This is a genomic window from Streptomyces sp. NPDC029292 (genome assembly GCF_055569295.1).
This window is the reverse complement of the sequence record NZ_JBVHXR010000010.1, coordinates 114,116-170,369: the sequence shown is the minus strand read 5'-3', so window position 1 is coordinate 170,369 and position 56,254 is coordinate 114,116. Positions and strand designations below refer to the sequence as shown.

The window sequence follows — 56,254 nt, the reverse complement described above, 5'->3', positions numbered from 1 at the left end:
GCCGGAGCAACAGCCAGACCACGAAGAAGATGCCCAGCGCGAGCATGCCGAGGCCGGTCCAGAGGTTGATGTTGACGCCCTCGGCCTTGGCGAGGTTGGCGTCGGAGACGGTGATGCCGGCGATCGTGACGATGACGCCGTAGATCAGGAACAGGCCGCCGATCATGAAGCGGATGTCGAAGAGGCGGGCGGCGGTCGCGGACTTCTGTTCCAGCTCGGTGACCTCGCGCTGGACGTCGCGGTCCGAGTAATGGTCGGACATGGTTTTAATCCTTCCTCGTCAGCACGAGATCAGAACGAGAACGGGATGTAGCAGGCGGCCGCGAGGATCAGCGCACCCCAGCCCAGCAGGGCGGGCCTGCGGTACCAGGCGTCGTCGCCGACGGCGGACGGCTCGGCCATGCCGGGGGAGCGGGTGCCGTAGACCAGGCCCTCGAGCTCCTCCGCCGGCTTCGGGGCGGTGAACAGCGACACCGCCACCATGACCACCGCACCGGCCACGAAGCCCGCGATCGCCGAGACGAAGTTGGCGCCCTGGTCGGAGGGGATGTCGATGATGCCCTGCTTGTAGATCACGAAGTAGTTGATCATCGCTGCCGTTGTGCCTGCCAGGAGGCCCCAGAAGCCCGATTTCACCGACGCGCGCTTCCAGAACATGCCGACGATGAAGACCACGAACATCGGCACGTTGAAGAAGGAGAACAGCGTCTGCAGGTAGCTCATGATGTTCGAGAAGGACGACGCCAGGAACGCCGTGCCCATCGACGCCAGTACGCCGATCACCGTGATGAGACGGCCGAAGCGGACGTAGTAGGTGTCCTCCCGGTCGGTCACCACGTACCTCCGCCAGATGTCCGACGTGAAGACCGTGTTGAAGGACGAGACGTTGGCCGCCATGCCCGCCATGAAGGCGGCCAGCAGGCCCGTCACCGCGATGCCGAGTACGCCGTTGGGCAGCAACTCCTGCATCAGATAGGGGATCGCGTCGTTGTATTGCAGGCCCGAGCCGCTCGTGCCGATCTTCGGGACCAGGACGGCCGCGACCAGACCCGGGATCATCACCAGGAAGACGATGAAGATCTTCGGGAACGCGGCGATGAGCGGCGTGCGCTGGGCCGCGCTCAGGTTCTTCGCCGACAGCGCGCGCTGCACCTCGGCGAAGTTCGTCGTCCAGTAGCCGAAGGAGAGTACGAAACCGAGGCCGAGCACGATGGTCAGCCAGTTGGCACCCAGCGGGTTGTCGCTGCCGATGCCCGTGCCGCCCCACGCGGTCGTGAAGTTGCTGCCGTGGGACTGGTCGAGCGAGTGCGTCAGACCGTCCCAGCCGCCGACCCGCTTCAGACCGAGCGCGGCGATCGGGATGAGCGCGGCGAGGATGACGAAGAACTGCAGCACTTCGTTGTAGATCGCGGAGGACAGGCCGCCGAGCGTGATGTACGCCAGCACGAAGAGGCCGGCCACCACGATCGCCACCCACTGCGGCCAGCCGAGCAGCGCCTCGACGACGATCGCGAGCGAGTAGAGGTTGACGCCGGCGATGAGGATCGCGGCGAAGGCGAACAGGATCGAACTCAGCAGGTGCGCCCACTTGTCGAAGCGGAGCAGCAGGAACTCGGGGACCGAGCGGACCTTCGAACCGTAGTAGAAGGGCATCATCACCAGGCCCAGGAAGACCATGGCCGGGATGGCGCCGATCCAGTACCAGTGCACGGTGTACACGCCGTACTGGGCGCTGTTGGCGGCCATGCCCAGGATCTCGGTGGCGCCCAGGTTGGCGGAGATGAACGCGAGGCCGGTGACCCACGCGGGCAGGGAACGCCCTGAGAGAAAGAAGTCGAGGCTCGTCTTCACCGAGCGGCGGGCGGCGAAGCCGATGCCGAGGACGGCGACGAAGTAGATCGCCAGGATCGTGTAGTCGAGGCCATTGGTGGGGAGCCGGAGTCCGGCCGCCAGGTGCGTGCCTGGTTCGGTGAGGAATGTGGGGGATTGTGTGGGGGACTGCATATGAACTCGCTTCGTCTCGCTTCGTTGCGCGAACTGATCAGGTCATCGCGTGAACCGATCAGAGCGGAACCTACGCCTCCACCTTCAAGAAATGAACACTTCTGGTGGTTTCTTTTGTTTGATTGTGATGTTGACGCAGGTGGTGATTTGTGGTTTGTTGTGTTCGGTTCTGTTTGAAGCTTTGAATGGGCGCGGATGGGGAGTCCGACTGTGAAGAAGACCTCGACCCGGCTGGCCGACGGTCGTGAGCTCATCTACTACGACTCACGCGACGACGTGGTGCGCGACGCGGTGGACCGGCGCCCGCTCGACCCGACCGTCACCACTTCGGAGGTACGGCGCGACCCGCTCCTCGGTGATTCGGTCGCGATCGCCTCGCACCGTCAGGGGCGCACCTACCACCCCCCGGCGAACGAGTGCCCCCTGTGCCCGTCGCAGGGCGACCGGCTCAGCGAGATCCCCGACTCCTCGTACGACGTCGTCGTGTTCGAGAACCGCTTCCCCTCGCTGGCCGGCGACTCCGGCCGCTGCGAGGTGGTCTGCTTCACCTCCGACCACGACTCGTCCTTCGCCGACCTGACGGAGGAGCAGGCGGGCCTGGTCCTGGAGGCGTGGACCGACCGCACCGCGGAGCTGTCCCACCTCCCCTCGGTCGAGCAGGTCTTCTGCTTCGAGAACCGCGGAGCCGAGATCGGTGTGACCCTCGGCCACCCGCACGGGCAGATCTACGGCTACCCCTTCACCACCCCGCGTACCGCCCTGATGCTGCGTTCCCTGGCAGCTCATAAGGAGGCGACGGGCGGGGAGAACCTCTTCGACGAGGTCGTCGCCCGCGAGGTGGCGGACGGTTCGCGGATCGTCCTCGCGACGGACCACTGGGTGGCCTTCGTGCCGTACGCCGCCCACTGGCCGTACGAGGTCCACCTCTACCCGCGCCGCCGCGTGCCCGACCTGCTGGGCCTGGACCAGGCCGCGCGCACAGAGTTCCCCCAGGTCTACCTGGAACTCTTGAGGCGCTTCGACCGGATCTTCGGTGAGGGTGAGCCTCCGACGCCGTACATCGCCGCCTGGCACCAGGCGCCGTTCGGCTCGCTGGAGGAGTTCGACGGCGTCAACCGCGACGACTTCGCGCTTCACCTCGAGCTTTTCACCATTCGCCGCACTTCCGGCAAGCTGAAGTTCCTCGCGGGTTCCGAGTCCGGCATGAGCGTGTTCATCAACGACGTGCCGCCGGAGACCGCGGCCCAGCGACTGCGAGAGGTAGCGAGTTCATGAGTGGGAAGTACCTGGTCACCGGTGGCGCGGGCTACGTAGGCAGTGTCGTCGCGCAGCACCTGATCGAGGCGGGCCACGAGGTCGTCGTCCTGGACAATCTCTCGACCGGCTTCCGCGAGGGCGTGCCCGCCGGTGCTTCCTTCATCGAGGGCGACATCCGGGACGCCGCCAAGTGGCTGGACTCCTCCTTCGACGCCGTGCTCCACTTCGCCGCCTTCTCACAGGTCGGCGAGTCCGTCGTGAAGCCCGAGAAGTACTGGGGCAACAACGTCGGCGGCACGATGGCGCTGCTCGCCGCGATGCGCGAGGCGGGCGTCCGCAAGCTGGTCTTCTCCTCCACCGCCGCCACCTACGGTGAGCCGGAGCAGTCCCCGATCGTCGAGTCCGCGCCGACCAAGCCCACCAGCCCCTACGGCGCCTCCAAGCTCGCCGTCGACCACATGATCACCGGCGAGGCCGCGGCGCACGGACTGGGCGCGGTGTCCCTCCGCTACTTCAACGTGGCGGGCGCGTACGGCGCCCAGGGCGAGCGGCACGACCCCGAATCGCATCTCATCCCGCTGGTGCTCCAGGTCGCGCAGGGCCGCCGCGACGCGATCTCGGTCTACGGCGACGACTACCCGACGCCGGACGGCACCTGCATCCGCGACTACATCCACGTCGCGGACCTGGCGGAGGCGCACCTGCTGGCGGTCGAGGCGGCCGCGCCCGGCGAGCACCTCATCTGCAACCTCGGTAACGGCAACGGCTTCTCCGTCCGCGAGGTCATCGAGACCGTCCGCCAGGTGACCGGCCACCCGATCCCCGAGGTCGCGGCCCCGCGTCGCGGCGGCGACCCGGCGGTGCTGGTGGCCTCGGCCCGGTCGGCCCGGGAACGGCTCGGCTGGAACCCGTCCCGCGCGGATCTCGCGGGGATCGTCGCGGACGCGTGGGAGTTCGCACAGAACAGGTCGAAGGAGCAGTAGGTGGGGGTTCGCGAGGGATTCGAGGAGCTGTACGGTGCCGCGCCCGAGGGCGTGTGGGCAGCTCCCGGCCGGGTCAATCTGATCGGCGAGTACACGGACTTCAACGAGGGTTTCGTGATGCCGCTCGCCCTGCCGCACACCGCGGTCGCTGCGGTGTCCCGCCGGGACGACGGCGTACTGCGCCTGCACTCGGCGGACATCGAGGGGCCGATCGTCGAGCTGCATCTCGACGAGCTGGTGCCGCTGACCGACACCAGCTGGGCCGCGTACCCGGCGGGTGTGGTGTGGGCGTTGCGTGAGGCGGGGCATGCCGTCGGCGGGGCCGATGTGCATCTCGCCTCGACCGTGCCGACGGGCGCGGGGCTCTCGTCTTCGGCGGCCCTGGAGGTCGTGACCGGGTTCGCGCTCAACGACCTGTACGAACTGGGGCTCACCCGGCCCGAGTTGGCCCGGATCGCCCAGCGCGCCGAGAACGACTTCGTCGGGGTGCCCTGCGGGATCATGGACCAGACGGCGTCCGCGTGCTGCACCGAGGGCCATGCCCTGCACCTCGACTGCCGTGACCTGTCCATCCGCCAGGTCCCCTTCGACCTGGCCTCCCAGGGTCTGTCGCTGCTGGTCGTCGACACCCGCGTGAAGCACGCGCTCGGTGACGGGGCGTATGCCGAGCGGCGCGAGGGGTGCGAGGAGGGGGCGCGGCAGCTCGGCGTGTCCCATCTGCGGGATGTCGCGTACGAGGAACTGGACGCGGCGTTGGAGCGGCTCTCCGACGAGCGCGTACGCCGCTACGTACGCCACGTCGTGTCGGACGACCACCGCGTGGACCAGGTCATCACGCTGCTCGACGCGGGGGACGTACGGGCGATCGGCCCGGTCCTGACCGAGGGGCATCTGTCGCTGCGGGACGATCTGCGCATCTCCTGCCCGGAGTTGGACCTGGTGGTCGACACGGCGAACGCCTCCGGAGCCTTCGGCGCCCGGATGACCGGCGGCGGCTTCGGCGGTTCGGCGATCGTGCTCGTGGAGGCCACCGACGCGGACACGATCACCAAGGCGATCGAGGAGGCCTTCGCCGCAGCGGGCTTCACCACGCCGCGGGTGTTCGAGGCGGTGCCGTCGGCGGGGGCACGGCGGCTCGGCTGACGCCGAGGGTGTTGTCGTAGCGGACTGGCATGCTCGCGTCCATGGACATGGACGCGAGCACGTACGTGAGCACGGACGCGCTCATAGCCGCCGGCCGGACACTCCGCTTCAACCTCTACCTCGGCGGCCATCTCAGCATCGTCAGCCCTGTGCGCGTGATCGAGCACAGGGCTGACGGTCTTCTGACGTGGCTGAGCGGCGGATCTCCCATCTGGGAGGCCGAGTTGCCGGGTGACGCCCATCTCCGGGACATCCTCCCGGAGGACCGCCCCGAGGCCGGTTTCCCGCTGCGGCCGTCCAGTTGGCGCGCCGGCAGCGCGCTCATCCACCAGCCGAACGACGTCCCGAGGGCGAACTGGCACCGGAGACACCCGGCGAGACGAGCACTGCCGGCGACCTCCTCGGTGCGGGCGGCGCTGTCGCGGTGTGCCTGGGTGCCGTCGGATGGACCGCCTTCCGCGGGCGCGGGGGCAAGAAGACCCGGGTGCCCTTCTGGAAGAGGAAGACCGCCGGAGCTCCCACCGCCGACGCCGACCAGGAGCAGCGACTCCGCGACATCAAGGTGCAACCGGAGGAGTACCCGGACGTGTCACAGCACCGCGCCGCCCGGATCGCCTGGGAGACGGGGCTGCGCGCGGAAGCGGCGGGCAACCGGGGCTCATGGCGCTTCGGAGAGAGTGTGGTCGAGGAGGTCCCGCACGACTGAGCGCGCAGGATCAGCCGAGTTTCTTCGTCAAGGTGTATTCCGTGGCCCCCGGCGGATAGTCGGGGATCACGCACACCACCTGATATCCCTGCTTCTTGTAGAACTCCGGGGCCTGGAAATCCCAGGTCTCCAGGCGGGAGTTGAGGCAGCCGCGTTCCTGGTGGGACAGGTGTTCCGCGTGGGACAGGAGGCGGGAGCCGAGGCCCGATCCGCGGTGGACGCCGTCGACCCAGAGGTAGGTCACGTGGAGCCACGTCGTCCAGGTGTGTCCGACCAGGCCGCCCGCCAGGGCGCCGGTGGCGTCCAACGCCCAGACGTGCAGCGGAAGTTCACGTTCATCTGGGGTTCCTTGCAGGGCGCGGAGGACCGGAGACGCCGCCCTGTTGGTGTCGAGCAGTCGCCGGCGGAGCAGATCGCGCCGGTCTTTGTCGTCTCCTGTCTCGATATGAAACATACGGCTCACCATAAACGTGCTGGCCAACCAGTTCTGCAAATTACCTTCCGCTCCCCGCCCCCGGCCTTACCCTGATGAACAGCACCGGTGGGGGCCGGTGCTGATCAGGGGGCGAGACAGTCGGGTACGACGCCCGAAGTGGGGGTAGCAGTTCCAGCACGGCGGCGGCCGTGCGGCTGCGGCACCCTGCTTTCCGAGTCGTCAGCGGCTCGGGATCACTTCGGGCGCCGTACCCGCACCGGCCGTCCCCCGACAGTGGGGGTTTCAGAGTGGTTCGCATCCGAGTACTGGTCGTTGACGACCACCGCATCTTCGCCGAGTCGCTCGCTGCCGCCCTGGCGGCCGAGCCCGACGTCGACGTGTCCGCGGCGGGCAGTGGTCCCGCCGCGTTGCGCTGCCTGGAGCGGGCGGCGGCGGAGGGCCGCAGATTCGATGTGCTGCTCGTCGACGCGGACCTGGGCGGCAATCTGCCCGGCATGCGTCCGGCGGTGCCCGTCCAGGAGAGCAACGAGGACGGGCTGGTGGACGGGATATCGCTGGTCGCCGGTGTCCGGTCCGGGCAGCCGAGCGTGCGGATCGTCGTGCTCGCCGAGAAGGACGACCCGCGGCGGGCCGCGCTCGCCCTGCAGGCGGGGGCCTCGGGGTGGGTCGCCAAGGACTGTTCGTTGTCGCGGCTGTTGACCGTCATACGGGGTGTGCTGCGTGACGAGACCCATCTTCCGCCCGCCCTGCTCACCGGGGTGCTGCGGGAACTCACCGCCGCGCGCAAGCACCGCACCGAGAGCGAACGGCTGGTCGAATCGCTCACGCCGCGCGAGCGGGAGGTGCTGCGGTGCATGGTCGCCGGGCTGGGGAGGAAAGCCGTCGCCGAGCGGTTGTTCCTTTCGCCGCACACCGTCCGTACGCATATGCAGAACGTGCTGGGGAAGTTGGGCGTGCACTCCACCCTCGCCGCCGTCGCGCTCGCCCGCCGCGCCGGGGTCGGGCCCGTCGACCTAACCGGGGATGTTGTCGAACGGGGCGGTCAACTGGCGTAGCAGCGCTGCCAGTTCTCCGCGCTGGGCCCGGCTGAGCTCGGCCAGGATCGCGCGCTCCTGCTCCAGCAGGCCCGCCAGCGACTGGTCGGCGCGGTCGCGGCCCTCGTCCGTCAGGCGGACGAGTACGCCCCGGCGGTCGCTCGGGTCCGGGAGGCGCTCCACCAGGCCCTTCTTCGTCAGCCGGTCGATGCGGTTGGTCATCGTGCCCGAGGTGACGAGGGTCTGTGTGAGCAGCTGGCCGGGGGAGAGCTGGTAGGGGGCTCCCGCGCGTCTCAGTGACGTCAGGACGTCGAACTCCCAGGGCTCCAGGCTGTGCTCGGAGAACGCCAGACGGCGTGCGCGGTCCAGGTGCCGGGCCAGTCTGCTCACCCGGCTGAGCACCTCGAGCGGTTCCACGTCGAGGTCCGGGCGCTCCCGGCGCCATGCTGCGACCAGCCGATCGACCTCGTCCTCCATGACGATCAGTGTAGTGGTTGTGTCGACGTGAAGTCTCTTGATGTGAAGTCTCTCGGCGTGAAGTCTCTTGACGTCGAGAGACTTTGCGTGTGAGGCTGGAGATCCGCCTTGGATATGACGTTCGGATGCGACGGACGTGATGTTCGGGTGCGACGGACGAGCTGTTCGGATGTCACTGACGTGATGTCCGGATGTGACTACTGACTTCGAGGAGGCGTCCCATGCCTGCCACCACCCCCACCTGGGATCCGGGCCAGTACCTGCGCCACGCGGACCACCGCGCCCGCCCCTTCGCCGACCTCCTCGCCCGCGTCCCGCGACTGCCCCGCCACCCGGCCCGCATCGCCGACCTCGGCTGCGGCCCCGGCAACGTCACCACCCAGCTCGCCGAACGCTGGCCCACCGCGCACATCACCGGTTACGACAACTCCCCGGAGATGCTCGCCAGGACCGACGAGTACGCGGGCCCCACGGCCGGCGGCGGCCGGCTCGACTTCGCCCACGCCGACCTTGCGAGCTGGGCGCCGACCGAGACGTACGACCTGATCGCCTCGAACGCGGCGCTCCAGTGGGTGCGGGGCCACCTGGACGCCTTCCCGGTCTGGCTCGACGCGCTCGTCCCCGGCGGCACCTTCGCCTTCCAGGTCCCGAACAACATCGACGCGCCCCTGCACGCTCTGATGCGCGAGCTCGCCGCCACCGCCCGTTGGAAGGACCGCCTCGAGGGCGTCCTGCGCCACGAGGACTCGGTCCACGACCCGCGGCTCTATCTGGACCGGCTGGCCCGCCTCGGCTGCGAGGTGGACGTCTGGGAGACGACGTACATGCAGCTGCTGGAGGGCGAGGACCCGGTGCTGGACTGGGTGAAGGGCACGGGTCTGCGGCCCGTCCTCACCGCCCTCGCGGACGACCCCGATGCACGGGACACCTTCGTCGCCGAGTACCGGGAGCTGCTGGGCGACGCCTATCCGACGGAACCGTACGGCACCGTCCTGCCGTTCCGCCGACTGTTCGCCGTGGCACGGAAGGGGGCCTGAGACCTGTGCTCACCGCCATCGATCACGTCCAGCTCGCCGCGCCGCCCGGCAGTGAGCCCCGCCTGCGCACGTACTACGTCGACGTCCTCGGCATGGCCGAGCTCCCCAAGCCGCCCGTCCTCGCCGCGCGCGGGGGCTGCTGGTTCCAGGCGGGGGCCGTGCAACTGCATCTGGGCATCGAGGAGGACTTCCGGCCCGCGAAGAAGGCGCACCCCGGGCTGAGGGTCCGTGACATCGAGGCGTACGCCGCCCGGCTGGAAGCCCACGAGGCCATGGTGACCTGGGACGACAATCTCCCCGGCCACCGCCGCTTCTACTCCGAGGATCCGGTGGGCAACCGGCTGGAGTTCCTGGAGCCGGTCGCGCCCTGAGCCGGCATGCGCCGAGACCCGGCCCGGTGGCGGGACACGCCGCCTCGGTTCGCAGACATGTCACCACGAAACGTGTGTTATTCGGTTATGCACACACATACGCGGCGTAACTTGCTCGGTGCCTCGATCGTGGCCGCCGGTGCGGGAGCCCTGTCAGCCTGTTCCGGGTCCAGCTCCGACTCCGAGTCGGGCTCGCGCGCGGGGTCCGCTCCCCACCCCGGGTCGGCTTCCCACCCCGGGTCGGCTCCTCACTCAGGGTCCGCTCCCCATCCCGGGGCCGGTTCGCACGAGCGGAGCGGGATCTCGGTCCACGACGGACGCGGCTTCGTCCCCAGGGGGCCCAAGGGATATGTGAACCCGTCCGATCCCGAGGTCCTCGCCGCCGAGCGGGCACGCGGGTCCGGCCCCCTCCGCAGGTACCGGCTCACCGCCACCGAGACGTCCCTCGACCTCGGCGGGCCGACCGTCAGGTCATGGGCGTACGGCGACTCGCTGCCCGGCAGGGAGGTCCGCGTCACCGCGGGCGACGTCCTCGATCTCACGCTCGCCAACCATCTGCCCGTGGCGACGACCCTGCACTCGCACGGCATCCGTATGCGCTGCGACATGGACGGCGTACCGGGCCTGACCCAGTACTCGATCAAGCCCGGCGCGGACTTCACCTACCGCTTCGCCGTGACGCACCCGGGCACGTACTGGATGCACTCGCACTCGGGACTGCAACTCGACCGCGGCCTGTACGCCCCGCTGATCGTCGAGGACCCCAGGGAGCCCTTGTCCTACGACAAGGAGTGGGTCGTCGTCCTCGACGACTGGGTCGACGGCGTGGGCGGCTCCACCCCGGACGGCGTGCTCGCACAGTTGCACCACGGCAAGGCGATGGACATGGACATGGGGGAGGGTGCCGAGGGGGACGGTTCCGGTCACGACATGTCCGGCGGCGCGCACACCTCGGGCCGCGGCAAGCCCGCCGGCCCCGACCGCGTCCTACGGAACTCCCGCAGCCGCCTGCTGCACAGCGAGGGCGGCAGCGTCGACTACCCGTTCTACCTGGTCAACGGCCGCCTCGCGCACGCACCTTCGGTCTTCCGGGCCCGCCCCGGGGAGCGCATCCGGCTGCGCATCATCAACGCCGGGGCCGAAACGGCCTTCCGGGTGGCGCTGGGCGGCCACAAGATGACGGTGACGCACACCGACGGCTACCCGGTCGAGCACATGGAGACGGACGCGCTGCTGCTCGGCATGGCCGAACGCTACGACGTGCTGATCACCGCACAGGACGGGGTGTTCCCCCTGGTCGCGCTGGCCGAGGGCAAGGACGCGAGAGCCCTGGCAGTCCTGCGCACCGGCAGCGGGGGCGGCCCCGGGCCCGGCGTACATCCGCGGGAGCTCGACGGCAAGATCGTGCCGGCCAGACGCCTCGTGCCCCAGGATTCCGTAGCCCTCTGCGGCCGCCGCCCGGACCGCGAGATGCGCATCAGGCTGACCGGCGGCATGAGGAGGTTCGACTGGGGCTTCGACCACCGGCCCTACTCCATCGAGGAACGCCGCCCGATCCGGGAGGGTGAGCGGGTCCGCCTGACCCTCATCAACGGCACCGACATGTGGCACCCCGTGCACCTGCACGGCCACACCTTCGCCATCAGAGGCCTCGACGGACGCGGAGCCCGCAAGGACACCGCCTACGTGCTGCCGCACCGCAAACTCGTCGTCGACTTCAACGCCGACAACCCGGGCCTGTGGATGCTCCACTGCCACAACCAGTACCACTCCGAATCCGGGATGATGACCATCCTCGGCTACCGAAAGTGACGGCGATTTCTCGGACCGCGACCTGGTCTAAGCCTTGCGGTGTCCTATCAGGCGCGGCTTCGGCTCCAGGCCGTCCAGACCGTGCCAGGCCAGGTTCACCAGATGGGCGGCGACCTCCGCCTTGCGGGGCTTGCGCACGTCCAGCCACCACTGGCCGGTCAGCGCGACCATGCCGACCAGGGCCTGGGCGTAGAGAGGTGCCAGCTTCGGGTCGAAGCCGCGGCTCTTGAACTCGCGGCCCAGGATGTCCTCCACCTGCGTGGCGATGTCGGAGATGAGCGAGGCGAAGGACCCCGTGGACTGCGGGATGGGGGAGTCGCGGACGAGGATGCGGAAGCCGTCCGTGTACTCCTCGATGTAGTCCAGGAGGGCGAAAGCGGCCTGTTCGCACAGTTCGCGCGGATGGCCCGCCGTCAGGGAGCTGGTCACCATGTCCAGCAGGCGGCGCATCTCGCGGTCCACCACCACCGCGTACAGGCCCTCCTTGCCGCCGAAGTGCTCGTACACCACCGGCTTGGAGACGCCCGCCTTCGCCGCGATCTCCTCCACCGACGTGCCCTCGAAGCCCTTGGCGGCGAACAGGGTGCGGCCGATCTCCAGCAGCTGCTGACGGCGCTCGGCACCGGTCATGCGAGTGCGGCGCGCACGCCGCGGCTTCTCATTGCTGCTCGAGGTGCTGCTGGAGTCGGTCGCCACGCCGTCAATCATGCCGCGTCGGCGGTTTCCGTTTTGCGGCGGGAGCCGGACCCGTCCGTGTTCCGCTTGGAATCGATACGCGAGCGTGACGGCCAGCGCACGTCGTATGCCCAGCCGAGCTGCTCGCACCAGCGGATGATCCGGGCCGAGGAGTCCACCTGGCCGCGCTCCACACCGTGCCGCGCCGAGGTCGGGTCGGCGTGGTGCAGGTTGTGCCAGGACTCGCCGCAGGAGAGCACGGCCAGCCACCACACGTTGCCCGAGCGGTCACGCGACTTGAAGGGGCGCTTGCCCACCGCGTGGCAGATCGAGTTGATCGACCAGGTCACATGGTGCAGCAGCGCCACCCGGACGAGTGAGCCCCAGAAGAAACCGGTGAACGCGCCCCACCACGACATCGTCGCCAGACCGCCGATCAGGGGCGGGAGGGCGAGCGAGAGCATCGTCCAGAAGATGAACTGGCGCGAGATCGCGCGGATCGCCGGGTCCTTGACCAGGTCCGGCGCGTACTTCTCCTGCGGGGTCTGCTCCTCGTCGAACATCCAGCCGATGTGCGCCCACCACAGGCCCTTCATCAGCGCCGGAACCGTCTCACCGAAACGCCACGGTGAGTGGGGGTCGCCCTCCGCGTCGGAGAACTTGTGGTGCTTGCGGTGGTCGGCCACCCAGCGGACCAGCGGCCCCTCGACCGCCATCGAGCCCGCGACCGCGAGCGCGATCCGCAGCGGGCGTTTCGCCTTGAAGGAGCCATGCGTGAAATAGCGGTGGAAGCCGATCGTGATGCCGTGGCAGCCCAGGTAGTAGAAGAACACCAGCAGGCCGATGTCCAGCCAGCTCACCCCCCAGCCCCAGGCCAGCGGCACCGCCGCGAGCAGCGCGAGGAAGGGGACGGCGATGAAGAGAAGCAGCGTGATCTGTTCGAGTGACCGCTTCTGCTCGCCGCCCAGCGTGGCGGACGGGAGCGAGGTGTCACCGTTGTTCCCCTGCGGGGCGTCGTCGATCACATCGGAGCTCGTGGTCATGGGCGTCCCCTGTGGGGTTTCGAGGGTGGAGACAGATGTCCGGGGTGAGGTGGAGCCAGATGTCCGGGGTACGGATCCCAGGGACCCTCCCGGCAGAGTGACGGGCGGGCGGATCCAGCGTCCTCCCGGCAGCTGACGGGAGGACCTACGGTTCCGTAACCTACGGCGTCGTAAGTATGGCAGCGCGCAGCCCGGCGGCAAGAGCCCGGGAGCCTGCGCGTCCGCATGGACACCTATCCTTGGAGTCGGTCGGACAGCGCGGTCCGTTCTGATTTCTTCCCGGATGCCACGTCCCTAAGCGGCACCCGCCGCGCGGTCGCCACCCGGGTTCCCTCCCAGACGAGCTTCAGACGAGCTTCCACTCTTCAGACGAGCTGCACCACTGCAAGGAGCCGCACCTGTGAGCAGTGCCGACGACCAGACCACGACGACCAGCAGCGAGCTGCGCGCCGATATCCGCCGGTTGGGTGACCTGCTGGGCGAGACCCTGGTCCGCCAGGAGGGCCCCGAGCTCCTCGAACTGGTCGAGAAGGTCCGCCGCCTGACCCGCGAGGACGGCGAGGCCGCCGCCGAGCTGCTGCGCGGCACCGAGCTGGAGACCGCGGCCAAGCTGGTCCGCGCCTTCTCGACCTACTTCCACCTGGCGAACGTCACCGAGCAGGTGCACCGCGGCCGCGAGCTGCGCGCCAAGCGCGCCGCCGAGGGCGGCCTCCTGGCCCGTACGGCCGACCGGCTCAAGGACGCCGACCCCGAGCACCTGCGCGCGACGGTCAAGAACCTGAACGTGCGCCCGGTGTTCACGGCGCACCCCACCGAGGCGGCGCGCCGCTCCGTCCTCAACAAGCTGCGCCGCATCGCCGCGCTCCTGGAGACCCCGGTCATCGAGGCCGACCGCCGCCGCTACGACACGCGCCTGGCCGAGAACATCGACCTGGTGTGGCAGACGGACGAGCTGCGCGTCGTACGTCCCGAGCCCGCCGACGAGGCCCGCAACGCCATCTACTACCTCGACGAACTGCACGCGGGCGCCGTGGGCGACGTACTGGAGGACCTGACCGCGGAGCTGGAGCGCGTCGGCGTCGTCCTCCCCGACGAGACCCGGCCGCTCACCTTCGGCACCTGGATCGGCGGCGACCGCGACGGCAACCCGAACGTCACCCCCGCCGTCACCTGGGACGTCCTGATCCTCCAGCACGAACACGGCATCAACGACGCCCTGGAGCTGATCGACGAGCTGCGCGGCTTCCTGTCGAACTCCATCCGCTACACGGGCGCCACCGAGGAGCTCCTGGAGTCCCTCCAGACCGACCTGGAGCGCCTCCCCGAGATCAGCCCCCGCTACAAGCGCCTCAACGCCGAGGAGCCCTACCGCCTCAAGGCCACCTGCATCCGGCAGAAGCTGGAGAACACCAAGCAGCGCCTCGCCAAGGGCATCCCGCACGAGGCGGGCCGCGACTACCTGGGCACCGGCGAGCTTCTCAGGGATCTGACGCTGATCCAGACCTCGCTGCGCGAGCACCGCGGCGGCCTGTTCGCCGACGGCCGGATGAACCGTACGATCCGTACGCTCGCCGCCTTCGGCCTCCAGCTCGCCACCATGGACGTACGCGAACACGCGGACGCCCACCACCACGCGCTCGGCCAGCTCTTCGACCGCCTCGGCGAGGAATCCTGGCGCTACGCCGACATGCCCCGCGACTACCGCGCCAAGCTCCTCGCCAAGGAGCTCAGGTCCCGGCGTCCGCTGGCCCCCACTCCGGCGCCGGTCGACGCCGCCGGTGAGAAGACCATCGGCGTCTTCCAGACGGTCAAGCGCGCCCTTGAGGTCTTCGGGCCCGAGGTCATCGAGTCGTACATCATCTCGATGTGCCGGGGCGCGGACGACGTGTTCGCGGCGGCGGTGCTCGCCCGTGAGGCCGGGCTGCTCGACCTGCACGGCGGCTGGGCGAAGATCGGCATCGTGCCGCTGCTGGAGACGACGGACGAGCTCAAGGCCGCCGACACGATCCTTGAGGGCATGCTCTCCGACCCCTCGTACCGCCGTCTCGTGGCGCTGCGCGGGGACGTCCAGGAGGTCATGCTCGGCTACTCCGACTCGTCGAAGTTCGGCGGCATCACGACGTCCCAGTGGGAGATCCACCGCGCCCAGCGGCGGCTGCGTGACGTGGCGCACCGGTACGGCGTACGGCTGCGGCTCTTCCACGGCCGTGGCGGCACGGTCGGCCGTGGCGGCGGCCCCTCGCACGACGCGATCCTCGCGCAGCCCTGGGGCACGCTCGAGGGCGAGATCAAGGTGACCGAGCAGGGCGAGGTCATCTCCGACAAGTACCTGGTGCCCTCGCTGGCCCGCGAGAACCTGGAGCTGACCGTCGCGGCCACGCTCCAGGCGTCCGCGCTGCACACCGCCCCGCGCCAGTCCGACGAGGCGCTGGCCCGCTGGGACGCGGCGATGGACGTGGTGTCCGACGCGGCGCACGGGGCGTACCGGCGGCTGGTCGAGGACCCGGATCTGCCGGCGTACTTCTTCGCCGCCACACCGGTGGACCAGCTCGCCGATCTGCACCTCGGGTCGCGGCCCTCGCGGCGCCCCGACTCCGGCGCCGGTCTCGACGGTCTGCGGGCCATCCCGTGGGTCTTCGGCTGGACCCAGTCGCGGCAGATCGTGCCGGGCTGGTTCGGCGTCGGCTCCGGCCTGAAGGCGCTGCGGGAAACCGGCCTCGACACCGTGCTCGACGAGATGCACGAGCAGTGGCACTTCTTCCGCAACTTCATCTCCAACGTCGAGATGACGCTGGCCAAGACGGACCTGCGGATCGCCCGCCACTACGTCGACACGCTGGTGCCGGACGACCTCAAGCACGTGTTCGCCACCATCGAGGCCGAGCACGAGCTGACCGTCCGCGAGGTGCTGCGCGTCACCGGCGGCGAGAAGCTCCTGGACACCAACCCCGTGCTCCAGCAGACCTTCTCGATCCGCGACGCCTACCTGGACCCGATCTCGTACCTCCAGGTCGCGCTCCTCAAGCGTCAGCGTGACGAGGCGGCGGCCGGTTCCGACCCGGACCCGCTGCTGTCGCGGGCGCTGCTCCTGACGGTCAACGGCGTGGCGGCGGGGCTGCGCAACACCGGCTGACCTCCCGGCCCGGATGTGACGGTGCCCCCGTCCTCGTACGTACGAGGACGGGGGCACCGTCGTGTCTCAGCCCTGGCTCGCCTTACGGCGGCGGAACACCAGGTAGCCGCCCGCGCCGACGAGCGCGGCCGCGACGGCCGAGAGCGGGCCGACCGGGGCGCCGCTGCCGGTCTCGGCGAGGTCGCCGCCGCCCTGGGCGGACGGGGACGAGGACGGCGAAGCCTCGGCGGCCGACGACGGGGATGAGGACGGGGCCGCGCTCGCCTCGGAGGTGCTCGTCGGCGAGGCGGAGGCGGACGGCGCGGTGCCGCCCTCCTTCTCGTCCTCGCAGTCGGTCCAGAACACCTTGTGCTTGGCGGCGCCGTTCTCGCCGTCGAAGTTCCAGAACAGCTTGTAGTGGCCGTCGGGCAGCGACAGGTCGTCGGTGCGGCCGTGGCCCTCGGTGTCCAGCGTGAGCTCCCCGGACTTCACGGTCTCGCCCTTGACGTCGGCGGTCGGGGCCCAGGCCTCGATGTGCCAGTCGACCTGCTGGACGCCGTCGAAGCCGAAGGCGTCGAGGTAGAAGGTGCAGACGTGCGGCTCGTTTTTGCGGAGCTCCTCGCCGGTGGTGGCGTCGTGGATCTTCACGGTGCCGTTGTCACCGGGGGCGGTTGCTTGGGCGGAGGGAGCGATCAGCAGGGCTGCTGAGGCGGCGGCTACGACAGCAAAGGTGCCGCCGGCGCGGGTGAGGGTACGCATGGGCAGTCCATCTTCGAGAGGTGAAACGGAAGATGTGGAGGGGGCGGCTCAGCTTCCTAGCCCGGTGACGGCCGGTCAAGCGGAGGAAAGTCCCTCATGCGCCATGTGCTGGAGATCGCCCCAATAGTCGCGGATAACGATCAGGGAACGCACAGATTTTCCATAGATGTGAAGGCGAACTCAGGCCGATGGACCCCTGGTCAGAGGGCCAGGAACGTGACCGTCAGCTGAGCGATCCCCGTCCCCGCCAGCACCCACGCCACCCGGGTCAGCCGCAGACCGCCCGCGACCACCACCGAGGCGAGCAGCAGGGCGCCACCGAGGGGAACCCAGGCGTAGAGGAGTCCGGCGGGGCCGGAGCGCACGACATCATTGCTGCCCGGCTTCACCGTGACCGTGTACGTCTGGCCCTTCTTCACCGCGACCGACTGCTCGATCGTGACGCGGGCCCGCGCCTTCGAGCCCTCCGACGTCGGCGTGTACGGCCCCGTACAGGTCTCGCCCGAGCACGCCTTCACGGTGATCGTCCCCTGCTCCCGGCCCTTGCTCAGCATCACGTGCTGAGCGGTGCCCCAGGAGGCCCAGACGCCTGCGATCAGGATCAGCGTCGCGACCGTACCCATCGCCGCGAGCCGCCCGAACCGCAGCGCCGCGTACGAGCTCTGGCGGGAGCCTTGACTTGAGGTGACGGCAGGCATGGCGGGGATCATTGGCCATGGTTGCGCGCCCGGTCAACTCCGGTGGGGACAAGTCGCGTGTTGTACGGACCTTTCGGCGCGGTCAGGAGTTGTACGTGCCCTGCGCCCGCTCCAGCCCCTCGATGACCAGGCACTCCACGGCGTCCGCCGCGCGGTCCACGAAGTAGCCGAGCTCCTTGCGCTCCGCCGACGCGAAGTCCTTCAGCACGAAGTCGGCGACCTGCATACGCCCCGGAGGACGCCCGATGCCGAACCGCACCCGGTGATAGTCCGGGCCCATCGCCTTCGTCATGGACTTCAGCCCGTTGTGGCCGTTGTCGCCGCCGCCGAGCTTGAGGCGCAGTACTCCGTGGTCGATGTCCAGCTCGTCGTGGATCGCGACGATGTTGGCGACCGGCACCTTGTAGAAGTCCCGCAGCGCGTTCACCGGTCCGCCGGACAGATTCATGTACGACATCGGCTTGGCCAGGATCACCCGGCGGTTCGCCGGACCGGGCGGACCGATCCGTCCCTCGATCACCTGCGCCTGCGCCTTGCCGGCCCGCTTGAACTTGCCGCCGATCCGCTCCGCCAGCAGGTCGGCCACCATGAAGCCCACGTTGTGCCGGTTCATGGCGTACTCGGGGCCGGGGTTGCCGAGGCCCACGATCAGCCAGGGGGCGCCTGCGTCGGTCGTCACGTCCGTGTCTCCCATGTGTCCTTGATACGCGCCAGCCGCCGCTCCCGGTGGGAGCGGCGGCTGACGGATGAGATTCCGGGGGGAATCAGGCCTCGGCGGCCGCGGTCTCGGCCTCCTCGGAGGCCTCCTCCGCCTGGGCGGCCAGGACCTGGAGGACGACCGCGTCCTCGTCGATCGCCAGCGTGGTGCCCGCGGGGAGCGGGATGTCCTTGGCGAGGATGGCGGCGCCGGCCTCAAGACCCGCGATGGAGACGGTGACCGACTCCGGGATGTGGGTGGCCTCGGCCTCGACCGTCAGCGTGTTCAGCACGTGCTCGAGCAGGAAGGAGCCCGGGGCCAGCTCGCCCTCGGTCTGGACGAAGACCTCGACGGTGACCTTCTCGCCGCGCTTCACGAGGAGCAGGTCGACGTGCTCGAGGAAGCCCTTGATGGCGTCGCGCTGGACGGCCTTCGGGATCGCGAGCTCGGTCTTGCCCTCGATGTCCAGGGTGAGCAGGACGTTCGGGGTACGCAGGGCGAGCTGCAGCTCGTGGCCCGGCAGCGCGATGTGGACGGGCTCGGTGCCGTGGCCGTAGACAACGGCGGGAACCTTGTTCTCACGGCGGACACGGCGGGCGGCGCCCTTGCCGAACTCGGAACGGGTCTCGGCGGCGAGCTTGACCTCGGACATGTTCACTCCTCGTAGATCTCTGGGGAAGATGGTCACCCGGCCAAAAAACATCGGCCTGCTACGAAGAGCGCGTCGATAACGGACCGCCGAACCGCTTTCGCAAGCAGTACGGCCTCCCTCGCCGAGCAACTGTGACAGCTTACGGGGCGGGGAGGCCGTACAAGAAATCGATCTACGGGATCGACCGGTGGAGCGGGGGCCTACTGCTCCTCGAACAGGCTCGTCACCGAACCGTCCTCGAAGACCTCACGGACCGCGTTCGCGATCGTCGGCGCGATCGACAGCACCGTGATCTTGTCGAGCTCCAGCTCACCCGGGGTCGGCAGGGTGTCCGTGAAGATGAACTCGCTGACCTTGGAGTTCTTCAGACGGTCGGCGGCCGGGCCGGAGAGCACACCGTGCGTGGCCGTGACGATGACGTCCTCGGCGCCGTGCGCGAACAGGGCGTCGGCGGCGGCGCAGATCGTGCCACCGGTGTCGATCATGTCGTCGACGAGGACGCAGACGCGGCCCTTCACGTCACCGACGACCTCGTGGACGGTGACCTGGTTGGCGACGTCCTTGTCGCGGCGCTTGTGCACGATCGCGAGGGGGGCGTCGAGGCGGTCGCACCAGCGGTCGGCGACGCGTACGCGGCCGGCGTCGGGGGAGACGACGGTCAGCTTGTCGCGGTCGACCTTCGCGCCCACGTAGTCCGCGAGGATCGGCAGCGCGAAGAGGTGGTCGACCGGGCCGTCGAAGAAGCCCTGGATCTGGTCGGTGTGCAGATCGACCGTCAGGATCCGGTGAGCGCCCGCCGTCTTCATCAGGTCGGCGATCAGACGCGCCGAGATCGGTTCACGTCCGCGGTGCTTCTTGTCCTGACGGGCGTAACCGTAGAAGGGCACGATCACGGTGATGGAGCGGGCCGACGCGCGCTTCAGCGCGTCGATCATGATCAGCTGCTCCATGATCCACTTGTTGATGGGAGCCGTGTGGCTCTGCATCAGGAAGCAGTCGGCGCCGCGAGCGGACTCCTGGTAGCGGATGTAGATCTCGCCGTTCGCGAAGTCGAAGGCCTTCGTCGGGACTACCCCGACACCCAGCTTGTGGGCGACCTCCTGGGCAAGCTCGGGGTGGGCGCGGCCGGAGAAGAACATCATCTTCTTCTCGCCGGTCGTCTTGATCCCGGTCACAGCACTGTCTCCTCAGAGGTGTCTCAGCTGGGGGTGTGAGGCGAACGTCTCGGCCGCGGTCTCATGCGAGCTCGCGAGCGCGCGGCGAGAAATCGTCTCAGCTGGGGGTGCGGGTGTGCACTTATCACGGTACGCCGTGTCAGACGCACCGGTTTCCGGTCAGGCTTCGCCTTCCGGCTTCCGGGAGGCTGTCTCCGCCGCCTTCGCGGCCGCGCTTCCCGGACGCTTGCGGGCCACCCAGCCCTCGATATTCCGCTGCTGGCCACGGGCCACGGCCAGCGAACCGGGCGGTACGTCCTTGGTGATGACCGAGCCCGCCGCGGTGTACGCGCCGTCCCCGATCGTGACAGGAGCCACAAACATGTTGTCCGAACCGGTACGGCAGTGCGAGCCGACCGTCGTGTGGTGCTTGTCCTGCCCGTCGTAGTTCACGAAGACGCTGGCGGCACCGATGTTGGAGTACTCGCCGATCGTCGCGTCGCCCACGTACGACAGATGCGGGATCTTGGTGCCCTCGCCGATCTTCGCGTTCTTCGTCTCGACGTACGTGCCCACCTTGGCCTTGAGACCGAGGCGGGTGCCGGGACGGAGGTAGGCGTACGGGCCCACACTGGCCTGCGGTCCGACCTCGGCCTTGTCGGCGACGGTGTTGTCGATACGGGCACCGGCTCCGACCTTCGTGTCCTTGAGGCGGGAGTTGGGGCCGACCTCGGCACCCTCGCCGAGATGCGTCGCACCCTGCAACTGCGTCCCCGGGTGCACGATCGCGTCCGGCTCGAAGGTGACCGCGACGTCGACCCAGGTGGTGGCCGGGTCGACGATCGTCACCCCGGCGAGCATGGCCGCGTTGAGCAGCCGGTCGTTGAGGATGCGGCGGGCCTCGGCGAGCTGGACGCGGTTGTTGATGCCGGCGATCTCGCGGTGGTCGCCCGCGACGGAGGCGCCGACCCGGTGCCCGGCCTCGCGCAGGATCCCCAGCACGTCCGTGAGGTACTCCTCACCCTGACTGTTGTCGGTACGCACCTTGCCGAGTGCGTCCGCCAGCAGCTGCCCGTCGAAGGCGAACACCCCGGAGTTGATCTCACGGATGGCGCGCTGCGACTCGCTGGCGTCCTTGTGCTCGACGATCGCGGTGACGGCGCCGCTGGCCCCGTCGCGCACGATGCGGCCGTAGCCGGTGGCGTCCGGGACCTCGGCGGTGAGCACGGTGACGGCGTTGCCGTCGGAGGTGTGGGTGGCAGCCAGCTTCCGCAGCGTCTCGCCGCTGAGCAGCGGCGTGTCGCCGCAGACCACGACGACGGTGCCGTCGACCGTGCCGCCGAGCTCTTCGAGGGCCATGCGGACGGCGTGCCCGGTCCCGTTCTGCTGAGCCTGCACGGCCGTCCGTACGCCGGGGTCGATCTCGGCGAGGTGCGCGGTGACCTTCTCGCGGGCGTGACCCACGACCACGACCAGGTTCTCGGGCTCCAACTCGCGCGCCGCCGCGAGCACATGACCCACCAGGGAACGGCCACACAGTTCGTGCAGAACCTTCGGTGTGGCCGACTTCATACGGGTGCCCTCACCCGCTGCAAGAACGACGACGGCTGCCGGGCGATTGGCGCTCACGGGTATGCCCTTCGGCTTCGGATGGCTGGGGTGTGGACATCCGCAGGATACCGGGGCGTATCAGGAGTGACATGAGAGCGGGTCCTGACAGAGCTGTCAGGACCCGAACCGAGCATTGCTCCCCCGCCAGGACTCGAACCCGGACAGATGGCACCAAAAGCCACAGTGCTGCCAATTACACCACGGGGGATTGAACTCCGCTGAACCGGACATTTGGTCAGGTCGCCGAGTCGGCACCCAACACTATGCCGTACCAGGCACCTTCGATGCGACGGTACAGATCGGATGACGGCTTCCCGGCGCCGGTAGGGCTTGCTCTTCTGGCATCGGCATACCGTCCGGGCGGAATGCGGGCTTCCGGTGTCGAACGGTGAGTGATTCGGCAGGTCGAGGTATTCCGGTGGGTTTCGCTTCTGTTCGATTGCGGAGTGCGGTGTAGGTCAGTAGCCGAAACTCACCGGAAAAGGGGCGGGGGGCGACCGTAGGCTGGACGCATGACCACGACGGGGGAAGAGCACACCGCGGCCGGGAACGGGCCGTGGTGGTGGGTCAGGTGGCGCAGTGCGGTGCTCGACGGGAGTCTCGCGCTGGTCTCGGCGGCCGAGTGTGCGACGGAGGGGATTCGGTTCGCGCACGACGCGGGCCTGCCTGTTCCGGTGGGGATGGGGTTCGGGCTGGCGGCGGGGGCCGTGCTGTTGCTGCGGCGGAAATGGCCCATCGCGGTGGTGCTGGTGTCCATTGCCATCACGCCCGCGCAGATGGGCTTCGTGATGGGGCTCGTCGGGCTGTACACGCTGGCCGCGTCCGAGCTGCCGCGGCGGATCATCGGGGCGCTGGCGGGGATGTCCTTCGCCGGGATGCTCATCGTGACGTTCGTACGGGCGCATCAGGGTGTGGTGCGCGGGGACGTGACCATGGGGGACTGGTTCGTCCCCTTCCTTTCTATTACGACCGCTTTGGGGATGACCGCCCCGCCTGTCCTGCTCGGGCTGTACGTGGGAGCGCGGCGGCGGCTCATGGAGAGCCTGCGGGAGCGGGCGGACTCGCTGGAGCGGGAGTTGCAGCTGCTGGCCGAGCGGGCGGAGGAGCGGGCCGAGTGGGCCCGGAACGAGGAACGGACGCGGATCGCTCGTGAGATGCATGACGTGGTCGCGCATCGGGTGAGTTTGATGGTCGTGCATGCGGCCGCCTTGCAGGCGGTGGCTCGGAAGGATCCCGAGAAGGCCGTGAAGAATGCCGCGCTCGTGGGGGACATGGGGCGCCAGGCGCTGACCGAGCTGCGGGAGATGCTGGGTGTGCTGCGTACGGGGGAGGGGCTGGACGCGCGGGTGCAGCCGGTGCCGCTCGCCGCGGTGGGTGCTGCGGCGGCCGCGGCGGCGTCGCGCGCGGCCGACGATCCGGCGGACGGGCCCTGCCTTGCCGAGCTGGACGAGCTGATCGGGCAGTCGGCGGCCGCGGGGATGGTGGTCGACCTGTCGGTGGAGGGCGATGTGCGCCCGTACGCGCCGGAGGTCGAGCAGACGGCGTACCGCGTCGTCCAGGAGGCTCTGACCAACGTTCACAAGCACGCGGCCGGCGCCAAGACCCACATCCGTCTCGCGCACCGCCTCGCCGAGATCGCCATGCAGGTGGAGAACGAGTGCCCGCCGGAGCCGGATTCGGCCTCCGACGTGCATCTGCCCAGTGGTGGCAATGGGCTGCTGGGGATGAAGGAACGGGTTGCGGCGTTGGGGGGCGTGTTTGTGTCCGGGCCTACGGATGCGGGGGGTTTTCGGGTGTCGGCGGTGATTCCGGCGGTGGCCTGAGTGTGGTTCCGGCTCCGGCGGGTGGGCGGCGGTCTTTCGGCCCGTCCGGCGTTTGAGGACGAGGCGGTTCAGGCTGATACGGGGGTCTGGGGGCGGAGCCCCCGGGTGCGGGAAGGGCAGGGGCGGCGGGGGCGAAAACCTGCCTTGCCCGCACCCCCGCGCCGGGGGCGTGCTTACCCGGCCGTGAGGCGGACCGGCTCGATGCCCGACAGCAGGGTGGTGAGGGCCGTGTCGATGTCCGGGCCGAGGTACCAGTCGCCGGTGTGGTCCAGGGTGTAGACGCGCCCTTCCGCGTCGATGGCGAGGAGGGCGCGGCTGTCGGACTCCTCGCCGAGGGGGCAGACCTCGGTGTCCAGGGCGCGGCCGAGGTCGCCGAGGGTGCGGGCCATGTGGAGTCCGTACAGGGGGTCGAAGTGGAGCGTGGCCGGGGCGATCTGGCGGCCGGGTCCGGGTGAGGTGACGTGGAGGCCGCCGAACTCCGCCCACGCCTCCACCGCCGCGGGGAACACGGCGTGCCGGTGCCCGGCCGGTGACACATGCCCGCGCAGCGCGTCGGCCCAGTACTCGGCCTGCTTTATGTCCCAGCGTCCGGGCTGCCATCCGGCGGAGCGCAGCGCGGCGTCCACGGGGTCGGAGAAGCGTGTGGTGGAGGAGCGGTCGGCGTGCATCTGCCCTTCGTTCGTCGAGCGTCGGGACATCGGCGTGACGGGACGCCGTCGTACGTACGCGTGCGGGGGGTGGGGGAGTTCAGGCGTCGGTGGTCGCCGTCGGGTCGACGACGCGTACGCCGAAGTGGTCGCTGAGCGCGGTGCAGGAGCGGCAGGGCGCGGCGAAGCTGCCGTGCAGCGGGTCGCCGTCCTCGCGGATGCGGCGGGCGGTGAGTTTGGCCTGCTTGAGCGCTTTGCGGGCCTCGCCGTTGGTCATCGGCTTGCGTGCGGCGCGTTTGCTGCGGGCGGCGTCGACGGAGGCGATGTGGCGGGAGATGAGGATCGCCTCGGCGCAGCGGCCGGTGAAGCGGTCGCGTTGTGCGCTGGTGAGGGTGTCGAGGAAGTCCTGGACGAGGGGGTGCAGGGCGGGCGGCTGGTCGCCGCGCGCCGCGGTGCCGGTGAGGGTGGCGCCGCGCACGGAGAGGGCGGCGGCGACGGTGGGGAGTATGCCGTCGCGGCGGTGCAGGAGGGCGGGGGCGTGGGGTGCCTCGGCGCTGCTCCAGCCGACCCGGGGGTCCCCGGACGTGCCCGCATGAGTCGCGTTCATGATCGTTTTTTCCTCCCGTGCATCCCCCGGTGCGGAGACAGACTGCCAAATGCCGTGGCGGGTGCGGAAGCTGGGGCGGCGCGACACGCCCTGTCTTCGTCGTACGGTCACGGCGGGGTGACGGCAGGTCACGGAACCGGAGGCCCGGTGACCGGTGTCGTCCTACCGCATAGGCTGTCGATATCCACGATCCATACCGCTATTGAGAACGCCGCAGGGGGCTACCGCCATGACGACTGGTCGGCTCGGGCAGCAAGCCGCGCCGCCGAACGCGGCCTACGCCGGGCAGGTCGTGCATTTCCCGGACCCGGTCCGGGCCGCCCGTCACCCCAGAGGTGTACGGGTCGACGAGCACGGCTACCCCGACTTCTCGGCGTACGCGCGTGCCGCCGCGGAGATCGCCGAGCCCCCGGAGGGTTTCGGCGTCGACGAGCTCAGGCTCACGGACTATGTCTCCGCGAACGCCGCGCTGGCCGCCACCGGGCACGACCTGTGGGACACGATCCCGTCGGTGGCCACTCCGCACGGCTGGACGTGGCACCACGTGCCGGGCACCCGGCGCCTCGAGCTGGTTCCCGTCGACGTGAAGGCGCTGCTGCGGCATCACGGCGGGCTGGCGACCGCGGCTGTGGACCAGAACAAGCGGGGCACGCGGCCGTTGCAGGAGACGCGGCCCGCGCACTTCGGGCTGCCGAAGGCGTCGGTCGCGGTGACCGAGCAGCAGGTGCTGGGGGTCGAGGAGGATCTCGGCTATCGGCTGCCGGGGGCCTACCGGTCCTTCCTGAAGGCGGCGGGTGGCTGTGCGCCGGTGGGTGCCGCGCTCGACGCCGAGCTGGGTCTGCTGGTGGACCAGCCGTTCTTCACGGTGCGCGACGAGGCCGCCGTCAATGACCTCGTCTATGTCAACAAGTGTCTGCGCGACCATCTGACCAAGGATTACTTGGGTGTTGGCTTCGTCCAGGGCGGGCTGTTGGCCGTGAAGGTGAAGGGCGACTCGATCGGGTCGGTCTGGTTCTGCGCGTACGACGACGCCCGCGACCAGGACGCCTGGCCGCCGACCGAGCGGGTGCAGCGGCTACTGCTGCCCTGCGGCGGTGACTTCGACCAGTTCCTGTCCCGGCTCGCGGGTAATCCGCCGGAGCTGGAGACGGTGGCGAATCTGATGGTGGACGGCGGTTTCGCGCGCGCGGTGCCCGTCTCTTCGGCGTCTTCGGCGTCTTCGGTGGGGGAGTGAGCGTTCGATGGTGACCTTCGCGCAGGCGCAGGAGCGCGCAGAAGAGTGGATCAACGGGGATCTGCCCGGGTACCAGCACCGCGAGGTGCGGGTGCGCGAGTTCGAACTCGGGTTTGTGGTGTGGGCCGAGGACCGTTCCGACGGTCCGCGTTCCGACGGGGGTGCGCAGCGTCTCGTCATCGCGCGGGACAGCGGGGAGGCCACGCTGTGGCCCGCGCTGCCGGTGGGTGAGGTGATTCGCCGGTACGAGGAGGAGTACGGGGCGCCCGACGTGTCCCCGGGGCCGGCGTCGGCGCCTTCGGCTCGGGTCGACCTGAACCAGACGTCGTTCTTGTTGACTCCCCCGGAGTGGCTGCAGGAGGCCGCGGACAAGCTGGGGATTCCGGATCGGCGGGCGGGTGCGTCCGATGGGGGCGGGTCTCGTCCGGCTGCGGCTGCCTCTGCTGCCGCTGCGGATGTGTCTTCGGGTGCGTCTTCGGGTGGCGGGTCCGTCAATGGGGCTTCTGGGGGCGCGGGTTCGGCGCCCGCGGCGCCGGGTGCGTCCGGACAGTCGGAGGCGTACGGGGTTCCGTCCGCGCCGGGGGCGCACGCCGCGTCGTTCGGGGCGGGGGTGCCGGCGCCTTCTCCGGCGGACGCGCCTCCGACGCCCTCCGTGCCGGGTGCGCCGTCGGCTCCCGGTGGGGGTACGCCGTGGCCCGCGGCCGGTGACGGGCCGGGCTCGGGTCCGCAGGACGCCGGGGTGCCGGGTGCGCCCGTGGCGGCGACCCCGTGGGCGGGGACCGACACGAACGCCGACGCCGGTGACGACCGTTCCGTACCGCTGCCTGCGACCGTGTTCGCGCCGCAGCTGACCGATGTCGACGACGCCGACACCCCGCCGCCCGGCGTGACGCCGGACGCCAAGACCGCCCTGATGTCCGGAGGAAGCCAACTTCCGCGCACGGAGCTGGCGCCCGCGGTCGGCGATCCCAACTCGACGCCGCCGCCCGGCCCTTCGCAGGGGCTGGGCACGCCGCCGCCCCAGCCGCAGGGCCCCGGCGCCCCTCAGAGCACGCCTCCGCCGATCGCGCCGACGTACGGCTATCCGCAGGGTCCCGGTGGTCCGCAGGGGGCGCCTCCGCCGGGGGCGCCCGCGTACGGGTTTCCGCAGGGGCCGGGTGGGGTGCCTGGTACTCCGCCTCCCGGTGCGCCGCAGGTTCCGGGTGTTCCCGGTACGCCGCCGCCCGGCACCCCGGTTCCGGGTGGTCCGCAGGGGGCGCCTCCGCCGGGGGCGCCCGCGTACGGGTTTCCGCAGGGGCCGGGTGGGGTGCCTGGTACTCCGCCTCCCGGTGCGCCGCAGGTTCCGGGTGTTCCCGGTACGCCGCCTCCCGGCGCCCCGCAGGCTCCGGGTGTCCCCGGTACGCCGCCGCCCGCCGCGCCTTCGCGTCCCCTGCCGCCCAACGCCGGTGACATCGCCGATGCCGCGACCAGCAAGGCGCAGGCGCCGCCGCGGGGGGCGCGCGCTGCTGCGGCGAGCGCGCCGCATCCGCCGAGCGCCCCCGGTGTGCCGGGTGCGCGGCCGGGGAGTACGCCTCCGCCGTCCGGGCCGGGTGCTCCGGGCACCCCGGCGGGCGGGTACGTACCGACGCAACTCGTCTCGCAGCTCGGCCCGGACGGGCCCGAGGGGCTTGCGGGTCCGCCTGTCGCGCCCGGTGCCCCGGGTGCACCCCAGGCGCCCGGTGCTCCCGGCGCGAACCCTCCGGGTGGTACGCCTCCGGGCGCCGTTCACCACGCCGCGACGATGCTGGCCGGTCCGGCCGTCGGTGGCCCCGGCGCGCCGCAGCCTCCGGGCGCCCCCGGCGTTCCCGGTGCACCCCAGGCGCCCGGTGCTCCCGGCGCGCCCCAGCCTCCGGGCGGCACGCCTCCCGGCGCCGTTCACCATGCCGCGACGATGCTGGCCGGTCCGGCCGTCGGCGGCCCCGGCGCGCCCCAGCCTCCCGGTGGTACGCCCCCGGGCGGTGTTCACCATGCCGCCACGATGCTGGCGGGTCCGGCTGTCGGCGGCCCCGGCGCGCCGCCGCCCCCGCAAGCCCCCGGCATGCCCCCGGGCGCGCCCCAGCCGCTGCCTGGCCAGCCCATGCCCGGCCAGCCCATGCCCGGCCAACCGATCCCCGGCCAGCAACCCCCGGCGTACGGCTATCCCCAGGCGGGGCAGCCGACCGTGGGCCCCGGCTACCAGGCCGTGCTGCGCTACCGCGCGCAGGACGGTTCCGAGCAGCAGCTGATCCGGCGTTCCGCGCCGGGTACGCCGCACCCGGAGTGGCAGATCCTGCACGAGCTGCGGGCGATGAACGTGCCGCCGCAGCAAGTGCTGGAGCTGCACACAGAGTTGGAGTCCTGTGAGCTGCCGGGCGCGTACTGTGCGCGGATGATCCGGGAGACGTGGCCGCAGGCGCGGATCACGTCCATCGCCCCGTACGGCACGGACCACGCGAGCCGTCAGCAGGGCATGCACCAGCTCATCGCGCACCAGGGCGAGTTGCACCAGGTGGCGGACGGCCCGGCGCGCCCCGCGCCGGTGCGGGCGCCGATTCCGCCGGTGCAGCCCGCGCCGCCGATCCCGCCGGAGGCGATCGGGCAGGAGCTGGCGGCGGCGTTCGGTCCGGGTGTGTTCCGGTTCGACCAGGCCGCGGTGTCCCGCCAGGGTGTGCCCGACATCGTGGCGCACACGCTGGTGGTGGCCGGACTCCCGGTCGACATGGGCCCGTTCTTCTGGGCCCAGGCCCAGCCGGGCCGCCCGGTGCCCACGCTCGCCGAGCTGGCGCAGGAGCGCGGGGTGCAGCCGGGCGCGGACGCGGGCTCGTACCTCGTGATGGGCAGCGACTTCGGCAAGGCGATCTGTGTTCAGTACGGCACGGCGAACATCGTGGCCGTGCCGGTGGAGGCGGGTCCGGGCGGTGCCCCGGTGCCGCCGCAGTTCGTGAACACGGGGCTGCCCGAGTTCGCGCGCTGCCTCGCCCTGCTCGGCCGCATGTGGCGGCTGCGCTTCGGCCTCAACCAGGAGCAGGCGGGCCGCTGGACCGTCGACTTCCAGGCCCAGCTCGCCTCCCTCGACCCGGCGGCCCTCGGCTCGCCGGAGAGCTGGTGGTCGGTGCTGCTGGAGCAGATGTGGGACGGGCTGCTGTAAAGCCATGACCCCATGAGGGACGAGGCGCTCGACCTGCGAGACGGGTCGGGCGCCTCGATCATGCGGTCATGAATGCAGGGAGCACAGGGAGCACAGGGAGCACAGGGAGCGCAGGGAGTTCGGGGCGCGGCGGCCCGGAGGCGCGGGGCCGGCGGCGCCGGCCCAGGGGGGTACCTCCCATGCCCTTCAGGCTATGGGGGAGGGTCGCCCTGGCCCTGCTCGCTCTCGTGCTGCTCGTCGGCGCGTACGCCATCAGCCTGTATTTCTGGGGGGATTCACGGCTCAGGCGTCACGGACGCGTTCGACCCCTACGCCGGGGAACCGAGTGCGGACCCCGGCGCCGGCTGGCTGCTGACCGGCTCCGACAGCCGTTCCGGGATCACCCCCGAACAGCGCAGGAAACCGCACGTCGGCAACGATCAGGCGCTCGGGGGCCTGGCGATGAAGAACCTCGCGGGTGGCGCGGGGGCCACGACGACCGTTCCGGTGAGGGAGGAGAAGGCCGTCCCCGGGGTCGGAGATGTCGTCGAGTGGGACCGTACGAAGGCCGGACAGCTCCTCTCCGCACGCCGCGACGACACCGCGATTCCGGCTTCTGATCTCAAATGACGCATCCTCGACCGGATGGATGGGCGGAGTGTCGCGTTATGAACACTTCTGTGTGATCCACCAAGATATGCGCGAAATCTTCATTTCGGCATCGTCATTTCGTGTGGGTCAGGCGGAGAGGGGTTCAAGGATGAGCAGCGCATCGGTGTCGCCGCACGGCTTCATGGCCGTACGGGGGCGTGGTTACCGTCCCGAGCAGGTCGACGCGTACGCCGCGGCGCTCTCCCGGGACCGTGACGCCGCCTGGGAGCGGGCGGCCCGGCTGACCGTGCTGGCCAAGGAGATGGACGCGGCGGCGGAGCGGCTGCGGGAGACCGTGGCGGGGCTCGCCCCGCAGACGTACGAGGCGCTCGGCGAGCGCGCCCGGCAGATCTTCGAACTCGGCGAGGAGGAGGCCGCGGCCGTCCGTGACACCGCGCGCCGGGAGGCCCAGCAGGTCGTCGACGACGCCGAGGCGGCGGGGCACCGGGTGCGCGAGGCGGCCCAGGCGTACGCCGACGAGGTGCGCGGCGATGCCGAGGAACGCGCCCGGCAGCTGCTCCTCGCGGCCCGCGCCGAGGCCGACGAGACGCGGATCTCCGCCCGCCGTGACATCAAGGAGGCCCGCGGTGAGGCGCTGGCCGCGCTGCGCGAGGTGCGCCAGCGCACGGAGGGGCTGCTCGCCGAGCGGGAGAAGGAGCACGCCGAGCGCTGGGAGGAGGCCTCCCGCGCGGCCGCAGAGCGGGAGGCCGCGCTGGACGCGCAGCACGTCGAGCTCGTCGCGCGCGCCGAGGGCGCCCTCTCCGAGGCCAAGCGTGCCTTCGCCGAGTCCGAGGAGTCGGCTCGGCGCCGGCAGGAGGACGCGGTCGCGCGCGCCGGTGAGCTGCTCGCGGAGGCGCGGGTGCGGGAGGACCGGATCGCCCGGGAGACCGAGCGGGTGCTGCGCGAGCATGGGGAGCGGTGGGACGACGTACGGGCCCATATGGACCACGTACGGACGAGCCTTACGACGCTGACGGGGCGGGCTCCCGCGGAGTAGCCGGCGCCGGGGCCGCGCCGCTCCGTGGCGGGTTCCCACCGGCTCACCCGTCTCGGTCGGTTGGAAGGGCTCGCCCGGTTCCGGCCTTTCCCCGCGCCTCGCTCCCCGGCCCCTTCAGCTGTTCCCCCTCCTCACCGCCCCCGCCAGGATCCACCCCTCCACCGCCTCGTACTGCCTCCGCTGCTCCTCCGCCTTCCTCCTCCCGGAGGCCACCGTTCCCAGCCATCCGTAGGCGAAGCCGAGCGGGATGGACACCAGCCCGGTGGTGGTGAACGGGAACCAGTTGAAGTCGGCGTCGGGGAAGGCGGAGACGGGGGAGCCGGAGACGAGGTTGGTGCCGGACATGAGGAGGAGGACGGTGAGGGTGCCGCCGATGAGCGTGCACAGGAGGCCCGTCCGGGTGTAGCGGCGCCAGAAGAGGGTGTAGACCAGCGCGGGCGCTATCGCGGAGGCGCCGAGGCAGAACGAGAGCGTGGCCAGCGGTTGCAGGCTGCGGTGTTGGATGAGCGTGGCCAGGAGGATCGCCGGGGCGCCGACCGCGAGGGCGGACACGCGGGCGAGGAGCATCTCGCGGCGCGGCGACAGTTCGTCGTCGCGGCGCCGCCCGCGGAAGAGCCGGGCGTGCGCGAACACGTCGTGGGCGAGGGAGTTGGCGCAGGCGAGGATCATCCCGGCGACCGAGGCGAGCAGGGTCAGGAAGAGCGCCGTGGTGACGGTGGTGAACAGGAGGGTCTCGAACGTCGAGACGTCCGGTCCGAACGCGGCCCTGGACCCCAGCAGATACGCCGTGTTGCCGTGCGGATCGGCGCCCGCAATCACGCCGCGCCCGATCAGCGCCGTGGCACCGAAGCCGACGACCGTGATGACCAGCACGAACAGCGCCACGCACGGCACCGCCCAGGACATCGAACGGCGCACCTGCCGGGCACTGCTCGCCGTGTACATCCGCATGGTGACGTGGGGGAGGCAGGCGCCGCCCAGGACGACCGTCAGTTCCGAACTGATCATATCCAGGCGGGGGTTGGGGCCGCCCGCGAACTGCAGCCCCGAGTGCAGGAAGGCCGGCCCGACGCCGCTGCCCTTCGCCGCCGCGGCGAGCAGCGCGCCCGGGTCCCAGCCGAACCTGTTCATGATGAGTACGGCGACGACGGCCCCCGACCCCAGCAGCATCACGATCTTCAGGATCTGGATGAGGGCGGTGCCCTTCATACCGCCGATCGCCGCGTAGCTGATCATCAGGGCGCCGAGTCCGATGATGCAGCCCGTCTTCAGCGAGTCGCTGGAGAAGCCGAGGATGAACGCCAGCAGATCTCCGGCGCTCGCGAGTTGGACCAGCATCATCGGCAGCAGCGCGACCAGCGTCACCACGCACGCGGTGATACGGACCGGGCGCCCCGGCATCCGGCGTGCGAGCGCGTCGCCCATGGTGAACCGGCCCGCGTTGCGCAGCGGTTCGGCCAGCAGGAACATCAGCAGCATGAGGGAGAGGGCGGTGCTGAGGGCCAGTACCACTCCGTCGTATCCGGCCAGGGCGATGACCCCGCCCGTGCCCAGCACGGTCGCCGCGGAGATGTAGTCCCCGGCGATGGCAAGGCCATTGCGCATCGGCGACAGCGATCCGTACCCCGTGTAGAACTCGTCCAGGTCGTCGCGGTCCGGCCCGGTCATCACGCAGAGCAGCAGCGTGATGGTGGCCACCGTCGTGAACGCCACCAGAGACATCGCCTGCGCGGAACTGCTGAACCCCGTCATCGCGCCGCCTCCCGCTTCACGTCCAGCTCGGCCTGCTTGCGGATCCGGTCCGCGATCGGGTCGACGCGCCGGCGCGCCGTGTACTCGTACAGCCCGATCGCCAGGCAGGTGACGGGAACTTGGAGCAGTCCGAGCAGCAACCCGGTCGACAGTCCGCCGGACACCGTGCTCGTCATCAGCGACGGCGCGAACGCGGAGAGGAGAAGGAAGAGGGTGAAGTAGCCGAGCGCGGTGAGCGTCGCCACGCGGCGCTGCCAGCGGTACGCGCCGCGCAGCAGGCGGATGTCGCTGTGGTGGCCCAGCGCCTGGTGTCGCGGCAGCCGCTGTCTCGCGGGTTCGGGTGGCCGCGGTTGCCAGGGATAGGTGACGTACGACGGGGAGGAGCTGTTCGGGTGCTCAGGGAAATCGGGGTACTCGGGGTACTCGGGGTACTCGGGGTACTCGGGGTACTCCGGGAAATCGGGGGTCTCGGCGAACGGTGGATATGGGTGCGGTGGTTGGTGCGGCCGTTGGTACTCGGGGGACGAGAACGCGTCTGGCATCCCGTTTCTCCTTGCGTGGCTCGGGCCCGGTGCGGACCGCAGGGAGCTGGGGGGTGAGCGACGCACGCTACTCGCAGGTATCTCGGATGCGCGGGGCTTTCACCAAACTGAGCGGTCGGTATGCGCTTACGTCGGCGACCTGGGGTGTTACCCGCGTTTACCTGGGGGGCTGTACGGCACGTGTGCGCGAGCTGTGTGGGAGGGGGGCCTCAATCCCCGGGGTTTGTCAGCACCGGAAAGCGGCGCGGTGCCACGAACAGCAGGACCAGGAAGGCGAGTGCGGCGGCGCCCGCCGCGCCGAGATACACGGCGTGGACCGCGTCGGCGACGGCGTGGCGCAGGGGTGCGGCGGGGGTGCCCGAGTCCAGGCCCCGGGTCACCGAGTCGAGGTCGCCCGCGCCGCCGAGCCGCGCGGCCAGCACCCCGTTGGCGACCGCGCCGAACAGGACGGCGCCGATCGTCTGTCCGGTCTGGCGGCAGAAGAGGACGGACGCGGTGGTCGTGCCGCGCTCCTCCCAGCCGACCGTCGACTGGACGCCGATGATCAGGGGGAGCTGGAAGAGGCCCAGCGCGCCGCCCAGCAGAAGCATCAGGAGGGCCGGCTGCCAGGGCTCGCCCGGGTAGGGGAGGAAGGGGAAGGCGAGCAGAAGCAGGGTCGCCGTGCCGATGCCGAGCATCGCGGTGTTGCGGAAGCCGATCCGGCGGTAGATGTGCTGGCTGAGCGCCGCCGACACCGGCCAGCTCAACGTCCATACGGAGAGCACGAATCCGGCGGCGATCGGGGCGAGGCCGAGGACCGCCTGCGCGTAGGTGGGCAGGAAGACCGTCGGCGCGACCATGAGCAGCCCCAGCGCGCCGAGCGCCAGGTTCACCGCGGCGATGGTGCGCCGCCGCCACACCCAGCCCGGGATGATCGGCTCGGCGGCCCGCCGCTCGACGGCCACGACGACCGCGATCAGCGCGAGTCCCGTACCGAACAGGGCGAGGGACGGCGCGGACAGCCAGTCCCAGGCGACCCCGCCCTGTACCAGCGCGGTCAGCAGTACGCCGCCGCAGGCGAAGACGGCGAGCGCGCCCGCCCAGTCGATGCGGGGGCGCCGAGTCGTTTTCCGTACGGGCTCGTGCAGATGGCGGGCGATCAGCCACAGCGCGAGCGCGCCGATCGGCAGGTTGATGAGGAAGATCCACCGCCAGTCGGCGTACGCCGCGAGGACTCCGCCCAGCGCGGGACCCGCGACCGCCGAAGTCGCCCACACGGTGGACAGCTTGGCCTGGATCTTGGGGCGTTCCTCGAGCGGGTAGAGGTCGGCGGCGAGCGTCTGCACCGTGCCCTGGAGGGCGCCGCCGCCCAGGCCCTGCACGATGCGGAAGGCGATGAGCGCGGCCATGTTCCAGGCGGTGGCGCACAGCAGGGAGCCGGCGAGGAAGAGGACGGAGCCCGCGATCAGCACCGGCTTGCGGCCGAAGGTGTCGGAGAGCTTGCCGTACACCGGCAGGGTGACCGTCACGGCCAGCAGATAGCCCGAGAACAGCCAGGAGAAGACGGAGAACCCGCCGAGGTCGCCGACGATCTGCGGTACGGCCGTCGACACGATGGTGGAGTCGAGCGCGGCCAGCGCCATCGCGAGCATGAGGGCGGCGACGACGGCACGGCGTCTGCGGGTGTCCGGCGGCGGGCCCGCCGAGCCCGGCGCCGCGGCCCGTGTCTCTGTCTCCTCCTGGCCCACTGGATTCCTTCCCCCTGCATCTATCCGGCGTCGACCACCTTCTCACTTGACCCTCACGTCGCGGGAGGGTGGACGCTCACTGGGGCCGAGGGTGGAGGCGACCCCTAGGAGCACTCCACCGAAGGGTGGAGGTCCCCTAGGGGTATCTCCGTACTACGGCTCGGGGAGGGTTCGTCCCGCTGGAGGACGAGGAGGCCCAGTTCGGCTCCTTAACCTGGCTTTACGCCGCTGGGGAGCGCGGCGGGTCGTACGGACCGCACCTTCGGGGGTGGGGTTTTCCCCAGTAAAAGACTGCGCTGGGCACCAGCGCGCCGGACCACCCCCCGCCACCAGACTTACCGGCGTAGCCAAGCACGCGTTACCCACTGACCGACATAGGAGACTTACCGTGACATCGGCTGTGACCATTCCCAGGCACGGGGGCACTGGAGGGCGTACGGCCGTTGCCGCGCGGGCGCGGCAGGTCGTGAAGGCGTACGGGTCCGGGGAGACCCGAGTCGTCGCGCTCGACCACATCGACGTGGACATCGCGCGGGGCCAGTTCACCGCGATCATGGGCCCCTCGGGGTCCGGCAAGTCCACGCTGATGCACTGCCTCGCCGGGCTCGACACCGTGACGAGCGGGCAGATCCACCTCGACGAGACCGAGATCACCGGCCTGAAGGACAAGAAGCTCACACAGCTGCGCCGGGACCGGATCGGCTTCATCTTCCAGGCGTTCAACCTGCTGCCGACGCTGAACGCGCTGGAGAACATCACGCTGCCGATGGACATCGCGGGCCGCAAGCCGGACCAGGGCTGGCTGAGCCAGGTCGTGGAGACCGTCGGGCTCGCCGACCGGCTCAAGCACCGGCCGACCCAGCTCTCCGGCGGACAGCAGCAGCGCGTCGCCGTGGCGCGGGCGCTGGCCGCGCGGCCCGAGATCATCTTCGGTGACGAGCCCACCGGAAACCTGGACTCCCGCGCGGGCGCCGAGGTGCTGGGCTTCCTGCGCCGCTCCGTGGACGAGCTCGGCCAGACCATCGTGATGGTCACGCACGACCCGGTGGCGGCCTCGTACGCGGACCGTGTGCTGTATCTCGCGGACGGCCAGATCGTCGACGAGATGCACCAGCCCACGGCCGACCAGGTCCTCGACCGCATGAAGGACTTCGACGCCCGGGGACGTACGTCATGACCGTCCTGAAGACCTCGATGCGCAACTTCTTCGCGCACAAGGGACGCATGGCCCTCTCCGCCGTGGCGGTCCTGCTGTCGGTGGCCTTCGTCTGCGGCACGCTGGTGTTCACGGACACGATGAACACGACGTTCGACAAGCTGTTCGCGGCCACGTCGTCCGACGTGACGGTCTCGCCGAAGGCCGCGAAGTCCGACGACACCCCGCAGAACGGCAAGCCGGAGTCGATGCCCGCGTCCGTCCTGGCGCAGGCGAAGAAGGCGAACGGCGTCAAGTCCGCCGAGGGCGCGGTCAGTTCGATGAACGTGACCGTCGTCAACAGCGACAACAAGAACATGGGGTCCAGCAACGGCGCTCCGACGATCGCCGGGAACTGGACGCGCAACGACCTGAGGTCCATGGAGATCACCAAGGGCCACGTCCCGCGCGGCCCGACCGAGGTGATGGTCGACGCGGACACCGCCGACAAGCACCACCTGAAGCTCGGCGACGAACTGCGCACCATCGCCGTCACCGGTGACTTCAAGGCGAAGATCGTCGGCATAGCCTCCTTCAAGGTGACCAACCCCGGTGCCGCCGTCGTCTACTTCGACACCGCCACCTCGCAGCGCGAACTGCTCGGCGCCACCGGCCGGTTCACGAACATCAACGTCACGGCCGCGCAGGGTGTCACCGACGCGCAGCTGAAGCGACACGTCTCGCAGGCGCTCGGCGCGGGTTCGTACAAGGTGCAGACGCAGAAGGAGTACTCGGACGAGAACCGTTCGGGCGTCAGTTCCTTCATGAACGTCATCAAGTACGCCATGCTCGGCTTTGCCGGTATCGCCTTCCTGGTCGGCATCTTCCTGATCATCAACACCTTCTCGATGCTGGTCGCCCAGCGCACCCGCGAGATCGGCCTGATGCGGGCGATCGGCTCCTCCCGCAAGCAGGTCAACCGGTCGGTGCTGGTCGAGGCGACCCTGCTCGGCGTCGTCGGCTCGATCCTCGGCGTCGGCGCGGGCGTCGGTATCGCGGTCGCCCTGATGAAGCTCATGTCGGCGATGGGCATGAACCTCTCCACGTCCGACCTCACGGTGAAGGCGACGACCCCGGCCATCGGCCTGATCCTCGGCATCGTCGTCACCGTCCTCGCCGCCTACCTCCCGGCCCGCCGCGCGGGCAAGGTCTCCCCGATGGCCGCGCTGCGCGACGCCGGTACGCCCGCGGACGGCAAGGCCGGTCTCGTACGCGGCATCGTGGGCCTGGTCCTCACGGCCGCCGGAGCCTTCGCGCTCTACTCGGCGGCCACCGCGGACAAGGCGAGCGACGGTTCGCTGGTCCTGGGCGTCGGAGTGGTGCTGACCCTCATCGGGTTCGTCATCATCGGCCCGCTGCTGGCGGGCGGAGTGGTCCGGGTGCTCAGCGCGGTGGTGCTGCGCGCCTTCGGTCCGGTCGGGCGGATGGCCGAGCGCAACGCGCTGCGCAACCCGCGGCGTACGGGCGCCACCGGCGCGGCCCTGATGATCGGCCTGGCCCTGGTCGCCTGCCTCTCCGTGGTCGGCTCGTCCATGGTGGCCTCGGCGACGGCCGAGCTCGACAAGTCGGTCGGCGCGGACTTCATCGTCCAGGGCAACCAACGGATCGTGCCGCAGGCCGAGCAGGCCATGGCGGCGACGCCGGGCCTGGCGCACGTCACCCGCTACAAGGACATCAAGGCCACGCTGACCTCCCCGGACGGCCAGACCGACGACAAGGGCATCACGGCCGCGGACCCCTCGTACGCGCAGGACCTGCGCCGCGCGACGACCGCCGGTGAACTCACCGCCGCCTACGGCAAGGACGCCATGTCGATCGGCTCGGACTACGCCAAGAAGCACGGCGTGAAGCTCGGCGACACCCTGACCGTCGCCTTCAAGGGCGGCAGGACGGCGAAGCTCCGGATCGCCGCCATCACGGACGACGACGTGGCCATCGACAAGGGTGCGCGCTACACCAGCATCGAGACGATGAAGAAGTACGTCCCCGTGGACAAGATCCCGCCGAACGTCATCATGTTCGCCAAGGCCAAGGACGGCCAGGAGAAGCAGGCGTACGCGGCCCTGAAGAAGTCCATGGAGAAGTACCCGCAGTACCAGGTCCGTGACCAGACCGACTACAAGCAGGAACTGAAGAACCAGATAGGCCAGCTCCTGAACATGGTCTACGGCCTGCTGGCCCTGGCGATCATCGTGGCGGTCCTGGGCGTCGTGAACACCCTGGCCCTGTCGGTGGTGGAGCGCACCCGCGAGATCGGCCTGATGCGGGCCATCGGCCTCTCCCGCCGCCAGCTGCGCCGCATGATCCGCCTGGAGTCGGTCGTCATCGCCCTCTTCGGAGCCCTCCTCGGCCTCGGCCTGGGCATGGGCTGGGGCGCCACGGCCCAGAAGCTCCTCGCCCTGGAAGGCCTGAAGGTCCTGGACATCCCCTGGCCGACCATCATCGGCGTCTTCATCGGCTCCGCGTTCGTGGGCCTGTTCGCCGCGCTGGTCCCGGCGTTCCGGGCGGGGCGGATGAATGTGCTGAACGCGATTGCGACCGATTAGCTCCGGTACCGATTAGCTCCGGTACCGATTAGCTCCGGTACCGATTAGCCCCGCGGACGGGGGTCACGGGGAACGGGGAACGGGGGAGAGCCCGGTCCCGGGGAGCTTCGGCTTCCCGGGGCCGGGCTTCGGCGTGGGTGGGTGACGGGGCTGGGTGGGTGACCGGGGGTGGGCGTGTACGTTTCAGCGCCGGGCGGTGATCTTCAGTCCGTCCGGGGTTTGAGGACGAGGTCGTCCAGGCCGAACGGAGGTCTGGGGGCGGAGCCCCCAGGGAGACGCCCACCTACGCCGGGCATCCGGCACCGGCGTTATCCACAGGCCCGGCATGAGCGAGCCCGGCGTCGTACGCTGGAGACCCCCGGCCCGTGGCACGTGCCGGGCGGTTCGCGTTGCCCACCCCCGGACGGGAAACCCTTCATGAGCCTGCACGGTCTGCTCGACGCCGTCGTCAAGGACGCCGCCCTCGCGGAGGCGGTGAAGGCCGCCACCGACGGTAATCGGATGCATGTCGACCTGGTCGGCCCGCCCGCGGCACGCCCCTTCGCGGTGGCGGCGCTGGCCCGCGAGGCCGGCCGCACCGTACTGGCGGTGACGGCGACCGGCCGCGAGGCCGAGGACCTGGCCGCCGCGCTGCGCTCCCTCCTCCCGCCGGAGGGAATCGTCGAGTACCCGTCCTGGGAGACGCTCCCGCACGAGCGGCTCTCGCCCCGCAGCGACACCGTGGGCCGCCGCCTCGCCGTCCTGCGCCGCCTGGCCCACCCGAGGCCGGACGACCCCGAGACCGGTCCGGTCTCCGTCGTCGTCGCCCCCGTACGCTCCGTGCTCCAGCCGCAGGTCAAGGGCCTCGGCGACCTGGAGCCGGTCGCTCTGCGCACGGGCCAGAGCGCCGACCTGGGCGAGATCGTCGAGGCGCTCGCGGCGGCCGCGTACTCCCGGGTCGAGCTGGTCGAGAAGCGCGGCGAGTTCGCCGTACGCGGCGGCATCCTGGACGTCTTCCCGCCCACCGAGGAGCACCCGCTCCGCGTGGAGTTCTGGGGCGACGACGTCGAGGAGATCCGTTACTTCAAGGTCGCCGACCAGCGGTCCCTGGAAGTCGCGGAACACGGTCTGTGGGCCCCGCCCTGCCGCGAACTGCTGCTCACCGACGACGTACGGCAGCGGGCGGCGGCCCTCGCCGAGCAGCACCCCGAGCTGGGCGAGCTGCTCGGCAAGATCGCCGAGGGGATCGCCGTAGAGGGCATGGAGTCCCTGGCGCCGGTCCTCGTCGACGACATGGAGCTGCTGCTCGACGTCCTGCCCAAGGGCTCGATGGCCGTCGTGTGCGACCCGGAGCGGGTGCGGACGCGCGCCGCGGACCTGGTCGCGACGTCCCAGGAGTTCCTGCAGGCGTCCTGGGCGGCGACCGCGGGCGGCGGCGAGGCGCCCATCGACGTCGGCGCGGCGTCCCTGTGGTCCATCGCGGACGTACGGGACCGGGCGCGCGAGCTGGACATGATGTGGTGGTCGGTGTCGCCCTTCGCCGCAGACGAAGAGCTCGACGCGGACACCCTCAAGCTGGGCATGCACGCCCCCGAGACCTACCGCGGTGACACGGCCAGGGCTTTGGCGGACACCAAGGGCTGGCTGGCCGACGGCTGGCGCACGGTCTACGTCACCGAGGCGCACGGCCCCGCCGCCCGCACCGTCGAGGTCCTCGGCGGCGAGGGCATCGCGGCCCGCCTCGACACGGACGTGGCCGAGATCAGCCCCTCCGTGGTCCATGTCTCCTGCGGCTCGATCGACTACGGCTTCGTCGACCCCGCGCTCAAGCTCGCCGTTCTGACGGAGACCGACCTCTCCGGCCAGAAGGCGGCGGGCAAGGACGGCGCGCGCATGCCCGCCCGCCGCCGCAAGACCATCGACCCGCTGACCCTCGAAGCGGGCGACTACATCGTGCACGAGCAGCACGGTGTCGGCCGCTACATCGAGATGGTGCAGCGGACCGTGCAGGGCGCGACCCGCGAGTACCTCGTCGTCGAGTACGCCCCCGCCAAGCGCGGCCAGCCCGGCGACCGTCTCTACATCCCGACGGACCAGCTGGAGCAGATCACCAAGTACGTGGGCGGCGAGGCCCCGACCCTCCACCGTCTCGGCGGCGCCGACTGGACGAAGACCAAGGCGCGCGCGAAGAAGGCGGTCAAGGAGATCGCCGCGGACCTGATCAAGCTGTACAGCGCACGCATGGCGGCCCCGGGGCACGCCTTCGGCTCCGACACCCCCTGGCAGCGCGAACTCGAAGACGCCTTCCCGTACGCCGAGACCCCCGACCAGCTCACCACCATCGCCGAGGTCAAGGAAGACATGGAGAAGACGGTCCCGATGGACCGCCTGATCTGCGGCGACGTGGGCTACGGCAAGACGGAGATCGCGGTCCGCGCCGCCTTCAAGGCGGTCCAGGACGGCAAGCAGGTCGCGGTCCTCGTCCCCACCACCCTGCTGGTGCAGCAGCACTTCGGGACGTTCGGCGAGCGCTACTCGCAGTTCCCGGTGAATGTCCGTGCCCTGTCCCGCTTCCAGACGGACACGGAGGCGAAGGCGGTCCTGGAGGGCCTGCGCGAAGGCGCGGTGGACGTCGTCATCGGCACCCACCGTCTCTTCTCCTCGGAGACCAAGTTCAAGGACCTGGGCCTGGTCATCGTCGACGAGGAGCAGCGCTTCGGCGTCGAGCACAAGGAGCAGCTGAAGAAGCTGCGCGCCAACGTCGACGTACTGACGATGTCCGCGACGCCCATCCCCAGGACGCTGGAGATGGCGGTGACGGGCATCCGCGAGATGTCGACGATCACCACCCCGCCGGAGGAGCGCCACCCGGTCCTCACCTTCGTCGGCCCGTACGAGGAGAAGCAGATCGGCGCGGCGATCCGTCGCGAACTGCTGCGCGAGGGCCAGGTCTTCTACATCCACAACCGGGTCGAGTCGATCGATCGTGCGGCCGCCCGTCTCCGGGAGATCGTGCCCGAGGCGCGCATCGCGACTGCCCACGGCCAGATGTCGGAAGGGTCCCTGGAGCAGGTGGTCGTCGACTTCTGGGAGAAGAAGTTCGACGTCCTCGTGTCGACCACGATCGTCGAGTCGGGCATCGACATCTCGAACGCCAACACGCTGATCGTGGAGCGCGGCGACAACTTCGGCCTCTCGCAGCTGCACCAGCTGCGCGGGCGCGTCGGCCGAGGCCGTGAGCGCGGTTACGCGTACTTCCTGTACCCGCCGGAGAAGCCGCTGACCGAGACCGCGCACGAGCGGCTCGCGACGATCGCCCAGCACACCGAGATGGGCGCGGGCATGTACGTCGCGATGAAGGACCTGGAGATCCGCGGCGCCGGAAACCTGCTCGGCGGCGAGCAGTCCGGTCACATCGCGGGCGTCGGCTTCGACCTGTACGTACGCATGGTCGGCGAGGCGGTGGCCGATTACCGCGCCTCCCTGGAAGGCGGCGTCGAGGAGGAGCCGCCGCTCGAGGTCAAGATCGAGCTCCCGGTCGACGCGCACGTCCCGCACGACTACGCGCCGGGCGAGCGGCTGCGCCTCCAGGCGTACCGCTCCATCGCCTCCGCCAACACGGAGGAGGACGTCAAGGCCGTACGCGAGGAACTGACCGACCGCTACGGCAAGTTGCCCGAGCCGGTGGAGAACCTGCTGTTGGTGGCGGGCCTGCGGATGCTCGCGCGAGCGTGCGGCGTCGGCGAGATCGTCCTCCAGGGCAACAACATCCGCTTCGCACCGGTGGAGTTGCGGGAGTCGCAGGAGCTGCGCCTGAAGCGGCTGTACCCGGGCACGGTCATCAAGCCGGCCGTCCACCAGATCCTGGTGCCGCGCCCCAAGACGGCGAAGGTGGGCGGGAAGCCGTTGGTGGGGCGGGAGTTGCTGGGGTGGACCGGGGAGTTCCTGGCTTCGATTCTCGGGTCTTAGGGACGAGGCCGTAGGGACGAGGTTGTGGCGGTGGGGGCGTAGGCGTGCGGATTGGTGAGCTGGCCGGGGTGACGGGTGCGAGCCCGCGTGCCCTGCGCCACTACGAGCAGGCGGGTCTCGTCGAGTCACGGCGTGCCGCCAACGGCTACCGCGACTACGACGAACGGACCGTCACCCGCGTACGCAACATCCGCCACCTCCTCGCCGCGGGCCTCACCCTCGACGACGTACGCGTCTTCCTGCCCTGCCTGGACGGTGACCTGACCGCCGGTCCCGCGTCCGACAAGGCCCTCCAGGTCGCCCTGGAGCGCCTCGCCGTGATCGACGAGCGGATCGTGGCGATCAGGGGCCCGATGGATGCGCGGGTGTAGGTGCCGAGGGACTCCGTCCGTACGATCGCCGCGTTGTTGACCAGGACGTCCAGGCGGCCGTGGGTGTCGAGGACGGTGCGGATGACGCGGTCGGGGGCGTCGTCGGCGGTGATGTCGGCGGGGAGCGGGGTGATGCCCGGGTGTCCGTCGGCCGTCTCCGCGAGGGGCTCCGGGCGGCGTCCGACGGCGATGACCTGGGCGCCCTGTGCGGCGAAGGCGCGGGCGGTGGCGCGGCCTATGCCGGTGCCGGCTCCGGTGACGAGGACGGTCTGAGGGGTGCTGGGGCCGGGGCTGGTGTGGGGGTGGAGGCTGGTGCGGGAGCTGGTGCTGTTCATGCGGGAGATCGTCGAACCCTGACGCCGGTGTCAAGGTCAAGCCGGTCAGGGCGACTTGGACTGGAACAGCATCCCTGTCAGGGCGCGGAAGATCTCGTCGGGATCCTGGTCGCCGACCGGGCCGTCCAGGTTGTGGCTGAGGAGCAGCGTGGCGAAGCCGTGGGCGAGGGACCAGGCGGCGACTCCGGCGAGGCGGGCGTCGGCGCCGCGGCCCTCGGGCGGCAGGGCGGAGACGGCGGTGCGCAACCGCTCGCCCGCGAGCGTTCTGGCCGTCGTCAGCTCCAGGTCGTTCTCCCGCAGCAGCTCCGGCGCGAACATCACCTGAAAGTGCGCCGGATGCTCGCGCGCGAACCGTACGTAGCGCACGCCCGCGTCCCTCAGGTCGTCGGCCTCCGCGAGCGCGGCCGCCAGCAGCTCGTAGCCCTCGGCCGCGATCGCGGTGAGCAGACCGGTGCGGTCCTTGAAGTGGTGCGCCGGGGCGGCGTGCGATACGCCCGCCCGGCGGGCCAGGTCGCGCAGGCTCAGCGCGGAGGGGCCGTCGGCCGCGATGACGTCGAGGGCGGCGCTCAGGATCGCGCGGCGCAGGTCGCCGTGGTGGTACGGGCGCTGAGGTGTCTTGGTCTCGGCCATGGTCAGAAGCGTACGCGGAATCTAGGCATTGACAAGTTCGCCGGGTTCGGGCAATCTAGTCATTGTCAAGTTGTGGAGCGAACCGGAACGTGACGAGGGGTGGAGCCATGTCGGAGAACGTCAGCGGGACAAGCAAGGCGGAAGAGGGCGCGGACGTGGGCGTCGGTGCGGAGTCCGGCGCGGGTGCCGGTGTCGATCTCGGCCGGGTGCGCCAGCTCTGGCACCTCCTGGAGCCCCTGCATGCCGTGCTCTACTACGCGCCGGAGGCCTTCGAGGAGGCGGCCGCGCTCGGCTACGGCACCGAGGAGCGCTGGCCGAGCTACTTCCCTTACCGCGCCGCGCCGTTGGGGGCGGTCGGGAGTGAGAGAGTGGCGTCCGCCTTCTACAGCTTCAGCCCGCGTATGGTCGCCGAACACGTGGAGTCCGCGTGGAAGACCGCGACTCCGGATCAAGTACTGAAGGCGCGGGAGCGGGCCGTCGACCGGGCCTACCGCGCGATATTCGGCGACCGCGCAGAGAGCCCCGAACTCGCCGAGGCCGCCGCGCTGGCCCGCCGCGCCGCCGAGGCCGCGAACACCGCCGGCCGCCCCCTCGCCGCCGCCAACGCGGAGCTGACCTGGCCCGAGGCTCCCCACCTCCAGCTGTGGCACGCGGCGACGATCCTGCGTGAACACCGTGGCGACGGCCACCTCGCGGCCCTGCTCGTCGCGAGCCTGGACCCGGCCGAGTCCCTCGTGTCGTTCGCCGCGATAGGCGCGGCCTCCGTGGAGCGGTTCGAGAGCCGTGGCTGGAGGGCCGATGAGTGGGCCGCCGCCCGCGACCGCCTCGCCGCCCGCGGCCTGGTGAACAAGGACGGCACCGCCACGGACACCGGCCGCGAGCTGCGCCGCCAGGTCGAACAGCACACGGACGAACTCGCCGCCGCCCCTTGGCAGATACTCGGCCCTGACGCCACGGCCCGCCTCGCCGATCTGCTCGGGGAGTTCTGGGTGGCGGTAATCGGTTCGGGGTTGCTTCCGGCGGAGACGACGTTGGGGATCGGGAAGGTGTGAGCGTGGCAGGGGGCTTGGCCTGGCGGCAGTGCCGCTTGGCCAAGCCGCAAACCGCCCGCCGCCCCGCACAGCCTGACAGCGCATGAGCCCGCAGCACCGCAGGACTGCGCTGCGGGCTCACGATGCGCCGGTGCGCAGTCTCGCGGTGCGCAGTCTCGCGGTGCGACGCAAGTGAAGCCGCCCGCAGGAGGTGGGTCTCCGCGGACGGCCTCTGTTTCAGGGTGCTTCAGTCGGCAGCGAGCCTCCGTGAGCGGCTGGGCTAGGGCTGATCGGGCTTGTCCCGATCCATCCCCATCCTGTCTTCCATCTGTTGCTGGGCTTGGTCGACCTTGTCCGTGTACTTGTCGCCCGTCTTCTCGTTGACTTCCTGTTCCGCGGCGTCGGACATGTTCTTGGCCTTGTCCTGCGCATGGCTCTTGAATCTGTCGAAGATGCCCATACAGGAGCTCCTTCCGGAGGTGACTCACCACCGACGATACGCCCGGCGTGCGCCGATTGCCCGTTGAGTGCGGGTATGGCCGACGGCCCCTGGCCGCTACCTTGGGGGCCAGGGGAAACGCGCCCGTACAGGGCGGACCCGGGGAGGCAAGGGGAGGGACGTCGTGGTGCGTCTGAGGGGTGGGGCGGCCGCGGCCGCGCTGGTGCTGCTCGCCGTCGGTGCCGGTGTCAGTGGCTGCACGAAGGAGACCAAGGGTTCCGCGGGCCCGGAGGAGACGGCGGCCGGCGGCGCCGCCCTCACCGCCGTGGACTCGCTGACCGTCAAGGGGCGCGCGCCCAAGACCGGGTACAGCAGGGAGAGGTTCGGCACGGCCTGGGCCGACACCGACTCGAACCGGTGCGACACCCGCGACGACATCCTCAAACGGGACCTGAACGACGTGAAGTTCACCGACGGGCAGTGCAAGGTGGCCTCCGGGACCCTCGACCCGGACCCGTACAGCGGCAAGAACGTGACGTTCGCGCGCGGCCGCAGCCTGGTGGACATAGACCACCTCGTCGCGCTCTCGGACGCCTGGCAGAAGGGCGCCAAGTACTGGGACGCCAGCAAGCGGATAGCCCTGGCCAACGACCCGCTCAACCTCCGTGCCGTCGACTCGAGCACCAACCGCAGCAAGGGCGACGGCGACACGGCGACCTGGCTCCCGTCCAACAAGGCGTACCGCTGCACGTATGTCGCCGCCCAGGTGGCCGTGAAGAAGAAGTACGGCCTGTGGGTCACCGGCGCCGAGAAGGCGGCCATGAAGAAGGTGCTCGACGGCTGCCCCGGCCAGAAGCTCCCGTCGGGGGGCAACCCGACGAGCGCGCCGGCGCGCTTCCACGCGAACTAGTCCGAGCCGGCCTCGGGCCGGATCCGGCGTTGGCCCGCGCGTCAAAACCGTTTCAGCCGGGCCGAGGTGACGCCTACCGTGAGCGGCATGGACCTGAAGGTGTCGAGTCTCGCCGAGCGTCCCGAGATGCTCGGTCAGGTGGTCGGGATGGCCGACACCTGGCCCGAATTCATACGCCACGACCCCGTGGGCGACGCGCACTACGGCCGCATCGCAACCGAACTGCCGGAGTACGCGCTGTTCGCCGAGGACGAGCACGGGGAAGTGGTCGCCCACGCCTACAGCGTGCCCTTCGCTCTCGCAGAGGAGGACCGGGGCGAACTGCCCGCGCGGGGCTGGGACGAGGTGCTGACCTGGGCGTTCGCCGATCGGCGGCACGGCACACCGCCGGACACGGTGAGCGCCATCGCGATCGTCGTCGCCCCGCACGCCCAGGGCGGCGGCCTGTCGGCCCGGATGCTCTCCGCGATGCGGGACAACGCCGGGGCGCGCGGCTTCGACGAATTGGTCGCCCCAGTCCGCCCCAGCGCCAAGCACCTCGAACCGCGGACGCCGATGGAGGAGTACGCCTTCCGGGAGCGCGCCGACGGACTGCCCCACGACCCGTGGCTGCGTGTCCACGTCCGGGCGGGCGGCGTCATCGAGGCGGTGGCGCCGGCGTCCATGACCGTGGCGGGCTCGCTGGAGGAGTGGCGTGCTTGGACGGGGCTGCCCTTCGACACGGCGGGTCTCGTCGAGGTGCCCGGCGCGCTGGTGCCGGTGCACTGCGAACCGGGACGCGGATACGCCGTATACGTCGAGCCCAATGTGTGGGTGCGGCACACCCTATGAGCTCGACGTATGGCTGACGTGTCCGATCCGGCCGGCGGGTCTGACCCGGCGGCGTGTCCGATGCGGCTGACGTGTCCCGATCCTGAGGGGGCTCAGCCGCCCAGCTTGTCCAGGTCCAGGATCTTGCCGGTGGGGGTCTTGGCCGGGACCGGCTTGTTGTACTCGCTGAAGGTGAGGGTGCCCGGGTCCTTGGCGGAGATGCTGTCGACCTGCAGCAGGTAGGGCTTGCCTTCGGTGGCGACGTACAGGGTGTAGCGGTCCTTGCCGTCCTTCTCGTGCAGGACGATCGCCGGGGTGCCGTCGACGGTGGTGGTCTTGCCCCGGGTGGCGTCGGAGTTCACGTCCTCGGCGCCGGCGAGCACGGTGTCGAGATCGCAGAAGCTCGCGATGTCCTTGGCGTCGGAGCCGGTCGCGGACATCTTGGTCCACTTGCCGGCCAGCAGTTCCACCACCCCGTCGGTCTCCGACTTGGACTGGCCCTTGCCCTGGGCGCGCAGGAACGCCTCGTCGTACTTCATGTAGACGGTGTCGCCGGTCTTGACGAGATCGGCCTTGCCCTGGCCGTCGATGCTCATCGTGCCGGCGCACTCGCCCTTCTTGTTGAGGGCCATGTCGATCCGGATCGTGCCGCCGTCCTCCTCGTCGGGGATGTCGCCCTTCATCCGGAGCGAGGTGGCTCCCGTGGTGGCCTTCACGGCACGGTCGGCGATCTCGCCCCCGGTCAGCCCGGCGAACGGGCCCTTCGGCTTGCTGTCCGCCTTGCTCTCGCCGGGCAGGCAGCCGGTGAGGCCCGCGGTGGCCGCGGCGGCGAGGCAGAGGGCGACAAGTGCGGTGCGACGCATGAGAGTTCCTTGAAGTGATGTGAGGTGAGAGGTGAAGACGTGGGGGGAGCGGGGGTGTGGGGGGAGTGGGAGGTAGGGAAGGTGGGGACGTCCGGGTGGGCGGGCGATGTCAGCCGGTCTTCTTCCAGTCCCCGCAGCCCGAGGTCTTGAAGTAGCCGTCGCCGGCGCTGATGGTGACGACGGCCGTACCGGTCACGTTGTTGTTGGCCACGATCGAGTTCATGGAGTGCGAGGCGTCCTTGGCGCGCTCCCAGTAGCACATGTCGTCGGTGTTGCCGGTGGACTTGTAGGTGCCGGGAGCGATGTCGGCGCCGACTCTGTACATACCGCCGTTGCCCTTGAAGTGCGCGGCCGGTGTACCGGACGCTTTCGCGTCGACGGCCTCCCAGTCCTTGCAGCCGGAGGACTTGAAGAGCTTGTCGCTCGCCAGGATCGTCACGTAACTGGTGCCGCTGACGTTGTCGTTGGCGATCAGGGAGTCCAGCTCGCCGGAGGCGTCCTTGGCGCGCTCCCAGTAGCACATGTCGTCGGTGTTGCCCGTGGTCCGGTAGGTGCCGGGCTTGACGTCCGTACCGACCTGGAAGTCGCCGTCGCCCTTGAACGCGGCCTTCTTCTCGGCCTTGCCCGCGCCCGTCTTGCCGCCCGTCTTGGCGTTGGCCTTCTTGCCGGACTCGCGCTCGGCGGAGGCGGAGGTGTCCTTGCCCTTGTCGCCGGACCCGCCGTCGCCGTTGTTGCCGGCGTTCGCCGACACCGCACCGATGACGACCACACCCACGACGGCCCCCAGCGCGATCTTGCCCTTCATACCCATGACAGGCCCCTCCCCAAGGGTGGCAACCGCTTCTTGTCGGCGGTTGCCGTTCGATGGGTCAATAAGAGCAGAGCTTGTGAACCGAGTCAACACGATTCACGCGGAAGGTTGTGTACACGCATGTGAAGCGGTAGATCTTGCGTACGTCGGTATGCTCGGCTCACAGGCGACGCCAGCAGTGACGTCGGCGGTGACGCCGCAGACCAGGACGAGGGGAGCCGGGCGGGTGCAGGACAATGCGACAGAGGTGACCGCTGCCGGAATCGCACGGCTCGCCGGGGTAGGCCGCGCCGCCGTCAGCAACTGGCGCCGCCGCCACGCCGACTTCCCCAAGCCGGTCGGCGGCACCGAGACCAGCCCCTCCTTCGCACTCGCCGAAGTCGAGGCGTGGCTGCGCGACCAGGGCAAACTCGCCGAGGTCCCGCTGCGCGAACGCGTCTGGCAGCAGCTCGCCGGACACCCCGAAGGGCCCGTCACCGCCCTTGTGCACGCCGGCTGCGCCCTGCTGCTCATCCACGACCGCCCCACCGTCTGGCTGGAACTGAGCGCGGGCTCCGACGAACGCCTCGCCGCCCTGCTGCCCGCCGCGCTCGACCAGGTGATCACCCCCCGCTTCGGCCCGCCCCGCGAGCGTGCTGTGAACACCCCGACCGGTCCCGAGCTCCTCCCGTCCGGCCCGCTCCTGCGCGGCGCCGCCGAGCTCGCCGCCGAGCTGGGCGCGCGGCAGACGTACGAGTTCCTGCTGGGGCGGTACCTCGACGCCAACCCGCGCCAGTACACGCTCACCCCGGGCGGCCTCGCCGCGCTGATGGCCGAACTCGCGGGACCCGCACGCACGGCGCTCGATCCGGCGTGCGGAACCGGCGCACTCCTGCGCGCGGTGGCGCCCAAGCCGGACCAAGAGCTGTACGCCCAGGACAGCGCCCCCGAACTGGCCGCGCTGACCGGGCTGCGGCTCGCCCTGCACACGAAAGCCGGCGTGCGCACGGGTGCGGGGGACAGCCTGCGCGCCGACGCCTACGACGACCTCACGGCCGACGTGGTGCTGTGCCACCCGCCGTTCAACGAGCGCAACTGGGGGCACGACGAACTGGCGTACGACGCCCGCTGGGAGTACGGCTTCCCGGCCCGTACCGAGTCGGAACTGGCCTGGGTGCAGCACGCGCTGGCCCACCTCAAGGACGGCGGCAGCGCCGTCCTGCTCATGCCCCCGGCCGCCGCCTCCCGCCGTTCGGGCCGTCGTATCCGCGCCGACCTGTTGCGCCGCGGCGCGCTGCGCGCCGTGATCGCCCTGCCGATCGGGGCTGCGCCCCCGTACAACATCCCGCTCCATCTGTGGGTGCTGCGCCGCCCTGAAAAGGCTCCCGCGCAGCCCGAGTTGCTGCTCGTGGACACCGGCGCGCTGGCCGCCGACGGCCGGGGCGGTCTCGACTGGGAGGCCGTGCGTGCCGCGGTCCTCGACGCCTGGCGGCCCTTCGAGCGCACCGGGACCGCACAGGAGGAGCCGGGGTTCAGCCGTGCGATGCCCGTCATCGAACTCCTCGACGACGACGTCGACCTGGCCCCCGCGCGTCATCTGCCGCCGGCCGCCGCGGGCGGTGGCACCGAGCGGCTCGCGACCGTACGCGAACGCCTCGGCGAGACCCTCCGTCTGACCGCCGACCTCACGCCCCCCGAGGCGCAGCACACGCAGCCCGCGCGCTGGCCGCTCATCACCGTCGGCGAACTCGCGCGCGGGGGCGCGTTGTTGCTGCGCACGGGCGGAAATGGCGCCCCCGCGCGCGTGCCGGTGCTCACCGACCACGACGTGCTCGCCGGAACCGCACCCTCTGGAACCCTCCCCGAAGGGGAGGAAGAAGCCGTGCTGGTCGAGACGGGCGATGTCGTCGTCCCCGTGCTGGGCGGCGGCTCCATCGCGCGCGTGGTCGACGAGAAGACGGCCGGAGCCGCCCTGGGGCGCAACCTCACGCTCCTGCGCCCAGATCCGGGCGCGCTCGACCCGTGGTTCCTGGCCGGATTCCTGCGCGGCACCGCCAACAACCGCCAGGCCAGCAGCTACGCGTCCACCGCCACCCGGCTCGACGTGCGCCGCCTCCAGCTGCCCCGGCTGCCGCTGGAGGAGCAGCGCCGCTACGGCGAACGGTTCCGCGCGCTCGCCGAGTTCGAGGACGCGATCCGGCGCGCGGGCCGTCTCGGGGAGCAGCTGGTGCGCGGCATGTACGACGGGTTGACGGACGGGACGGTCGCGCCCGGCTGACGCCTGTGGGGCGGGCGAAGTGATCAGCACGACAACGGTTCGGTACAACCCGGGACCGGTTGTCCTTGTCGGCCTATACGCTCGGACTTCGAACTCGTCCGCACGTCCTCATCAGGCCTCCAGGAGCAGCCATGCAAGGCCACGGCCAGGCGCAGCCGGTGAAGCCACCACCCCCGACCGGGTGGCTGGTCTTCCTGCGCTTGCTCTTCGTGGTGATCTCGGTGTTCAGCATCGGCTTCCTCGCCTGGACGATGATGCTGAGGCTGGCGATCGTGACCCGCAAGTCGCTCGACTGGGGGCTGTTCGTGGCCGTGCTCGCGGCCGAGGCCCTCAGCCTCGTCCTGCTCGGTACGGAGCCCGGCGAGGAGATCCACACCGCGGGCGGCTGGACGGGCCTCGCCCTGCTCCTGGGCACGCTCGTGATCACGATCTCGTACTACCTCTCGGCGGACATACGCCACTTCCACCAGCTCCGCTTCACCGGGTACGTACCGCCGCAGCAGCCCCCGGCGCCCGCGTACGGCTATCCGCAGCAGCCGCCGCCGTACACCGCCACGACGGCTCCGCAGACCCCCGTACCGCAGATCTCGATGCCGCAGACCCCGATACCGCAGACCCCCATGCCGCCGATACCCCAGCCGCCCGTGCCCTCCCCGCCGCTCCAGCGCCCCGCGCCCGCCCGGATCGACCAGGTGCGCGCCGAGCTCGACGAGCTCAGTGACTACCTGCGCAAGCACGACGGCCACCACGAGGACGGCAGGTGACCGTGGCGACGGGGCGTGTGGTCGCCGAGCGCTATGAACTGTCCACGCTCATCGGACAGGGCGGCATGGGCCAGGTCTGGACGGCCTACGACCAGCGCCTGGACCGGCGCGTGGCCGTCAAGCTGCTTCGCCCCGACAAGGTCGCGGGCCAGGAGGCCGACGAACTGCGCCGCCGCTTCGTGCGCGAGTGCCGGGTCACCGCGCAGGTCGACCACCCCGGGCTGGTCACGGTCCACGACGCGGGCAGCGAGGGCGAGGAGCTGTTCCTCGTCATGCAGTACGTCGACGGGGCCGACCTCTCCGACCACCTCGCCGAGCACGACCCCTACCCCTGGCAGTGGGCGGTCGCGGTCGCCGCGCAACTGTGCGCCGTGCTGAGCGCCGTGCACGCCGTGCCGATCGTCCACCGCGACCTCAAACCGCGCAACGTGATGGTCAAGCAGGACGGCACGGTCACCGTCCTCGACCTCGGCGTGGCGTCGGTGATGGATACGGACACCACGCGTCTGACCCACACCGGTTCGCCCATCGGCTCGCCCGCCTACATGGCCCCCGAGCAGGCGATGGGCGGCGCGGTCGGCCCGTACACGGACCTGTACGCACTCGGCGTACTCCTGCACGAACTCCTCAGCGGAGACGTGCCGTTCTCGGGTTCGACAGCCCTCGGTGTGCTGCACCGCCACCTCTACGAGCCGCCGCTCCCGGTGCGCCGTCTGCGCCCCGAGGTGCCGCCCGCCCTGGAGGGCCTGGTCCTGCGCCTGCTCTCCAAGGACCCGCAGCACCGGCCGGCGTCCGCGCAGGAGACGTACGAGCAACTGCTCCCGCTGCTGCCCGCGCGCGGCATGCCAACGGGCGCCCCCCTGGACCCCACACGCCCCTTCCTGCGCCCGCACGCCCCCTGGCCGGACCGTGCGCGGACGCCCGCGCCCCAGCCGCAGGCCGCCCCGGCCGTCGAGAAGCCCGACGTCGCGGGCGCCGTCGACGAGGTCAAGCGGCTGCTCGGCGAGGGGCGCATCACGCAGGCCGTCGACATCCTCGGTTCGATCCTCCCCGCGGCCGCCGCCGAGCACGGGGAGCACTCGCCCGTCGTACGCACCCTGCGCAAGCAGTACGCCGCCACGCTCATGGACGACGGCCAGTACCGGCGCGCGCTGCCCGAACTGCGCCGTCTCGCCGACGAACGCGCCGCCGAGGCGGGCCAGGCCGACCCGCAGTCCCTGCGCTTCCGCTACGAGGCCGCCCAGTGCCTGGAACAGCTCGGCGAGCCCGCCGCGGCGCTCGCGGAGTACCGCGCGCTGCTGCCGTACTACGAGAACCAGTACGTCGCCGGAGACCCCGAAATCTCCCTCGAAGTCCGCCGCCGCATCGGCCACTTGCTGCTCGCCCTCGGCGACCGCGGCGCCGCCCACGACACCCTTGCCCGGCTGCTGCACGACGTGGAGCGGCTGCGCGGGCCCGGGTATCCCATGGCGGCGGAAATCCGGCGGACGCTGCAGTGGCTGGGGCAGGTACGGGGCTGACCGCGGCGCCCTGCACCCGATCGGCCACAGGTTTTGCGCCACCTTGGCCGAAGCTTGTGGTGATCAAGGTGCAGGGTTTCCCGAACACGGATGCGACGTCGGCTAAGTTGCGATCCGTTTCCGCGTCGTACGAGACAGACAGGTCGTACGAGACGCACAGTCGGCGCACAAACAGCCTGTGCACAACCAGGGGTGGGGTCACTCATGTCCAGCCATCGGCATTCGAAGAAGCGCAGATACGTGGCGTGGGGGGCGGCAGGCGCCGCCGTGGTCGCAGGAGCCGGGATCGCCGCGCAGGCCTCGATGGCCGCCACCACGTGGCCCGCGCAGAACACGTACACCGGCCGCGCCTTCGACACCTGCGCCGCGCCCTCGCTCTCCGCGATGAAGGCCTGGCACACCGGCTTCTACGGCGCCGCCGCCGTCTACATCGGCGGCAAGAACCGCGGCTGCAGCCAGCCCAACCTCACCGCCTCCTGGGTGAAGTCGGTCAGCACCGTCGGCTGGAAACTCATCCCCCTGTACGTCGGCGCCCAGCCGTCCTGCCAGACCGGTTCCAGCCCCGAGAAGATCACCGCCGCCACCGCCGCCTCGCTCGGAGCCAGCGACGGTGCGGACGCGGTGGCCAAGGCCTCCGCCCTCGGCATGAAGGCCGGCAGCCCGGTCTACCTGGACATGGAGTCGTACGACACCACCGACACGGCCTGCAACAACGCCGTGCTGACGTACGTACGCGCCTTCGACAAGGCCCTGCACGCCAAGACGTACCGCACCGGCTTCTACGGCTTCACCAGCTCCAGCGCCAAGGCCATCGCCAACGCGACCGACAAGACGGACCTGCCGGGCAACCTCTGGTACGCGCTGTGGGACAAGACGAACACCACGACCACGGACTGGCCGTGGGGCTCCACCCAGTACACCAATCACAGCCGCGCCCACCAGTACATGGTGAACAGCAAGGAGTCGCGCGGCGGTTACACGATCACCGTGGACCGGGACGCGTGGGACGCGCCGGTGGCGATCACGGGCTGAGGACGCCGCCCGAGGACGAGGTGACGGTGCGGCGGTGCCCGAAGTCGTTGCGAATCGTTGGTCGAATGGGTGGCCGAGAGCTGGGCCACTGCCTACCATCGATCACCGCAAGACTTTGTGCACCGTCGCACAATCTCCTCGGGAGGCTTCCTTGCACCGCCGCCGTCGCACCGCGCTCGTCCTCTCCGCCGCGATCGTCGCCGCGGCCCCCCTCCTCACCGCGTGCGGCAGCGATGCGCATCCCGGCGCCGCGGCCGTCGTCGGCGGCCGGCGGATCACGGTCGCGCAGCTGGAGAGCCGGGTGAACGAGGTGCGCGCGGCACAGCGGGCCGCCACCCAGGACGACGCCCAGTACGAGCAGGCCATGGCCAAGACCGGCAGCCTCGCCCGCGACACCCTGCACGGCATGGTCCTCGACCAGGTCCTGGACCGGGCCGCGAAGAACGCGGGCGTGAGCGTCACCCGCAAGGACACCCAGCAGATGCGGGCCGCCCTCGAGCAACAGGCGGGCGGTTCGAAGGCGCTGGAGACGGCATGGCTGCAGCAGTACGGAGTGGTGCCGACGCGCCTCGACGACAGCCTCCGCACCGAGATCGAGGCCCAGAAACTGGCCGCCACGCTCGGCGCCGACATGAACACCACCGAGGGCAAGAGCACGTTCTGGAAGGCGATGGCCGCCGCGTCCAAGGAACTCCACGTCGGCCTGAACCCGCGCTACGGCGCCTGGGACGTCCAGAAGAGCAGCCGCGTCGACGCGAAGACGCCGTGGCTGCGGGAGGTCACGGCGGCGGGGACGCAGCAGACGACGTAGCGGGGTCCGGGCGCGGGGCTGTGGATAAACGGTTCGGCCGGGCGGCTCGCGGATAGGGTGGTGCGGCTGTCCCCCCACGCGCGGACTGACGGGCCGGCCGCGACTGGTTGCCCCGCCTGAGCGTGGGCCGGCTGCCACGGGTTGCCCCGCCTGGCGCGTGGGCCGCCCGGCCGGCCTGTGGATAACTGCTGGGGCTGTCGGTGGTGTGGGTTACGTTCGAGGGGTGAACGCAACCAGCTTCGACGGCGCCCCGGACGCGACCGGCCCCGACGCCCCCGGGACCTCCACCGCCCCCGGCCGTATCGTCCTGCTCACCACCAGCCACCGTGTCGCGCCCGGACTCCTGTCCTGGCCCGCCTGGCAGGCGCTGCGCGGCGCCGACCAGGTCCTGTGCGCGGACGGCGCGCACCCGCAGCTGCCGTATCTGCGCGAGGCCGGTATCACCGTCGACGAGGCGTCCCCGACCGCCCAGGAGCTGATCGACGCCTGCGCGGGCGACCGCACACTGGTCGTCGTCGCCACCGGCGAAGGCGAGCCGCGGCTCACCGACGGCCTCGCCCGCCTCGCCGGTTCCGGCCGCATACAGATGCCGGACCTGGAGCTGCTCCCCGCCTCGTACGACCTTCCCGGCGCCCGCCTCCTCGACCTCGTCCAGGTCATGGACCGCATCCGCGCCGAGTGCCCCTGGTCGTCCCAGCAGACCCACAAGGGCCTGGCGAAGTACGGCATCGAGGAGGCGTACGAGCTCGTCGAGGCGATCGAGGAGGGTGACCGGGACGAGCTGAGGGAGGAGCTCGGCGACGTCCTGCTCCAGGTCGTCTTCCACGCCCGGATCGCCGAGGAGGACGAGGACGCCCCGTTCTCCATCGACGACGTGGCGGGCGGCATCGTCAGCAAGCTGATCCACCGCCACCCCCATGTCTTCGGCGACGAGACGGCCACGACCCCCGAGGAGGTCAAGGAGCACTGGCTGCGCACCAAGGCCGAGGAGAAGCAGCGGACATCCGTGACGGAGGGCATCCCACTGGGCCAGCCGGGCCTGGCACTGGCGGCGAAACTGGCATCCCGGGTGCGTACGGCGGGACTTGAGGTCGGGCTTCCACGAGGCGAGGGCGTCGGGTACGAGCTGCTGGCCATAGCCGCGCGCGCCGAGGCCGAGGGCGTGGACCCGGAGGCGGCGCTACGGGCCGCGGCG

General features: G+C 70.6%; 48 protein-coding genes, 1 tRNA gene and 1 pseudogene (2 of these 50 cut by a window edge). 27 read left to right on the top strand and 23 right to left on the bottom strand.

From position 1 onward, the window contains the following. Positions 1-262, bottom strand: the 5' portion of a protein-coding gene (locus ACZ4WS_RS22825; RefSeq protein ID WP_467983029.1) for a hypothetical protein. 71 nt of this gene lie to the left of the window's left edge; 262 of the gene's 333 nt are visible here — the first part of the coding sequence; its start codon is at positions 260-262; the stop codon falls past the left edge of the window. Between the two features lie 29 nt (positions 263-291). After that, the gene (locus tag ACZ4WS_RS22820) at positions 292-2,004 is read right to left on the bottom strand and encodes a sodium:solute symporter family protein (RefSeq protein ID WP_467983026.1); all 1,713 of its coding nucleotides are present in this window, start codon (positions 2,002-2,004) and stop codon (positions 292-294) included. A gap of 210 nt (positions 2,005-2,214) precedes the next feature. Between ACZ4WS_RS22820 and galT the strand changes: the two genes are divergently transcribed. From galT to ACZ4WS_RS22800, 4 genes are all read left to right on the top strand, one after another. Further along, on the top strand, positions 2,215-3,279 hold the full coding sequence (gene galT / locus ACZ4WS_RS22815) for a galactose-1-phosphate uridylyltransferase (protein ID WP_467983024.1): 1,065 nt from the start codon (positions 2,215-2,217) through the stop codon (positions 3,277-3,279). Beyond that, positions 3,276-4,244 (top strand): UDP-glucose 4-epimerase GalE, encoded by a 969-nt coding sequence (galE, locus tag ACZ4WS_RS22810; protein ID WP_467983022.1) that lies wholly within the window; start codon positions 3,276-3,278, stop codon positions 4,242-4,244. Before galT ends, galE begins: the two co-directional genes overlap by 4 nt. Next, positions 4,245-5,387 (top strand): galactokinase, encoded by a 1,143-nt coding sequence (gene galK / locus ACZ4WS_RS22805; protein ID WP_467983019.1) that lies wholly within the window; start codon positions 4,245-4,247, stop codon positions 5,385-5,387. 301 nt (positions 5,388-5,688) lie between these two features. After that, positions 5,689-6,093 carry a hypothetical protein gene (locus ACZ4WS_RS22800; RefSeq protein ID WP_467983015.1) on the top strand — a complete coding sequence of 135 codons (405 nt, stop codon included), beginning with the start codon at positions 5,689-5,691 and terminating at the stop codon, positions 6,091-6,093. A gap of 10 nt (positions 6,094-6,103) precedes the next feature. On the opposite strand, the gene ACZ4WS_RS22795 is transcribed toward ACZ4WS_RS22800, so the two are convergent. Next, positions 6,104-6,559, bottom strand: a complete 456-nt coding sequence (locus tag ACZ4WS_RS22795) for a GNAT family N-acetyltransferase (protein ID WP_467983187.1) — start codon at positions 6,557-6,559, stop codon at positions 6,104-6,106. A 257-nt stretch (positions 6,560-6,816) separates the two neighbouring features. Here ACZ4WS_RS22795 and ACZ4WS_RS22790 point away from each other — a divergent pair, with 257 nt between their 5' ends. Further along, a complete protein-coding gene (locus ACZ4WS_RS22790) occupies positions 6,817-7,584 on the top strand; it encodes a LuxR C-terminal-related transcriptional regulator (RefSeq protein WP_261703947.1) in 768 nt (255 codons plus the stop codon). Here ACZ4WS_RS22790 and tamR read toward each other — a convergent pair. Then, on the bottom strand, positions 7,543-8,040 hold the full coding sequence (gene tamR / locus ACZ4WS_RS22785; protein WP_467983012.1) for a MarR family transcriptional regulator TamR: 498 nt from the start codon (positions 8,038-8,040) through the stop codon (positions 7,543-7,545). The two genes, ACZ4WS_RS22790 and tamR, sit on opposite strands and share 42 nt — an antisense overlap. A gap of 221 nt (positions 8,041-8,261) precedes the next feature. Here tamR and ACZ4WS_RS22780 point away from each other — a divergent pair, with 221 nt between their 5' ends. The 3 genes from ACZ4WS_RS22780 (at position 8,262) to ACZ4WS_RS22770 (ending at position 11,260) form a co-directional block, all read left to right on the top strand. Beyond that, positions 8,262-9,077: a trans-aconitate 2-methyltransferase gene (locus ACZ4WS_RS22780; protein ID WP_467983009.1), complete on the top strand. Its 816-nt coding sequence runs from the start codon at positions 8,262-8,264 to the stop codon at positions 9,075-9,077. 5 nt (positions 9,078-9,082) lie between these two features. Further along, on the top strand, positions 9,083-9,448 hold the full coding sequence (locus ACZ4WS_RS22775) for a VOC family protein (RefSeq protein WP_467983008.1): 366 nt from the start codon (positions 9,083-9,085) through the stop codon (positions 9,446-9,448). 87 nt (positions 9,449-9,535) lie between these two features. Further along, complete coding sequence (locus ACZ4WS_RS22770; protein ID WP_467983006.1) at positions 9,536-11,260, top strand: multicopper oxidase family protein; 1,725 nt, start codon at positions 9,536-9,538, stop codon at positions 11,258-11,260. A 27-nt stretch (positions 11,261-11,287) separates the two neighbouring features. On the opposite strand, the gene ACZ4WS_RS22765 is transcribed toward ACZ4WS_RS22770, so the two are convergent. Together ACZ4WS_RS22765 and ACZ4WS_RS22760 are read right to left on the bottom strand one after the other, a co-directional pair. Next, positions 11,288-11,968: a TetR/AcrR family transcriptional regulator gene (locus tag ACZ4WS_RS22765; protein ID WP_467983004.1), complete on the bottom strand. Its 681-nt coding sequence runs from the start codon at positions 11,966-11,968 to the stop codon at positions 11,288-11,290. Then, the gene (locus tag ACZ4WS_RS22760; protein ID WP_467983003.1) at positions 11,965-12,978 is read right to left on the bottom strand and encodes an acyl-CoA desaturase; all 1,014 of its coding nucleotides are present in this window, start codon (positions 12,976-12,978) and stop codon (positions 11,965-11,967) included. The genes ACZ4WS_RS22765 and ACZ4WS_RS22760 overlap by 4 nt, the downstream gene beginning before the upstream one ends. A gap of 400 nt (positions 12,979-13,378) precedes the next feature. On the opposite strand from ACZ4WS_RS22760, the gene ppc reads away from it, so the two are divergent. Next, on the top strand, positions 13,379-16,111 hold the full coding sequence (gene ppc, locus ACZ4WS_RS22755) for a phosphoenolpyruvate carboxylase (protein WP_467983001.1): 2,733 nt from the start codon (positions 13,379-13,381) through the stop codon (positions 16,109-16,111). A gap of 66 nt (positions 16,112-16,177) precedes the next feature. On the opposite strand, the gene ACZ4WS_RS22750 is transcribed toward ppc, so the two are convergent. From ACZ4WS_RS22750 to ACZ4WS_RS22720, 7 genes are all read right to left on the bottom strand, one after another. Beyond that, on the bottom strand, positions 16,178-16,849 hold the full coding sequence (locus ACZ4WS_RS22750) for an LPXTG cell wall anchor domain-containing protein (RefSeq protein ID WP_467982998.1): 672 nt from the start codon (positions 16,847-16,849) through the stop codon (positions 16,178-16,180). Between the two features lie 200 nt (positions 16,850-17,049). Beyond that, complete coding sequence (locus tag ACZ4WS_RS22745; RefSeq protein WP_467982996.1) at positions 17,050-17,559, bottom strand: hypothetical protein; 510 nt, start codon at positions 17,557-17,559, stop codon at positions 17,050-17,052. A gap of 70 nt (positions 17,560-17,629) precedes the next feature. Beyond that, positions 17,630-18,241 carry an aminoacyl-tRNA hydrolase gene (gene pth / locus ACZ4WS_RS22740; protein ID WP_467982994.1) on the bottom strand — a complete coding sequence of 204 codons (612 nt, stop codon included), beginning with the start codon at positions 18,239-18,241 and terminating at the stop codon, positions 17,630-17,632. Between the two features lie 70 nt (positions 18,242-18,311). Then, positions 18,312-18,896 (bottom strand): 50S ribosomal protein L25/general stress protein Ctc, encoded by a 585-nt coding sequence (locus ACZ4WS_RS22735; RefSeq protein WP_467982992.1) that lies wholly within the window; start codon positions 18,894-18,896, stop codon positions 18,312-18,314. A 200-nt stretch (positions 18,897-19,096) separates the two neighbouring features. Beyond that, complete coding sequence (locus ACZ4WS_RS22730; RefSeq protein WP_467982990.1) at positions 19,097-20,071, bottom strand: ribose-phosphate diphosphokinase; 975 nt, start codon at positions 20,069-20,071, stop codon at positions 19,097-19,099. A 159-nt stretch (positions 20,072-20,230) separates the two neighbouring features. Continuing rightward, positions 20,231-21,679, bottom strand: a complete 1,449-nt coding sequence (glmU, locus tag ACZ4WS_RS22725) for a bifunctional UDP-N-acetylglucosamine diphosphorylase/glucosamine-1-phosphate N-acetyltransferase GlmU (RefSeq protein WP_467982987.1) — start codon at positions 21,677-21,679, stop codon at positions 20,231-20,233. A 118-nt stretch (positions 21,680-21,797) separates the two neighbouring features. Beyond that, positions 21,798-21,869: transfer RNA gene (locus ACZ4WS_RS22720), tRNA-Gln, on the bottom strand. 304 nt (positions 21,870-22,173) lie between these two features. Here ACZ4WS_RS22720 and ACZ4WS_RS22715 point away from each other — a divergent pair. Next, positions 22,174-23,484 carry a sensor histidine kinase gene (locus ACZ4WS_RS22715; RefSeq protein ID WP_467982985.1) on the top strand — a complete coding sequence of 437 codons (1,311 nt, stop codon included), beginning with the start codon at positions 22,174-22,176 and terminating at the stop codon, positions 23,482-23,484. Positions 23,485-23,657: 173 nt separating this feature from the next. On the opposite strand, the gene ACZ4WS_RS22710 is transcribed toward ACZ4WS_RS22715, so the two are convergent. Both ACZ4WS_RS22710 and ACZ4WS_RS22705 read right to left on the bottom strand, forming a co-directional pair. Further along, positions 23,658-24,152 carry an SUKH-3 domain-containing protein gene (locus ACZ4WS_RS22710; RefSeq protein WP_467983186.1) on the bottom strand — a complete coding sequence of 165 codons (495 nt, stop codon included), beginning with the start codon at positions 24,150-24,152 and terminating at the stop codon, positions 23,658-23,660. A gap of 79 nt (positions 24,153-24,231) precedes the next feature. Next, positions 24,232-24,738, bottom strand: a complete 507-nt coding sequence (locus ACZ4WS_RS22705; protein ID WP_467982984.1) for a YwqJ-related putative deaminase — start codon at positions 24,736-24,738, stop codon at positions 24,232-24,234. Positions 24,739-24,967: 229 nt separating this feature from the next. Here ACZ4WS_RS22705 and ACZ4WS_RS22700 point away from each other — a divergent pair, with 229 nt between their 5' ends. The 4 genes from ACZ4WS_RS22700 to ACZ4WS_RS22685 all read left to right on the top strand — a co-directional run bounded on the left by ACZ4WS_RS22700 (position 24,968) and on the right by ACZ4WS_RS22685 (position 30,765). Then, positions 24,968-25,972, top strand: coding sequence for an SMI1/KNR4 family protein (locus ACZ4WS_RS22700; protein ID WP_467982982.1), 1,005 nt, complete (start codon positions 24,968-24,970; stop codon positions 25,970-25,972). A 7-nt stretch (positions 25,973-25,979) separates the two neighbouring features. Continuing rightward, positions 25,980-29,138 carry an SUKH-4 family immunity protein gene (locus tag ACZ4WS_RS22695; RefSeq protein ID WP_467982979.1) on the top strand — a complete coding sequence of 1,053 codons (3,159 nt, stop codon included), beginning with the start codon at positions 25,980-25,982 and terminating at the stop codon, positions 29,136-29,138. Between the two features lie 441 nt (positions 29,139-29,579). Next, positions 29,580-29,747 (top strand): hypothetical protein, encoded by a 168-nt coding sequence (locus ACZ4WS_RS22690; RefSeq protein WP_467982977.1) that lies wholly within the window; start codon positions 29,580-29,582, stop codon positions 29,745-29,747. Positions 29,748-29,877: 130 nt separating this feature from the next. Beyond that, entirely contained in the window at positions 29,878-30,765 is an 888-nt protein-coding gene (locus tag ACZ4WS_RS22685; protein WP_467982975.1) for a cellulose-binding protein, read from the top strand. Positions 30,766-30,879: 114 nt separating this feature from the next. On the opposite strand, the gene ACZ4WS_RS22680 is transcribed toward ACZ4WS_RS22685, so the two are convergent. The 3 genes from ACZ4WS_RS22680 to ACZ4WS_RS22670 form a co-directional block, all read right to left on the bottom strand. Beyond that, the gene (locus ACZ4WS_RS22680; RefSeq protein WP_467982973.1) at positions 30,880-32,517 is read right to left on the bottom strand and encodes a sodium/solute symporter; all 1,638 of its coding nucleotides are present in this window, start codon (positions 32,515-32,517) and stop codon (positions 30,880-30,882) included. After that, entirely contained in the window at positions 32,514-33,059 is a 546-nt protein-coding gene (locus ACZ4WS_RS22675) for a DUF485 domain-containing protein (protein WP_467982971.1), read from the bottom strand. Before ACZ4WS_RS22675 ends, ACZ4WS_RS22680 begins: the two co-directional genes overlap by 4 nt. A 209-nt stretch (positions 33,060-33,268) precedes the next feature. Further along, positions 33,269-34,786 carry an MFS transporter gene (locus ACZ4WS_RS22670; RefSeq protein WP_467982969.1) on the bottom strand — a complete coding sequence of 506 codons (1,518 nt, stop codon included), beginning with the start codon at positions 34,784-34,786 and terminating at the stop codon, positions 33,269-33,271. Between the two features lie 388 nt (positions 34,787-35,174). Between ACZ4WS_RS22670 and ACZ4WS_RS22665 the strand changes: the two genes are divergently transcribed. The 4 genes from ACZ4WS_RS22665 to ACZ4WS_RS22650 all read left to right on the top strand — a co-directional run bounded on the left by ACZ4WS_RS22665 (position 35,175) and on the right by ACZ4WS_RS22650 (position 42,846). Further along, positions 35,175-35,963, top strand: coding sequence for an ABC transporter ATP-binding protein (locus ACZ4WS_RS22665; protein WP_467982966.1), 789 nt, complete (start codon positions 35,175-35,177; stop codon positions 35,961-35,963). Continuing rightward, positions 35,960-38,527 (top strand): ABC transporter permease, encoded by a 2,568-nt coding sequence (locus ACZ4WS_RS22660; RefSeq protein WP_467982964.1) that lies wholly within the window; start codon positions 35,960-35,962, stop codon positions 38,525-38,527. The genes ACZ4WS_RS22665 and ACZ4WS_RS22660 overlap by 4 nt, the downstream gene beginning before the upstream one ends. A gap of 417 nt (positions 38,528-38,944) precedes the next feature. Further along, positions 38,945-42,475: a transcription-repair coupling factor gene (gene mfd / locus ACZ4WS_RS22655; RefSeq protein WP_467982961.1), complete on the top strand. Its 3,531-nt coding sequence runs from the start codon at positions 38,945-38,947 to the stop codon at positions 42,473-42,475. Positions 42,476-42,519: 44 nt separating this feature from the next. Further along, positions 42,520-42,846 (top strand): MerR family transcriptional regulator, encoded by a 327-nt coding sequence (locus ACZ4WS_RS22650; protein WP_467982959.1) that lies wholly within the window; start codon positions 42,520-42,522, stop codon positions 42,844-42,846. Here ACZ4WS_RS22650 and ACZ4WS_RS22645 read toward each other — a convergent pair. Both ACZ4WS_RS22645 and ACZ4WS_RS22640 read right to left on the bottom strand, forming a co-directional pair. Then, a pseudogene (locus ACZ4WS_RS22645) lies at positions 42,810-43,181 on the bottom strand (SDR family NAD(P)-dependent oxidoreductase); the annotation flags it as partial. The gene ACZ4WS_RS22650 and the pseudogene ACZ4WS_RS22645 overlap by 37 nt on opposite strands. Positions 43,182-43,226: 45 nt before the next feature. Then, positions 43,227-43,811 (bottom strand): TetR/AcrR family transcriptional regulator, encoded by a 585-nt coding sequence (locus ACZ4WS_RS22640; protein ID WP_467982957.1) that lies wholly within the window; start codon positions 43,809-43,811, stop codon positions 43,227-43,229. 107 nt (positions 43,812-43,918) lie between these two features. On the opposite strand from ACZ4WS_RS22640, the gene ACZ4WS_RS22635 reads away from it, so the two are divergent. Beyond that, positions 43,919-44,863, top strand: coding sequence for an SCO6745 family protein (locus ACZ4WS_RS22635; RefSeq protein WP_467982955.1), 945 nt, complete (start codon positions 43,919-43,921; stop codon positions 44,861-44,863). A 259-nt stretch (positions 44,864-45,122) separates the two neighbouring features. Here the strand turns inward: ACZ4WS_RS22635 and ACZ4WS_RS22630 are convergent, their stop codons facing one another. Continuing rightward, positions 45,123-45,302 (bottom strand): antitoxin, encoded by a 180-nt coding sequence (locus tag ACZ4WS_RS22630; protein WP_467982953.1) that lies wholly within the window; start codon positions 45,300-45,302, stop codon positions 45,123-45,125. A 163-nt stretch (positions 45,303-45,465) separates the two neighbouring features. Between ACZ4WS_RS22630 and ACZ4WS_RS22625 the strand changes: the two genes are divergently transcribed. Both ACZ4WS_RS22625 and ACZ4WS_RS22620 read left to right on the top strand, forming a co-directional pair. Then, positions 45,466-46,191, top strand: a complete 726-nt coding sequence (locus ACZ4WS_RS22625) for an HNH endonuclease family protein (RefSeq protein WP_467982952.1) — start codon at positions 45,466-45,468, stop codon at positions 46,189-46,191. A gap of 87 nt (positions 46,192-46,278) precedes the next feature. Further along, the gene (locus tag ACZ4WS_RS22620; RefSeq protein WP_467982949.1) at positions 46,279-47,022 is read left to right on the top strand and encodes a GNAT family N-acetyltransferase; all 744 of its coding nucleotides are present in this window, start codon (positions 46,279-46,281) and stop codon (positions 47,020-47,022) included. A 92-nt stretch (positions 47,023-47,114) separates the two neighbouring features. Here the strand turns inward: ACZ4WS_RS22620 and ACZ4WS_RS22615 are convergent, their stop codons facing one another. Continuing rightward, complete coding sequence (locus tag ACZ4WS_RS22615) at positions 47,115-47,864, bottom strand: LolA-like protein (protein ID WP_467982947.1); 750 nt, start codon at positions 47,862-47,864, stop codon at positions 47,115-47,117. A 109-nt stretch (positions 47,865-47,973) separates the two neighbouring features. Further along, positions 47,974-48,675 (bottom strand): hypothetical protein, encoded by a 702-nt coding sequence (locus ACZ4WS_RS22610; protein ID WP_467982945.1) that lies wholly within the window; start codon positions 48,673-48,675, stop codon positions 47,974-47,976. A 226-nt stretch (positions 48,676-48,901) separates the two neighbouring features. On the opposite strand from ACZ4WS_RS22610, the gene ACZ4WS_RS22605 reads away from it, so the two are divergent. The 6 genes from ACZ4WS_RS22605 to ACZ4WS_RS22580 form a co-directional block, all read left to right on the top strand. Then, complete coding sequence (locus tag ACZ4WS_RS22605; protein WP_467982941.1) at positions 48,902-50,932, top strand: N-6 DNA methylase; 2,031 nt, start codon at positions 48,902-48,904, stop codon at positions 50,930-50,932. Between the two features lie 131 nt (positions 50,933-51,063). Beyond that, entirely contained in the window at positions 51,064-51,696 is a 633-nt protein-coding gene (locus tag ACZ4WS_RS22600) for a hypothetical protein (protein WP_467982940.1), read from the top strand. A 38-nt stretch (positions 51,697-51,734) separates the two neighbouring features. Further along, on the top strand, positions 51,735-53,216 hold the full coding sequence (locus ACZ4WS_RS22595; protein WP_467983185.1) for a protein kinase domain-containing protein: 1,482 nt from the start codon (positions 51,735-51,737) through the stop codon (positions 53,214-53,216). Between the two features lie 204 nt (positions 53,217-53,420). Further along, a complete protein-coding gene (locus ACZ4WS_RS22590; protein ID WP_467982937.1) occupies positions 53,421-54,248 on the top strand; it encodes a glycoside hydrolase domain-containing protein in 828 nt (275 codons plus the stop codon). Positions 54,249-54,399: 151 nt separating this feature from the next. Beyond that, the gene (locus ACZ4WS_RS22585; RefSeq protein ID WP_467982935.1) at positions 54,400-55,059 is read left to right on the top strand and encodes a SurA N-terminal domain-containing protein; all 660 of its coding nucleotides are present in this window, start codon (positions 54,400-54,402) and stop codon (positions 55,057-55,059) included. A gap of 223 nt (positions 55,060-55,282) precedes the next feature. Next, positions 55,283-56,254, top strand: partial view of a nucleoside triphosphate pyrophosphohydrolase gene (locus ACZ4WS_RS22580; protein WP_467982934.1) — the 5' portion only. The gene runs 123 nt beyond the window's last position; 972 of the gene's 1,095 nt are visible here — the first part of the coding sequence; its start codon is at positions 55,283-55,285; the stop codon falls past the right edge of the window.

Bases quoted from the DNA above. Each gene is read 5' to 3' on its own strand.
- ACZ4WS_RS22820 (WP_467983026.1), bottom strand. From the start codon at position 2,004: ATGCAGTCCCCCACACAATCCCCCACATTCCTCACCGAACCAGGCACG.
- galE (WP_467983022.1), top strand. From the start codon at position 3,276: ATGAGTGGGAAGTACCTGGTCACCGGTGGCGCGGGCTACGTAGGCAGT.
- ACZ4WS_RS22795 (WP_467983187.1), bottom strand. From the start codon at position 6,559: ATGGTGAGCCGTATGTTTCATATCGAGACAGGAGACGACAAAGACCGG.
- tamR (WP_467983012.1), bottom strand. From the start codon at position 8,040: ATGGAGGACGAGGTCGATCGGCTGGTCGCAGCATGGCGCCGGGAGCGC.
- ACZ4WS_RS22780 (WP_467983009.1), top strand. From the start codon at position 8,262: ATGCCTGCCACCACCCCCACCTGGGATCCGGGCCAGTACCTGCGCCAC.
- ACZ4WS_RS22770 (WP_467983006.1), top strand. From the start codon at position 9,536: ATGCACACACATACGCGGCGTAACTTGCTCGGTGCCTCGATCGTGGCC.
- ACZ4WS_RS22765 (WP_467983004.1), bottom strand. From the start codon at position 11,968: ATGATTGACGGCGTGGCGACCGACTCCAGCAGCACCTCGAGCAGCAAT.
- ACZ4WS_RS22760 (WP_467983003.1), bottom strand. From the start codon at position 12,978: ATGACCACGAGCTCCGATGTGATCGACGACGCCCCGCAGGGGAACAAC.
- ACZ4WS_RS22750 (WP_467982998.1), bottom strand. From the start codon at position 16,849: ATGCGTACCCTCACCCGCGCCGGCGGCACCTTTGCTGTCGTAGCCGCC.
- ACZ4WS_RS22745 (WP_467982996.1), bottom strand. From the start codon at position 17,559: ATGATCCCCGCCATGCCTGCCGTCACCTCAAGTCAAGGCTCCCGCCAG.
- pth (WP_467982994.1), bottom strand. From the start codon at position 18,241: ATGGGAGACACGGACGTGACGACCGACGCAGGCGCCCCCTGGCTGATC.
- ACZ4WS_RS22735 (WP_467982992.1), bottom strand. From the start codon at position 18,896: ATGTCCGAGGTCAAGCTCGCCGCCGAGACCCGTTCCGAGTTCGGCAAG.
- ACZ4WS_RS22715 (WP_467982985.1), top strand. From the start codon at position 22,174: ATGACCACGACGGGGGAAGAGCACACCGCGGCCGGGAACGGGCCGTGG.
- ACZ4WS_RS22710 (WP_467983186.1), bottom strand. From the start codon at position 24,152: ATGCACGCCGACCGCTCCTCCACCACACGCTTCTCCGACCCCGTGGAC.
- ACZ4WS_RS22705 (WP_467982984.1), bottom strand. From the start codon at position 24,738: ATGAACGCGACTCATGCGGGCACGTCCGGGGACCCCCGGGTCGGCTGG.
- ACZ4WS_RS22700 (WP_467982982.1), top strand. From the start codon at position 24,968: ATGACGACTGGTCGGCTCGGGCAGCAAGCCGCGCCGCCGAACGCGGCC.
- ACZ4WS_RS22695 (WP_467982979.1), top strand. From the start codon at position 25,980: ATGGTGACCTTCGCGCAGGCGCAGGAGCGCGCAGAAGAGTGGATCAAC.
- ACZ4WS_RS22690 (WP_467982977.1), top strand. From the start codon at position 29,580: ATGAAGAACCTCGCGGGTGGCGCGGGGGCCACGACGACCGTTCCGGTG.
- ACZ4WS_RS22685 (WP_467982975.1), top strand. From the start codon at position 29,878: ATGAGCAGCGCATCGGTGTCGCCGCACGGCTTCATGGCCGTACGGGGG.
- ACZ4WS_RS22680 (WP_467982973.1), bottom strand. From the start codon at position 32,517: ATGACGGGGTTCAGCAGTTCCGCGCAGGCGATGTCTCTGGTGGCGTTC.
- ACZ4WS_RS22675 (WP_467982971.1), bottom strand. From the start codon at position 33,059: ATGCCAGACGCGTTCTCGTCCCCCGAGTACCAACGGCCGCACCAACCA.
- ACZ4WS_RS22660 (WP_467982964.1), top strand. From the start codon at position 35,960: ATGACCGTCCTGAAGACCTCGATGCGCAACTTCTTCGCGCACAAGGGA.
- mfd (WP_467982961.1), top strand. From the start codon at position 38,945: ATGAGCCTGCACGGTCTGCTCGACGCCGTCGTCAAGGACGCCGCCCTC.
- ACZ4WS_RS22640 (WP_467982957.1), bottom strand. From the start codon at position 43,811: ATGGCCGAGACCAAGACACCTCAGCGCCCGTACCACCACGGCGACCTG.
- ACZ4WS_RS22635 (WP_467982955.1), top strand. From the start codon at position 43,919: ATGTCGGAGAACGTCAGCGGGACAAGCAAGGCGGAAGAGGGCGCGGAC.
- ACZ4WS_RS22630 (WP_467982953.1), bottom strand. From the start codon at position 45,302: ATGGGCATCTTCGACAGATTCAAGAGCCATGCGCAGGACAAGGCCAAG.
- ACZ4WS_RS22620 (WP_467982949.1), top strand. From the start codon at position 46,279: ATGGACCTGAAGGTGTCGAGTCTCGCCGAGCGTCCCGAGATGCTCGGT.
- ACZ4WS_RS22615 (WP_467982947.1), bottom strand. From the start codon at position 47,864: ATGCGTCGCACCGCACTTGTCGCCCTCTGCCTCGCCGCCGCGGCCACC.
- ACZ4WS_RS22610 (WP_467982945.1), bottom strand. From the start codon at position 48,675: ATGGGTATGAAGGGCAAGATCGCGCTGGGGGCCGTCGTGGGTGTGGTC.
- ACZ4WS_RS22600 (WP_467982940.1), top strand. From the start codon at position 51,064: ATGCAAGGCCACGGCCAGGCGCAGCCGGTGAAGCCACCACCCCCGACC.
- ACZ4WS_RS22590 (WP_467982937.1), top strand. From the start codon at position 53,421: ATGTCCAGCCATCGGCATTCGAAGAAGCGCAGATACGTGGCGTGGGGG.